General features: G+C 61.4%; 48 protein-coding genes and 1 pseudogene (1 of these 49 running past the window's edge). 26 read left to right on the forward strand and 23 right to left on the reverse strand.

Annotated features, from left to right (window positions below; translation table 11 throughout):
- The 13 genes and pseudogenes from FHT79_RS17485 to FHT79_RS17545 form a co-directional block, all read left to right on the forward strand.
- Positions 1-117, forward strand: a pseudogene (locus FHT79_RS17485) (S-(hydroxymethyl)glutathione dehydrogenase); the annotation flags it as partial.
- 3 nt (positions 118-120) lie between these two features.
- Positions 121-957 (forward strand): S-formylglutathione hydrolase, encoded by an 837-nt coding sequence (gene fghA, locus FHT79_RS17490; RefSeq protein ID WP_183903793.1) that lies wholly within the window; start codon positions 121-123, stop codon positions 955-957.
- 54 nt (positions 958-1,011) lie between these two features.
- On the forward strand, positions 1,012-1,584 hold the full coding sequence (gene gfa / locus FHT79_RS17495; protein ID WP_047619564.1) for an S-(hydroxymethyl)glutathione synthase: 573 nt from the start codon (positions 1,012-1,014) through the stop codon (positions 1,582-1,584).
- Positions 1,585-1,971: 387 nt separating this feature from the next.
- Positions 1,972-2,688: a GntR family transcriptional regulator gene (locus FHT79_RS17500; RefSeq protein ID WP_047619566.1), complete on the forward strand. Its 717-nt coding sequence runs from the start codon at positions 1,972-1,974 to the stop codon at positions 2,686-2,688.
- Positions 2,685-3,596, forward strand: coding sequence for a dihydrodipicolinate synthase family protein (locus tag FHT79_RS17505; RefSeq protein ID WP_183903794.1), 912 nt, complete (start codon positions 2,685-2,687; stop codon positions 3,594-3,596). The genes FHT79_RS17500 and FHT79_RS17505 overlap by 4 nt, the downstream gene beginning before the upstream one ends.
- On the forward strand, positions 3,589-5,106 hold the full coding sequence (locus FHT79_RS17510) for an aldehyde dehydrogenase (protein ID WP_183903795.1): 1,518 nt from the start codon (positions 3,589-3,591) through the stop codon (positions 5,104-5,106). The genes FHT79_RS17505 and FHT79_RS17510 overlap by 8 nt, the downstream gene beginning before the upstream one ends.
- On the forward strand, positions 5,103-6,449 hold the full coding sequence (locus tag FHT79_RS17515; protein WP_183903796.1) for an FAD-binding oxidoreductase: 1,347 nt from the start codon (positions 5,103-5,105) through the stop codon (positions 6,447-6,449). The genes FHT79_RS17510 and FHT79_RS17515 overlap by 4 nt, the downstream gene beginning before the upstream one ends.
- A 78-nt stretch (positions 6,450-6,527) precedes the next feature.
- On the forward strand, positions 6,528-7,379 hold the full coding sequence (locus tag FHT79_RS17520; protein ID WP_047619572.1) for a glycine betaine ABC transporter substrate-binding protein: 852 nt from the start codon (positions 6,528-6,530) through the stop codon (positions 7,377-7,379).
- Positions 7,380-7,504: 125 nt separating this feature from the next.
- Entirely contained in the window at positions 7,505-8,611 is a 1,107-nt protein-coding gene (locus tag FHT79_RS17525) for a glycine betaine/L-proline ABC transporter ATP-binding protein (protein WP_063473467.1), read from the forward strand.
- Between the two features lie 5 nt (positions 8,612-8,616).
- Positions 8,617-9,465: an ABC transporter permease subunit gene (locus FHT79_RS17530; protein WP_048338730.1), complete on the forward strand. Its 849-nt coding sequence runs from the start codon at positions 8,617-8,619 to the stop codon at positions 9,463-9,465.
- Complete coding sequence (locus FHT79_RS17535; RefSeq protein WP_183903797.1) at positions 9,462-10,313, forward strand: ABC transporter permease subunit; 852 nt, start codon at positions 9,462-9,464, stop codon at positions 10,311-10,313. The genes FHT79_RS17530 and FHT79_RS17535 overlap by 4 nt, the downstream gene beginning before the upstream one ends.
- A 16-nt stretch (positions 10,314-10,329) precedes the next feature.
- Positions 10,330-11,328 carry a 4-hydroxyproline epimerase gene (locus FHT79_RS17540; RefSeq protein ID WP_183903798.1) on the forward strand — a complete coding sequence of 333 codons (999 nt, stop codon included), beginning with the start codon at positions 10,330-10,332 and terminating at the stop codon, positions 11,326-11,328.
- A 25-nt stretch (positions 11,329-11,353) separates the two neighbouring features.
- The gene (locus tag FHT79_RS17545) at positions 11,354-12,367 is read left to right on the forward strand and encodes a GlxA family transcriptional regulator (protein WP_183903799.1); all 1,014 of its coding nucleotides are present in this window, start codon (positions 11,354-11,356) and stop codon (positions 12,365-12,367) included.
- A gap of 6 nt (positions 12,368-12,373) precedes the next feature.
- Here the strand turns inward: FHT79_RS17545 and FHT79_RS17550 are convergent, their stop codons facing one another.
- From FHT79_RS17550 to FHT79_RS17560, 3 genes are read right to left on the reverse strand one after another with little or no spacing between them, the layout of a single operon-like run.
- Positions 12,374-13,654 carry a Xaa-Pro peptidase family protein gene (locus FHT79_RS17550; RefSeq protein WP_183903800.1) on the reverse strand — a complete coding sequence of 427 codons (1,281 nt, stop codon included), beginning with the start codon at positions 13,652-13,654 and terminating at the stop codon, positions 12,374-12,376.
- 47 nt (positions 13,655-13,701) lie between these two features.
- On the reverse strand, positions 13,702-14,793 hold the full coding sequence (locus tag FHT79_RS17555) for an FAD-binding oxidoreductase (protein WP_183903801.1): 1,092 nt from the start codon (positions 14,791-14,793) through the stop codon (positions 13,702-13,704).
- Positions 14,783-16,036, reverse strand: coding sequence for an aromatic ring-hydroxylating dioxygenase subunit alpha (locus tag FHT79_RS17560; RefSeq protein ID WP_183903802.1), 1,254 nt, complete (start codon positions 16,034-16,036; stop codon positions 14,783-14,785). The genes FHT79_RS17555 and FHT79_RS17560 overlap by 11 nt, the downstream gene beginning before the upstream one ends.
- 110 nt (positions 16,037-16,146) lie before the next feature.
- On the opposite strand from FHT79_RS17560, the gene FHT79_RS17565 reads away from it, so the two are divergent.
- A complete protein-coding gene (locus tag FHT79_RS17565; protein WP_183903803.1) occupies positions 16,147-17,034 on the forward strand; it encodes a LysR substrate-binding domain-containing protein in 888 nt (295 codons plus the stop codon).
- A 13-nt stretch (positions 17,035-17,047) separates the two neighbouring features.
- On the opposite strand, the gene FHT79_RS17570 is transcribed toward FHT79_RS17565, so the two are convergent.
- Positions 17,048-18,700, reverse strand: coding sequence for an acyltransferase (locus FHT79_RS17570; protein ID WP_183903804.1), 1,653 nt, complete (start codon positions 18,698-18,700; stop codon positions 17,048-17,050).
- 158 nt (positions 18,701-18,858) lie between these two features.
- The gene (locus tag FHT79_RS17575) at positions 18,859-20,856 is read right to left on the reverse strand and encodes a GGDEF domain-containing phosphodiesterase (RefSeq protein WP_183903805.1); all 1,998 of its coding nucleotides are present in this window, start codon (positions 20,854-20,856) and stop codon (positions 18,859-18,861) included.
- Between the two features lie 180 nt (positions 20,857-21,036).
- On the opposite strand from FHT79_RS17575, the gene FHT79_RS17580 reads away from it, so the two are divergent.
- A complete protein-coding gene (locus FHT79_RS17580; RefSeq protein WP_047619669.1) occupies positions 21,037-22,074 on the forward strand; it encodes a class I SAM-dependent methyltransferase in 1,038 nt (345 codons plus the stop codon).
- A gap of 143 nt (positions 22,075-22,217) precedes the next feature.
- On the opposite strand, the gene FHT79_RS17585 is transcribed toward FHT79_RS17580, so the two are convergent.
- Positions 22,218-22,610 (reverse strand): DoxX family protein, encoded by a 393-nt coding sequence (locus tag FHT79_RS17585; RefSeq protein WP_047619591.1) that lies wholly within the window; start codon positions 22,608-22,610, stop codon positions 22,218-22,220.
- 154 nt (positions 22,611-22,764) lie between these two features.
- On the opposite strand from FHT79_RS17585, the gene FHT79_RS17590 reads away from it, so the two are divergent.
- Positions 22,765-23,142 (forward strand): helix-turn-helix domain-containing protein, encoded by a 378-nt coding sequence (locus tag FHT79_RS17590; protein WP_028756998.1) that lies wholly within the window; start codon positions 22,765-22,767, stop codon positions 23,140-23,142.
- A gap of 55 nt (positions 23,143-23,197) precedes the next feature.
- Here the strand turns inward: FHT79_RS17590 and FHT79_RS17595 are convergent, their stop codons facing one another.
- Entirely contained in the window at positions 23,198-23,692 is a 495-nt protein-coding gene (locus tag FHT79_RS17595) for an Lrp/AsnC ligand binding domain-containing protein (RefSeq protein WP_183903806.1), read from the reverse strand.
- A gap of 173 nt (positions 23,693-23,865) precedes the next feature.
- Here FHT79_RS17595 and FHT79_RS17600 point away from each other — a divergent pair, with 173 nt between their 5' ends.
- Positions 23,866-24,072: a hypothetical protein gene (locus tag FHT79_RS17600; RefSeq protein WP_028757000.1), complete on the forward strand. Its 207-nt coding sequence runs from the start codon at positions 23,866-23,868 to the stop codon at positions 24,070-24,072.
- A gap of 28 nt (positions 24,073-24,100) precedes the next feature.
- Positions 24,101-27,808: a trifunctional transcriptional regulator/proline dehydrogenase/L-glutamate gamma-semialdehyde dehydrogenase gene (putA, locus tag FHT79_RS17605; protein ID WP_183903807.1), complete on the forward strand. Its 3,708-nt coding sequence runs from the start codon at positions 24,101-24,103 to the stop codon at positions 27,806-27,808.
- A gap of 446 nt (positions 27,809-28,254) precedes the next feature.
- Here the strand turns inward: putA and FHT79_RS17610 are convergent, their stop codons facing one another.
- Genes FHT79_RS17610 through FHT79_RS17625 form a run of 4 tightly spaced genes read right to left on the reverse strand, consistent with a single transcriptional unit; the run spans position 28,255 to position 32,825 of the window.
- Entirely contained in the window at positions 28,255-29,454 is a 1,200-nt protein-coding gene (locus FHT79_RS17610; RefSeq protein ID WP_183903808.1) for a mandelate racemase/muconate lactonizing enzyme family protein, read from the reverse strand.
- Between the two features lie 17 nt (positions 29,455-29,471).
- The gene (locus FHT79_RS17615; RefSeq protein WP_183903809.1) at positions 29,472-30,833 is read right to left on the reverse strand and encodes a mandelate racemase/muconate lactonizing enzyme family protein; all 1,362 of its coding nucleotides are present in this window, start codon (positions 30,831-30,833) and stop codon (positions 29,472-29,474) included.
- A 59-nt stretch (positions 30,834-30,892) separates the two neighbouring features.
- Positions 30,893-32,059: a mandelate racemase/muconate lactonizing enzyme family protein gene (locus tag FHT79_RS17620; protein WP_047619603.1), complete on the reverse strand. Its 1,167-nt coding sequence runs from the start codon at positions 32,057-32,059 to the stop codon at positions 30,893-30,895.
- A gap of 55 nt (positions 32,060-32,114) precedes the next feature.
- Entirely contained in the window at positions 32,115-32,825 is a 711-nt protein-coding gene (locus FHT79_RS17625; protein ID WP_028757005.1) for a GntR family transcriptional regulator, read from the reverse strand.
- A 209-nt stretch (positions 32,826-33,034) separates the two neighbouring features.
- On the opposite strand from FHT79_RS17625, the gene FHT79_RS17630 reads away from it, so the two are divergent.
- The 7 genes from FHT79_RS17630 to FHT79_RS17660 all read left to right on the forward strand — a co-directional run bounded on the left by FHT79_RS17630 (position 33,035) and on the right by FHT79_RS17660 (position 42,316).
- Positions 33,035-34,513, forward strand: coding sequence for a sugar ABC transporter substrate-binding protein (locus FHT79_RS17630; RefSeq protein WP_028757006.1), 1,479 nt, complete (start codon positions 33,035-33,037; stop codon positions 34,511-34,513).
- Between the two features lie 75 nt (positions 34,514-34,588).
- Positions 34,589-35,548 (forward strand): sugar ABC transporter permease, encoded by a 960-nt coding sequence (locus FHT79_RS17635; protein WP_080759980.1) that lies wholly within the window; start codon positions 34,589-34,591, stop codon positions 35,546-35,548.
- The gene (locus FHT79_RS17640) at positions 35,545-36,435 is read left to right on the forward strand and encodes a carbohydrate ABC transporter permease (RefSeq protein WP_047619606.1); all 891 of its coding nucleotides are present in this window, start codon (positions 35,545-35,547) and stop codon (positions 36,433-36,435) included. The genes FHT79_RS17635 and FHT79_RS17640 overlap by 4 nt, the downstream gene beginning before the upstream one ends.
- Positions 36,436-36,445: 10 nt before the next feature.
- The gene (locus tag FHT79_RS17645) at positions 36,446-37,543 is read left to right on the forward strand and encodes an ABC transporter ATP-binding protein (RefSeq protein WP_047619671.1); all 1,098 of its coding nucleotides are present in this window, start codon (positions 36,446-36,448) and stop codon (positions 37,541-37,543) included.
- A 33-nt stretch (positions 37,544-37,576) separates the two neighbouring features.
- Positions 37,577-38,740: a mandelate racemase/muconate lactonizing enzyme family protein gene (locus FHT79_RS17650; RefSeq protein ID WP_183903810.1), complete on the forward strand. Its 1,164-nt coding sequence runs from the start codon at positions 37,577-37,579 to the stop codon at positions 38,738-38,740.
- A 21-nt stretch (positions 38,741-38,761) separates the two neighbouring features.
- A complete protein-coding gene (locus FHT79_RS17655) occupies positions 38,762-39,511 on the forward strand; it encodes a ribonuclease activity regulator RraA (protein ID WP_047619610.1) in 750 nt (249 codons plus the stop codon).
- Positions 39,512-39,775: 264 nt separating this feature from the next.
- The gene (locus tag FHT79_RS17660; protein WP_183903811.1) at positions 39,776-42,316 is read left to right on the forward strand and encodes a methyl-accepting chemotaxis protein; all 2,541 of its coding nucleotides are present in this window, start codon (positions 39,776-39,778) and stop codon (positions 42,314-42,316) included.
- 155 nt (positions 42,317-42,471) lie between these two features.
- Here the strand turns inward: FHT79_RS17660 and FHT79_RS17665 are convergent, their stop codons facing one another.
- Complete coding sequence (locus FHT79_RS17665; RefSeq protein ID WP_183903812.1) at positions 42,472-43,797, reverse strand: FAD-binding oxidoreductase; 1,326 nt, start codon at positions 43,795-43,797, stop codon at positions 42,472-42,474.
- Between the two features lie 332 nt (positions 43,798-44,129).
- Here FHT79_RS17665 and FHT79_RS17670 point away from each other — a divergent pair, with 332 nt between their 5' ends.
- Positions 44,130-44,606 carry an Lrp/AsnC family transcriptional regulator gene (locus tag FHT79_RS17670; RefSeq protein ID WP_047619615.1) on the forward strand — a complete coding sequence of 159 codons (477 nt, stop codon included), beginning with the start codon at positions 44,130-44,132 and terminating at the stop codon, positions 44,604-44,606.
- A 369-nt stretch (positions 44,607-44,975) separates the two neighbouring features.
- On the opposite strand, the gene FHT79_RS17675 is transcribed toward FHT79_RS17670, so the two are convergent.
- The 11 genes from FHT79_RS17675 to FHT79_RS17725 all read right to left on the reverse strand — a co-directional run.
- Complete coding sequence (locus FHT79_RS17675; protein ID WP_183903813.1) at positions 44,976-46,631, reverse strand: ABC transporter ATP-binding protein; 1,656 nt, start codon at positions 46,629-46,631, stop codon at positions 44,976-44,978.
- The gene (locus FHT79_RS17680) at positions 46,628-47,494 is read right to left on the reverse strand and encodes an ABC transporter permease (RefSeq protein WP_168333724.1); all 867 of its coding nucleotides are present in this window, start codon (positions 47,492-47,494) and stop codon (positions 46,628-46,630) included. Before FHT79_RS17680 ends, FHT79_RS17675 begins: the two co-directional genes overlap by 4 nt.
- Complete coding sequence (locus FHT79_RS17685) at positions 47,491-48,441, reverse strand: ABC transporter permease (RefSeq protein ID WP_047619621.1); 951 nt, start codon at positions 48,439-48,441, stop codon at positions 47,491-47,493. The genes FHT79_RS17680 and FHT79_RS17685 overlap by 4 nt, the downstream gene beginning before the upstream one ends.
- Before the next feature lie 78 nt (positions 48,442-48,519).
- On the reverse strand, positions 48,520-50,130 hold the full coding sequence (locus FHT79_RS17690) for an ABC transporter substrate-binding protein (RefSeq protein ID WP_183903814.1): 1,611 nt from the start codon (positions 50,128-50,130) through the stop codon (positions 48,520-48,522).
- A gap of 63 nt (positions 50,131-50,193) precedes the next feature.
- Positions 50,194-50,907, reverse strand: coding sequence for an HAD-IA family hydrolase (locus tag FHT79_RS17695; RefSeq protein ID WP_047619624.1), 714 nt, complete (start codon positions 50,905-50,907; stop codon positions 50,194-50,196).
- A gap of 222 nt (positions 50,908-51,129) precedes the next feature.
- The gene (locus FHT79_RS17700) at positions 51,130-52,506 is read right to left on the reverse strand and encodes an aspartate aminotransferase family protein (protein ID WP_183903815.1); all 1,377 of its coding nucleotides are present in this window, start codon (positions 52,504-52,506) and stop codon (positions 51,130-51,132) included.
- Between the two features lie 13 nt (positions 52,507-52,519).
- Complete coding sequence (locus FHT79_RS17705) at positions 52,520-53,356, reverse strand: GNAT family N-acetyltransferase (RefSeq protein WP_183903816.1); 837 nt, start codon at positions 53,354-53,356, stop codon at positions 52,520-52,522.
- Between the two features lie 155 nt (positions 53,357-53,511).
- A complete protein-coding gene (gene otnK / locus FHT79_RS17710) occupies positions 53,512-54,792 on the reverse strand; it encodes a 3-oxo-tetronate kinase (protein WP_183903817.1) in 1,281 nt (426 codons plus the stop codon).
- A 3-nt stretch (positions 54,793-54,795) separates the two neighbouring features.
- Positions 54,796-55,572, reverse strand: a complete 777-nt coding sequence (gene otnI / locus FHT79_RS17715) for a 2-oxo-tetronate isomerase (RefSeq protein ID WP_063473486.1) — start codon at positions 55,570-55,572, stop codon at positions 54,796-54,798.
- A 14-nt stretch (positions 55,573-55,586) separates the two neighbouring features.
- Positions 55,587-56,531: an L-threonate dehydrogenase gene (ltnD, locus tag FHT79_RS17720; protein ID WP_183903818.1), complete on the reverse strand. Its 945-nt coding sequence runs from the start codon at positions 56,529-56,531 to the stop codon at positions 55,587-55,589.
- A gap of 168 nt (positions 56,532-56,699) precedes the next feature.
- On the reverse strand, positions 56,700-57,671 hold the 3' portion of the coding sequence (locus FHT79_RS17725; protein ID WP_183903819.1) for an MFS transporter. It continues 345 nt past the right edge of the window; only the last 972 of its 1,317 coding nucleotides appear in the window; its start codon lies beyond the right edge, outside the window — the gene reads right to left on this strand; its stop codon occupies positions 56,700-56,702.

Genomic DNA, 57,671 nt, shown 5'->3' on the forward strand with positions numbered 1-57,671 from the left:
CAGGGCAAGATCCAGATCGATCCGATGATCACCCACACCATGCCGCTCGAAGACATCAACAAGGGCTTCGAGCTGATGCATGCGGGCAAGTCCATTCGCGGCGTGGTAGTCTACTGAGCCATGAAAACCATCTCGACCGAAAATTCTCATGGCGGCACCCAGGGCGTTTACATCAATCGCTCGGATGTCTGCGACTGCGACATGACCTTTGCGGTATTCCTACCGCCGCAGGCCAAAGGACGGAAGTTGCCGGTTCTATGGTACCTATCCGGTCTGACCTGCACTCATGCGAACGTCGTGGAAAAGGGCGAGTATCGGCGTCTTGCCGCAGAACTCGGTATTATCATCGTCTGCCCCGACACCAGTCCGCGGGGCGATACCGTCCCGGACGAGCCGGATAATTGGCAGTTCGGCAAGGGTGCCGGCTTCTACGTCGACGCCACCGAGCCGCCGTTCGCACAGAATTATCGGATGTACAGCTACATCGTCGATGAATTGCCGAAGCTTATCGCGGCCGAGTTTCCGGTCGACATGACGCGGCAGGGAATCTTCGGCCACTCGATGGGGGGGCATGGCGCGATCACGATCGCGCTCAAGCACCCCGAACGCTTCGGCAGCTGCTCGGCCTTTGCGCCGATCAGCCATCCCTCGGTCTCCGGCTGGTCAAAGCCGGCATTCCAGAAATACCTCGGATCGGATGAAAGGAACTGGCGGGCCTATGATGCCTGCTCGCTGATTGAAGACGGGCACCGGTTCCCGGAATTCCTCGTCGACCAAGGCACGGCGGATAGCTTCCTGCAGGACGGATTGCGCCCCGAAGAGCTCAGGCAGGCCTGCGAGACGGCCGGCATCAGCCTGCGGCTTCGCATGCAGGACGGGTACGGCCACTCCTACTTCTTCATTTCGACATTCATGGAAGACCATCTGCGCTGGCACGCGCGGAGATTGGGAGACTGATTGCAGAGCTTGGCCGGGCATATCGCAAACGGCCCAGAAGGGGAGGAGAAACCCATGACCAGCATAGCCATACATCCGGCAGTGGATTCAGGCTTTCGGGCGACTGACGCTGCTTTCGCAGGCGGGACGCTCGTCTGCAAATGCGCAAGCAATCCGGTCAAGGTGAAGATCAAGGGCGATATCGCCCATAATCATGCCTGTGGCTGCACCAAGTGCTGGAAGCCCGAGGGCGCCGTCTTCTCGGTCGTGGCGGTCGCTCCGACCGAAAGCGTCGAAGTGCTGGAGAACGGCGATAAGCTCGCCGTCGTCGATTCCGCCGCCTTGATCCAGCGCCATGCCTGCAAGGAATGCGGCGTGCATATGTATGGGCCGGTCGTGCGCGAACATCCGTTCCAGGGATTGTCCTTCGTCCATCCGGAACGCTTCCAGGAAAGCGGCTGGGCGAAGCCGGGCTTTGCGGCCTTCGTGTCGTCGATCATCGAGAGCGGCTTCGACCCCGCGAAGATGGACGCCGTCAGGGCGCAGTTGAGGGCGTCCGGCCTCGAGCCTTACGATTGCCTAAACCCTGGCCTTATGGACTACATGGCCACCTGGACCGCCAAGAAGAGCGGCGTTCTGGCGTCTTAATCGACCCCGGGGAGCGCCGGGCCGGCGCTCCCCGACAAAACCGCCGCCACCGGAAACGAGATATTCCGCAATGGCCGCGCGCCGGGTCGCCGGCGTCCAGGCTTCGAGGCCTGATGACCGACGTCGTATCGACGTCAACTCCAGAGACATTCTCACCGACCTGCCACGGTAATCCGCTGACAAGAACGCCGCGGCGGTCGCCGCCGCGGAATGTCGATCATTGTCAGCACGTTGAAGCGGCGCCTTACAGGCATCGCGACCATAGCGCTCGGCATCATTGTGTATTCTATAAATACTAATTGTGTACGCAAAGTACACAATTATTGACTCCTTCCGACAAGCGTGCCATTTTCACGGCGTAGAGCAACGACTGGCCGGAGAGCGACGATGGCGAAGACACCCAAGAGCAATCTCTACGAAGACCTGAAACGGCAGATCCTGACGATGGAACTGGACCCGGACGCCGATCTGGACGAAGCCAGTTTGAGTGAAAGATACGGGCTCTCGCGGACGCCGGTTCGCGACATATTTCGGCGCCTTGCCGGCGAGGGTTATATCGACATCCGCGAGAACAGGGGTGCGCGGGTCATCCCGATGAACCATTCCACCCTGCGGAATTTCTTTCTCGTCGCACCGATGATCTACGCGGCGATCGGCCGTCTCGCCGTGCAGAATTTCAAACCCGCCCAGCTTTCAGACCTGAAGCAGACCCAGGAGCGGTTCCGCGCCGCCAGCGAGAACATGGATCCGCTGGCGATGGTCCTCGAGAACAATCGTTTTCACGAAATTTTCGGCGAGATGTCGGGCAACGTCTATCTGCAGCCGAGCCTCGGCCGGCTGCTGATCGACCACGCGCGCATCGGCCACACCTTCTTCCGGCCGAGGAACGAGGACATGAAGCGGCGGCTTCAGGTGGCCGTCGACCATCATGACAGCTTCATTGATGCGCTCGGCGCCCACGATGAGAATGCCGTCGTCGACCTCGTCTTCGAACACTGGGAATTGTCCCGCGAGAACATGGAGATGTTCATCGCCCCGCAAGGCCTCAAGGCGGACGCCTTCCTCGGCGGCCCCGCCACGCAAATATTGGAGAAGTCATCGTGAAGTTTGAGGGGATCTATACGCCGGCGGTGACGCCGCTCGATCAAAATGGCCAGATCGACAAAGCCGGATTTGCCGCCGTGCTCGAGTCGCTGATCGAGGCCGGCGTCCACGGCATCATCGTCGGCGGCTCGACGGGCGAGTATTACGCCCAGAGCAGCCAGGAGCGCTTCGACCTCGCAGCCTATGCGAGGGACGTCATCGGCACGCGGCTGCCGCTTATTATCGGGACCGGCGCCACGCGCACCGAAGATTCGGTCGAATACGCAAAGGCGGCGAAGGACATCGGCGCGGATGCAATCCTGGTGTCGTCACCGCCCTACGCGCTGCCGACCGAACGCGAGAATGCGGTCCACGCTCTGACCGTCGACCGCGCGGCCAACCTGCCGATCATGCTCTACAACTATCCCGCGCGCATGGGTGTCGTGATGGGCGAAGAATATTTCTCCCGCGTCGGCAAGTCGAAGAACGTGGTCGCCATCAAGGAAAGCTCCGGCGACATGGGCAACCTTCACCTGCTTGCCCGGAAATTTCCGCATATTTCACTGTCTTGCGGCTGGGACGACCAGGCGCTCGAATTCTTCGCCTGGGGCGCGAAGAGCTGGGTCTGCGCCGGCTCCAATTTCCTGCCGCGCGAACATGTCGCCCTCTATGAAGCCTGCGTCGTCGAAAAGAATTTCGACAAGGGCCGGGCGATCATGACCGCGATGCTGCCGCTGATGGATTTCCTCGAATGCGGCAAGTTCGTCCAGTCGATCAAGCACGGATGCGAATTGATCGGGCTGAACGTCGGCTCGGTGCGCGCGCCGCTGCGCCCGCTCAACTCGGAAGAAAAACGAACACTTCAGACCGTCGTCGCCACCTTGAAGCGCACGGTCAGCCAAATCACGTCGGGAGCAAACCATGCATGAACCCTTGACCGCAGCCGAATACAAGGCGATCGCCGCCGGTCTTCAACTTCCGACGAATGCCTTCGTCGACGGCGCGTTCCGTCCGGCGAACTCCGGTAAGACGTTCACCTCCACGAACCCTGCGACGGGTGAGGTTCTCGCCGAGATCGCTGCATGCGATGCCTCCGACGTCGACGCCGCCGTCGCCAAGGCGAAGCAAGCCTTCGACGATGGCCGCTGGCGGCTGCGTTCGCCGGCCGAACGCAAGGCGGTGCTCCTCAAGCTCGCCAAACTCTTGGAGGAGCATCGTCATGAACTCGCCGTCATGGAGAGCCTCGACAGCGGCAAGCCGGTCGGCGAATGCCAGGCGGTCGATGTTGCCGATACCATTCATACGCTCCGCTGGCACGCCGAGCTGATCGACAAGCTCTATGACAACACCGCTCCGGTCGGCGCCAACGCGCTGACGATGATCGTGCGCGAGCCGATCGGTGTTGTCGGATGCGTGCTGCCGTGGAATTTCCCACTGCTGATGCTGGCCTGGAAGATCGGCCCGGCGCTTGCCGCCGGCTGCTCGGTGATCGTCAAGCCGGCGCAGGAAACGACGCTTACCACGCTGCGCGTCGCCGAGCTCGCTCATGAAGCAGGTATCCCGGCGGGCGTCTTCAACGTCGTGACCGGCGGCGGCAAGGAGGTCGGCGAGCCGATCGGCCTGCATATGGATGTCGATATGGTGGCCTTCACCGGATCGACGCCCACCGGCCGCCGCTTCCTGCGCTACGCCGCCGACTCGAACCTCAAGAAGGTGGTGCTCGAATGCGGCGGCAAGAACCCCGCGGTGGTTCTCGACGATGCCGAAGACCTGGACCTCGTTGCCGAGCAGGTCGTTAACGGCGCCTTCTGGAACATGGGCGAGAACTGCTCGGCCACCTCGCGTCTGATCGTTCATGCCAAGATCAAGGACGAACTGCTGAAACGCATCGGCGCCTATATGCGCGAATGGAAGACCGGCGATCCGCTCGACCCGGCAAACCGCATCGGCGCGCTCGTCAGCAAGGCGCATTTCGAAAAGGTGAAGTCTTTCCTCGACGACGCCAAGACGGAGAAGCTCTCGATCGCCCATGGCGGTGAAACCTATAACGGCATCTTCATCGAACCGACGGTGGTCGAGGGCGTGACGCCGGCCAGCCGCCTCTTCCAGGAAGAAATTTTCGGCCCGGTGCTTTCGGTGACGACCTTCAATTCGCTGGCCGAGGCGATCGCCCTTGCCAACGACACGAACTACGGCCTGACGGCGTCCGTCTATACCGGTAGCCTGCGGAACGCCATCAGGCTCTCGCGGGAGATCCGCGCCGGCGTCGTCACCGTCAACTGCTTCGGAGAAGGCGACGCCAGCACGCCGTTCGGCGGCTACAAGGAGTCCGGCTTCGGCGGCCGCGACAAGTCGGTCTTCGCTCACGACAATTACTGCGAACTCAAGACCATCTGGATCGACGTATCCGAACGGTCGGTCGACGAGACGATCCGATGAGCCGCCATGTGATCAAGCGCCTGCCGATCGATACCGGCGTTTCGGGATGGGAGGCGATCAGCGAACGCGCCTTTCCCGCAATGGCGCTTGAACACGACATTACCGCGGACTGGCTGATTGTCGGCGCCGGATTTGCCGGTCTGTCGGCGGCCCGCCGCCTCTCGCAGTTGCGCCCTCAGGACAAGATCGTCGTCCTGGAGGCGCGTGAAGTCGCCAAGGGTCCGGCCGGGAGAAATTCCGGCTTCATGATCGACGTGCCGCACAATCTCTCTTCCGGCGAGTATTCGGTGGCCGACGAAGAGGCGACCAAGGACGAGATTCGACAGAACCGTCTGGCGATTTCCTTCGCAGCCGATGTCGCGGCGGAATACGGCCTGTCCAGGGAAACCTTCGATCCAGCGGGCAAGGTGAATGCCGCGGCCTCCGACCGGGGGCTCGGGCTCAACGACAACTACAGGAAGTCGCTCGAAAAGATCGGTGAGCAGCATCGCGTTCTCGATGCCGATCAGATGCGGGAGATGACGGGCTCGCGCTATTATCGCGGTGGGCTCTATACGCCGGGCGCGGTGATGATCCAGCCCGCCGACTATATCCGCGGCCTGGCGCGCGGACTTAGCGCAAAGATCGCCATCCGCGAGCACTCGCCGGTGCTGGAGCTTTCCCGCGAGGGAAAGTCCTGGAAGGCGAAGACGGCTCGCGGATCGGTCTCCGCGCCGAAGGTCATTCTGGGCGTGAACGGCCATATTCAAAGCTTCGGCCATTTCCGCGGGCGGCTGATGCACATATTCACCTACGCGTCGATGACATCGGCCTTTTCCCAGAACGAATTCGGCGGCGATATCACCGGCGCAGACCGTTGGGCGCTGCTGCCGGCCGACCCGATGGGCGCGACGGTGCGCAAGATCACCACAGATGGCCGTTCGAGGATCGTCATCAGGACGCGGTTCACTTACGACCCGAGCCTCCAGGTGTCGGAGAAGCGGGTCGCCGGCGTGGCGGCCGAGCAGCGCCGCTCGTTCGACGCTCGCTTCCCCGGAATGGAAAGCCTGCCGATGGAGTTTAGCTGGGCGGGTGCGCTCTGCCTGAGCCGAAACCACGTGCCGGCATTCGGCGAAGTCGAGGAAGGGCTTTTTTCCGCCTGCTGCGAGAATGGTCTCGGCACCGTCAAGAGCACGCTTGCGGGAATGATGGCGGCCGATCTGGCGACAGGCGCCGCAAGCTCCGAACTCGACAAATACAAGAACCAGCCGGAACCGGTGAGATTGCCGCCCGAGCCCATCGCGTGGCTCGGCGTCAACTCGGTCATCCGCCTGCAGGAATTGCGTGCTGGCCGCGAGGGATGATCCCTCGGCCCGCGCAATGTGAAGCTGCCCGCTCGCAGACTTCAATGAGAATGGGAACGTAAAACAGGAGTAAGAACAATGAAAAATTTGTGGAAGGCGCTCTGCGCCGCTGCAATGATCGGGGTCAGCATCCTTCCTGCTCGCGCGGAAGAAAAGACGATCACCATGGGAACGATGTCGTGGGAAGATCTGACGCCCATCACCGGTATCACCAAGAAGGTTCTCGAAGACGCGGGCTACACCGTCAAGGTGACCGAGTTCTCCGAATGGGGCATCGCCTATGCCGCTCTTGCCAAGGGTGACATCCAGGTTCTCACCTCGCAGACGGACTATGTCGCGCAGGACTACTGGGACAAGAACAAGAACCGCCTCGAAAAGATCTCGCCGGTTTCGCACGGCCTCTATCAGGGTGTTGCGGTTCCCAAATATGTCCCGATCGACTCGCTGGAACAGCTCAATGAAAACGCCGACAAGTTCGGCGGCAAGATCATCGGTATCGAACCGGGCGCTGGCCTGATGCGCGATACCTCGAATGCGGTCAAGGACTACGGCCTCAAGCTCCAGCTCGTCGAGGGCAGCACCGCCGCGATGACGGCGGCGCTGAAGTCCGCCTATGATCGCAAGGAGTGGATCGCGGTGACGATCTGGGAGCCGTCCTGGATGGTCCAGAAGTACGAGGTCAAGTACCTCAAGGATCCGAAGGGCATCTTCCCGCCGCCGCAGAGCTACTACTGGATCGGCCATAAGGGCTTCTCCGCAGAGAACCCGCATGCGCGCGAAGTGATGGCCAGCGTCTATGTGCCGCTCGCCGACATCACTGCCATCAACGGCGCGGTCAATGAAGGCAAGACCATGGACCAGGCCGTGCAGGATTGGATCGGTGCCCATGCCGACCTGATCAAGCGCTGGGAAAACATCAAGAAGAACTAACCACGTCGTGGCCGTCCGATCCGTCGGGCGGCCATCCTACAGCGCCGCGCGTTCTTTTGGACGCGCAAAGGACGCTGGGAGATTCAACGAGAGAAGCCAGCGCCGATTGGCTCAAGGGGATCGCTATGAAAACCGTAACTGCCGATATCAATGATGTCCTGATCGACTGCCAGTCCCTCTGGAAAGTCTTCGGTGACAAGTCCGCTGCGGCAATGAAGTCGATCAAGGAGCGCGGCCTCGGCAAAAAAGAGGTCTTGAAGGAATACAACTGCGTCGTCGGCGTGTCCGAGGCGAGCCTCCAGGTGCGGCGCGGCGAAATCTTCTGCATCATGGGCTTGTCGGGAAGCGGAAAATCCACGCTCATCCGCTTGCTCAACAAATTGATCACGCCGAGCGCCGGCAAGGTCCTCGTCAAGGGGCGCGACCTCGCCGCCCTGTCTCCGGTCGATCTCCGGCAGATGCGCGCCAGGAACATCGGCATGGTGTTTCAGAGCGTCGCTCTGTTGCCGCACCGCACAGTCCTGGAAAATGCGGCCTTCGGCCTCGAGGTGCAGGGAATAACCAAGCCGGAGCGAAACAAGACCGCCGTTGCCGCGCTCGAGAAGGTCGGCCTCGCAGACTGGGTGAACCGGTATCCGGGCGAGCTCTCGGGCGGCATGCAGCAACGCGTCGGTCTCGCCCGTGCGCTCGCTTCCGACCCAGAGATCATTCTGATGGACGAGCCGTTCAGCGCGCTCGATCCGCTCATCCGGCGCCAGCTTCAGGACGAATTCCGGCAGCTGACGAAAGCCTTGGGCAAGTCCGCGGTCTTCATCACCCATGATCTCGACGAGGCGATCCGGATCGGCGACCGCATTGCGATCATGAAGGACGGCGTCATCATCCAGACCGGCACGGCCGAGGAGATCATCCTCAACCCGGCGGATGCCTATGTCGCCGAATTCGTCGCCGGCATATCCCGTCTCCATCTGATCAAGGCGCATTCCGTCATGCGCAGTGTCGCCGAATTCCAGCAAAGCGCGCCGAATTCCGACATCGCGTCGCTGGCGCGCACGACGCCGGACGCCGACATCGACGAACTCATCACATTGACGATGCAGTCGGAGCGCGACGCCATCGCCGTCGTGGACAATGGTCAGATTGTCGGCGTGGTCACGCCGCGCAGCCTGCTGATGGGCGTCAAGGGACCATCCGCCCACGATCTGCCGGCGGCGTCCACCAACTGGAGCTGATTGACATGGATAGTTCAGGCTTCATCGATCTTTTTGACGAATGGACCGATTCCGCGCTCGAATGGGTGAGCGACAATGGCGAGTTCCTTTTCGATTCCATTAGACAGGTTCTCGAAGGGCTCTATGCCGGGATCTTATGGCTCCTGGAACTTCCGCCATTCTATCTGATCGCGCTGATCGTGGCGCTCGTCGGCTGGCGGCTGGTCAATGTCTGGTTCGCCCTGCTGAGCGGCGTCGCGCTGGCGCTTTGTTTTTCCATGGGACTCTGGCCGGAGACGATGAGCACGCTGGCGCTGGTCTTGACCGCAACCACGCTCGCCCTGGTGATCGGCATCCCGATCGGCATTATGGCCGGCTTCTTTCCCGCCCTCGATCGTTTCATGGAGCCCGGCCTGGACCTGATCCAGACGCTTCCGCCATACATCTACCTGCTGCCGGCGATTGCTCTGCTCGGCTATGGACCGGCGACGGCATTGATCGCGACTGTGATCGTCGCCGTGCCGCCGGCAATCCGCCTGACGTCTCTCGGTATCCGGATGACGCCCAAGGAGTTCATCGAACTCGGAGAGGCGCTTGGGATGACGCCAGCGAAGATGTTCTTCAAGATCCGCCTTCCCTTCGCGCTGCCGAGCATCATGGCGGGCATCAACCAGAGCCTGATGATGGCCTTCGGCATGGTCGTCATCGCAGGCATCGTCGGTTCCGGCGGGCTTGGCGAGACGATCTACGGCGCGATCAGAACGCTCGACATCGCGACCTCGATCAATGGAGCGATCGCCATCGTGGTTCTGACCATGGTGCTTGATCGCATAACCCAGAGTGCGGCTCGTCTGGGAACGGGGAGGAAGTCATGAATCCGTCCATCCTGCAGTTTTCGCCCGGCGCTTTCCTGGCGCCATCCGTCGATTGGCTCAACACCAACCTTCATCCGCTGTTTGCGGCGATCAGCTACCTGGTCGAGGCGGTGCTTTCCGGATTCGAAGCGGCACTGCTCTTCGTGCCGCCCTATGGGCTCATCGCGATCGTCGTCGTTCTGGCATTCGTCGCCGTCGGTCTGCGCGCCGCGATCCTGGCCGGTCTTTGCCTGGGCTTCTGTCTCCTCATGGGGCTGTGGACGGCATCGATGCAGACCCTGTCTCTGGTCACCGTCGCGGTCCTGATCTCGGTGCTCATCGCCTTCCCGATCGGTGTCCTGTGCTCGCGCTACAAGACATTGGAGGCGATGGTTCGCCCGGTTCTCGATGTGATGCAGACCGTGCCGCCGTGGGTCTATCTCATTCCTGCGGTGATGATCTTCAGCCTTGGACGCGTGCCGGCAATCATCGCCACCATCGTCTATGGCATTCCGCCGATGCTCCGACTGACCACGCTGGCGTTCAACCAGGTGCCGAAGGAATTCATCGAACTCGGCAGCGCCATCGGCGCGCCGCCTCGCTCGGTGCTTTGGAAGATCGAGATCCCCTTGGCCAAGCAGACGCTCCTGGTCGGGCTCAACCAGTGCATCCTTCTGTCGCTGGCCATGGTCGTGCTGGCCGGCCTCGTCGGTGCCGGCGGTCTCGGTGCTGAGGTGACGCGCGGCTTGACGCGCATGGAGATGGGGCTTGGTCTCAGGGCGGGCCTGGCGATCGTCGCCGTCGCCCTTCTGCTCGACCGGCTGTCCCGCGGCTTGCTCGACCGCGACAGGCTGCCGAAGGCGAAATGAGCAAGGACATAGAGAGATGAGAAACAGCTTCTTCTGCATCGATGCGCATACTTGCGGCAATCCCGTCCGCTTGGTCGCCGGAGGTGGTCCGCTGCTGGCCCATGCACCGATCGGCGAGCGCCGGGAGATCTTCGTCCGCGATCATGACTGGGTGCGCAAGGCACTGATGTTCGAGCCCAGAGGGCACGACATCATGTCGGGGGCGATCATCTATCCGGCCTATCGGCAGGATTGCGATTTCGCCGTGCTGTTCATCGAAGTGAGCGGCTGCCTGCCGATGTGCGGCGCCGGCACCATCGGCACCGTGACCGCCGCGATCGAGGAGGGGCTGGTCAAGCCGCGCGAACCCGGCCGGGTCGCCATCGAGACGCCTGCGGGGAGGGTTGACGTGACCTATGAGGAGAAGGACGGATATGTCGATTCCGTTCGTCTCCACAATGTGGCGAGCTATCTCCATGAGGCTGATGTCGAGGTGGATGTGCCGGGAATGGGTCGTCTGCGCGTCGATATATCCTATGGCGGCAACTATTATGCGGTCATCGAACCACAGGATAACTGGAGCGGCCTCGACGGCATGACCGCATCCGACATTGTCGGCTGCAGCCAGAGACTGAGGTCAGCGCTTGCCGGTATCTGCGATCCCGTCCATCCCGACGACCCGAGGATTCGCGGCGTGCATCACGCCATCTGGTGCGACCGACCGGTGAATGACGTCTCGGATGGACGCTGCGCCGTCTTCTATGGCGAAAAGGCCATCGATCGCTCGCCGGGCGGCACCGGCACCTCCGCCCGCATGGCCCAGCTCTATGGGAAGGGACGGCTTACCATCGGGTCGAGATACCGGCATGAAAGCCTGATCGGAACCATCTTCGAGGGCCGGGTCGAAGCCGAGGCGAGCGTTGGGTCTTACAACGGCATTCTTCCCAGCATCGGCGGCTGGGCGCGCGTCATCGGACATAACACCATTTTCGTTGACGATCGTGATCCGCTGGCGCATGGCTTTCAGATCCGATGAGCGCGTTTTCGGCAGGGAGATGACTATGCGACCCGATCAGCAACGCCAAGCAGACGACGCCGCAAGATCGGCTGGCCGGCTGAAGGTCGGGTTCGTTCTGGCGCGCTCGTTCACGCTGTCGGCCTTCGCACTCTTCGTGGATACGTTGCGCCTGGCCAGCGACGAGCAGGATCGTTCCGGAAGGCTTCTTGCCGACTGGCAGGTGATCGGCAGCACGAGGCACCTGATCACCGCGAGCTGCGGCGTTCAGGTTGCGCCGACCTCCGATTTCGTCGACCCGGCGAAGTTCGACTACATCGTGGTCGTCGGCGGCCTTCTGACGGTGGAGAACCCCGTCGACCAGCAGACCGTCGCCTTTCTCAAACAGGCGGATACCAAAAAGGTGCCGTTGATCGGCGTGTGCACGGGTTCGTTCATCCTTGCTGAGGCCGGCCTGATGAAGCGGCACGAAACCTGTGTGAGCTGGCTGCATTACAAGGAATTTCGCGAGCGCTTTCCCGAGCTCAGCGTTCGTTCCGACCGGCTCTTCAATCTCGATCGCCAGCGCGGCTCTTGCGCAGGCGGCAGCAGTTCCGCCGACATGGCGGCATTGCTGGTCAGGAAACGCATCAGCCGGGACGCCGAGCGAAACGCGCTTGAAGTGCTTCAGATCGAAAAGGCCCGGACGTCGGCGGATATACAGCCGCGGCGGCCGCTCTACGACGAGTATGAAGACGCCCGCGTCAAGGCGGCGATGATTACGATGGAACAGTTCGTCGACGGCAGCATGTCGATTCAGAAGCTTGCCGCCATGGTTGGCCTGTCAAGGCGGCAACTGGAGAGGATCTTCATCGACAAGACCGGAATGTCTCCCGCCAAGGCCTATAATCGTGTTCGCATGGAGCGGGCGAAATCGATCCTTGCCCAGTCGAAGGCGCCGCTGATCGAGATCGCGCTCGATGTCGGCTTTGAAAACGCCTCGCAGTTCACGAGAACCTTCAAGCGCACATTCGGGCAGACGCCGTCGCAGCATCGCGCAGCCGCTTTGAGAGCGCACTGAGTTTACTCAGATCTCTTCCCACGGAAACGTGTCCAGCCGCTCGGCGCCCCTGGCCGTGATCAGAGCCTGGGTTTCCAGTTTGATGCTCTCGGATCCGGCTTCGGCGATCAGGCTTTCGACGTTGAGCACCATGCCCTCCTCGATGGCGCCGCTGAAATCCGGGTCGAAATCCGGATGCAGAAGGATCCCCGGCCACTCGTCCGCCATTCCGGTTCCGTGCAGAGCAAGCGTGTATCGATAAGGCTGGTATTTCTCCGGAATCCGCCACGACTGCGTGTTGAATTCTCCGAACGTCATGCCGGGCTTCAGCATTGCGAGATTGTGCTCGATCTGATCCCTGGCCGCCGCGTAAAGTTCCTTCTGCTTGGCGTTCATGGCGACATGCCCTGCGGTCCACGACCGCGAGAGGTCGGCGCAATAGCCGTAGGGTCCGATCATATCGGTGTCGAAGGATATCATTTCCCCGCGCTTGATGACGTAGTCCGAACACTCCTGATACCAGGGGTTCGTTCTCGGGCCAGCGGTCAAGAGCTTGGTCTCCAGCCACTCGCCGCCGCTGCGGGCGTTTTCGAAGTGAAGCTCGGCCCAGATTTCTCTTTCGGTGCGGCCGGGCTCTGACATCTCGTACATCCGCGCCATGCCGGCTTCGCAGACACGGATCGTCCATCGCATCAGCTCGATTTCGTCAGCGCTCTTGATCGATCGCGCCCGCTCCGCCAGTTCCTGGCCGTCGACAAGCGTGAAGCCGCGTTCGCGCAGTTCGAAGGCGCCGGCGGGTTCGAGCCTGTCCACCGCAACGCGCCTGTTGCTGCCATGGCTGCTCACGAGGTCCGCGACCTCGTCCGCCCAGGCTTTCAGGCGGGATTCCATCAGGTTGCCCGCCGTGAAGAATATCCATGATTTCGCCGGCCGGATCTCGTCGATGCCGGCAAGCCCGTCATTGACGTGCTCGGCGCCTTCGAATTCGAACAGTATCGCCGGCCCATCGGCGAGGATCAGAGCGTAGCGCGAGGCGTTGTGCATCGTCCAAATGCTCATATTCGATGAATCGAAGGCATATCGGATGTTGACGGGGTCGTAGAGCAGCAGGGCGCCGCAGTCCCATTCGCGCATCGTCGCGCGCAGGCGCTCTAGACGATAGCGGCGAGCCCGATCGAGCGTCGTGGCCGGCACAGGACTGATAAGAGGCCGATCCGCTCCCTCAGGATTGAGATATGCCTGCTTCCGCTCATCCTTGAAGACCGTCGAGCCGGTCGGCTCAGCGGAATCGCTTTGGTCGCGCAGCATCGAAGTCAGTCCTTGTCGTCGGTGAATGATGCGACGTTACCGGGCGCTCAGCGCTCGATGACGAGATCGCTGAGCGGCTTCGAACAGCAGGGCAGGAAGAAGCCGGCGTCGATTTCCCTTTGGCGAATTCCGCCATTGTGGTTCATGTCGACCGTCCCGGAGGCGAGCTTCGACTTGCAGGTGCCGCAGACGCCGTTCGCACAGGATGACGGTATCCTGACGCCCGCCTTCTTCGCGCATGAGAGCACACTCTGCTCGCCTGTTACCGCGATGCTGCGGGCCTGTTTCGAGAAGGTGACCTGGAAAACCTTGGCAGTCGCCTCCTGAACCGCGGGAATTTCGGGTTCGTCGATGACAGCGGCGTCGAAGCTTTCCTCCAGGTAGTTCGAGCCGGCGACGCCGAGTTCGGCGGCAATGCCGCGCGCAGCCGCCATGAACGGGGCGGGACCGCAGCACATCACGGTTCGCTCAGTGATATCGGGAACGGCAAGCCCGATATATTCTTTCGAAATGCGACCGGTCAGGCCGGGCCAGGACGGCTCGCCGGCAACGGTCTCCGGGAGAAAGTGGAGGCGAAGACCTTTCAGCCTGCGGGCGATGCAGGCGAGCTCGTCGCGAAAGATCAGATCCTGGGGCGTCCGGCCGGCATGTATGAAGACGACGTCGGCCGGTTCGCAACTGTCGGCGATCTCACGCAGAATGGACATGACGGGTGTAATGCCGGAGCCGCCGGACAAAAGCAGAAGCTTACGTCCCGCCGTCTGGGGCCTGACGAAGTGACCGAGCGGACCGTTCGCCTTGACGGCTGCCCCTGGTACCAGCGTGTCATGAAGCCAGTTGGAGATCTTGCCGCCGGGAACGCGCTTCACCGTCACGGAGAAGGCATTCGTCCGATGCGGCGAAGACGAGATGCTGTAGCACCTGTTTTCCGCCTCTCCATTGTGCTCGAGATCGAACAGAAAATACTGTCCCGCCTTGAAGGCGAACCGCTTGCCCTCGCGCGATGCGAAGGTGAATGTCTTGACGTCGTGGGTCTCCTGCTGAACGTCGAGACAAACGAGCGTGTCGTCTTCTTCCGGGTTCCAGACGTCGTCAAGAGCGGCCCTGGCTGCGGGCGCCTGCGGGCTCCTAGTATCCATGGGCGCGCATCCGGTCGATGTACCAGGTGGCGAACTTGTCGAGGTTCGTCTCGGAGAAGCGGGAGTAGGGGCCTGGCTGATAGGCCGGGTCGAGAGCGCCTGCATGGGAGCGCGCCACCAGATCGGCGTCCTGGTCGGTCGTTGCGACCCAGACATCCGTCAGCTTGTCGAGATCGTAATCCACGCCTTCGACGGCGTCCTTGTGGACCAGCCACTTGGTTCTGACCAGCGTCTTGCCCGCCGACAGCGGGATGACGGTTGCCACCACCGCATGGTCGCCCATGAAGTGGTTCCAGCTGTTGTGGCCCCAAAGATGCATGTCGCCGAGATCCTTGCGGGTCATGTGCCCGAGCAGCTTGGAGGATGCGGCGGTGGCATCGTGGGTCTGGGATTCACCGGCGCCGGCGATGATCAGCCGCTGGGTGCGGAAATTGGTGGCACAGTCGGCGAGTTGCTCGACGGCAGCCGAGGGAAAGCCGTCAGCCTCCCACGCCTTCGTCCGCTCTTCATACAGCCTGAAATGCTCCTCGGCCTGTTCGCGATCCTCCGGGCTCAGCGTCTCGGGGTCGAAGCCGAAATCGAGATCGACGAAGGAGACGCAAAGCTCGGGATGGTTCGCGGAGCAATGGTAGCATTCGCGATTGTTCTCCATCGTGAGCTTCCAGTTGCCGTCCTCGATGACGTCGGTCTGGTGAGCGATCTTGGCATTGCGGATGTCGTAGGGAGCGAGGCGCTCGACCATGGCCTTCTCGAGGAGAGCGATATCCTCGGGCGGATTGTCGGAGAGGCAGACGTAGATCAGTCCGCCGATCGACTTGAAGGTGACGGGCTTGAGGCTCCGACACTCCTTGTCGAAGTCCTTGCCCATGTGGGGGGCGTAGCTGAGCTCGCCCGTCAGTTCATATGTCCAGGTGTGGTAGGGACAGACGAGTTTTGAGACGATCGTCTTGCCCGGATCGAGAAGGCGGGAGCCGCGATGGCGGCAGACATTGTGCAGGACGCGAATTTCTCCGTCGTCGTCACGCAGGAGGATCAGGCTCGTCTTGCCGATGTCGATCACCGTGGCGTCGCCGGGTTCGGGAACGTCACAGTCGAGGCCGACACAGATCCAGTGATTGTGGAAGAAGACGTCGATGTCTGCTTCGAACACATCTTCTCTGACATACAGCCCGGCCGGCAGCGAGTGACCGTTGGCACGAGCGTCGAGAAGGGCTGAAATGGAAGAAGGAAGTCTGTTTAGCATGAGAACCTCTTATGCGAGAGTTTCCCTAGATTGCCCTTGCATACTCGGCATTTCAACGGCATAAAAAATCACGTTCGCATAAGTTTTTATCATGCGATGAGAGGTTTGCGATGCATTTCCGAAGACGGCTCCCGTCGCTGACGGCATTGGTGACCCTGGAGGCGGTGCTGAGACGGAAAAGCTTCACCACGGCTGCGACCGAACTCGGTGTCACCCAGGCAGCGGTCAGCCGGCAGATTGCCTTGCTGGAGGAGGAGCTCGGCCAGCCCCTATTCGTGCGCAAGCATCGAGCGATCGAGCCGACAACGGCATGCATCAACCTTGGCGCCACGCTGGCCAAGAGCCTTGCCGATATCGCCGAGAGCGTGGAAGCGATCCAGTCGCGCAGCCAGGACGTCGTGACGATAGGCGCGACCGTCGCCTTCTCTTCTTTCTGGCTGCTGCCGCGGCTGGCCGAATTCCGCCGGGCAAACCCTGGCATTCTGGTGCGGGTGATTTCCCAGGACAGCCCGATTACCCTCGACGATGGAGAAGTCGACGTGGCAATTCGATACGGTGTGCCTCCCTTCAGCGATGGAACCGTCATCGCCTCGCGCGGCGACGTCATTTGCCCCGTCTGCTCTCCCGATTACCTCAGGCGCCGGGCAGATGGTCCGCTGGGCTCCGGTGACGAATTCATCGAAACCGATGTTCTCGATCGTTCCTGGTATAGCTGGGCGCAATGGTTTTCGCTGACCGGCGCCAACCTCGAGATAAAGCCGTCGCTGCGGTTCAATCATTATACCGAGACCATCGCAGCCGCGCGCGCGGGCCAGGGGATGGCATTGGGATGGCGGATGCTGGTCGGCACCTTTCTGGAGGATGGAACCTTGGTGCAGGCCGATGGCGGCGAGCTTGCCGCCGAGGATCGTTACAACGTCATCGTGCCGGTCAAAGCCAAGCGCAGCAATGCGCGCGACCTTGCCGCCGCCTGGCTGACAGCATCACTGCACGGTTGATCGAAAACTATCGTCACAAACCCAGTCCCACAGTTGCCGTTCGGTGGACGCCTTTCGGGACGAAGGCGAAGCGATCCGCCAGGCCGAGGAAATCGGCGGCCAGGTGAATGACCGAAAGCCACATCTCCGTCCCCTGCAAGCCCGGTTCGCCGCCATCGGCAAACGGGAATCCCTCACCATCCCGCCATCGATCCAGAGCCTTCGATATGAGATTGCGGGCGATCGCTTCGCCATCGGCCCGCCTGTAGTCGGTCTGCAGGGCAATCAGGAGCAGGGGATGAATCGTATCGAGCAGGTTGCAGGCATTGTATTTCGCGCCGACGAAGCCCTTGTGGTTGCGATAGTTGAGGTGGACCGTTTCGAGCGAGGCGTGCGGGTGCGGAAGCGCTGCGCCAAACTGGGCGTAGGTGCCGCGTGTCAGCCGATAAAAACCGTTTACCGGTTGGAGCCATCCTTCCAGCGCAGTCGGCTCGCCCCATAGGCCGGAGACGCTGTTGGCATTGCGGCTCAGCCACTCGAAAAGTTCCTGCCGTGAATGCCGGATGCCGAAATACTTCGCATTGAAGTACATGGCGGTTCCGATCGCATCGACCACGCTGCCGGCATGCCATGCCCGGGTGGACCAGGGCAGGGCACTTAGCCATTCATCGAGCTCTTCAGCGCCGAGCTCTACCGCATGGACAGCTTGCCGCGGGCTGGAGCCAAGCAGTTCAAGCGCATAGCCAACCGCAAGGACGTTATAGAGCGCTTTTGGATCATCCCTGAGCGCCTTGCCGTGCATGCGCGAATGCTTTTCCGGGAAAAGCCCGGTCTCCCGTTCCTGCAGGCCTTGCAGAAGCTGGACGGTCTCGGATGGATCGAGGTCGGGTGGCAGGTGACCGAAGCCGGCGGCGATCTCGATGGCATCGCATAAATGCCGGATCGCCGGTCTGCGGACGCCGTCCGCTTCCAGCGATTCATAGGTTCCCTGCGTTTTCCAGCGTGCAAGGATATCGGGCCATTGGTCTTGCGCTTTCTGGCCGAGCCTGACCAACTGATCTTCGGTGTCTCCCGTGCCGGATTTCCTGGGCGCCGAGCCTCGGCTCCGCAGCACCCGGGCCGGCACGCCGCCGGCAACCGACATGGCGGGAATGTCGCCCGTGACAACCGCGCCGGCGGCGATCACCGCGCCATTTCCAATCGTGGCGCCATCGAGGATCACGCAATTGGCGCCGATCCAGACGTCGTCACCGATCACTATGCCGATGCTGACGACACCCTGGCGGTGGATGGGAATGGCCGGATCGTCGAAGCCATGATTGAAGCCGACGATCGAGGCATGCGAGGCAATCCGCACGCCATTGCCGCAGGTCACCGTGCCGGACACACAGGCATAGGGATTGATGGTGCAATCGTCGCCAAGGATCACATGGCCGCGGACGAGTGCGTGCCCGGCGATCCAGGAGCGCTCGCCCATCATCAGGCTTTCGGTGAAGATCGCGGCATGCTCGGCGATATAGGACGTCTCAGCCAGCTCCGCATCGCATGATCGCCGGAGTTCCGCCTTGCGGGCCAGGTGGGCCGGATGACGGAGGTCCGACGCAATGTGTTCCCAGGTCAGGTATTGAAGCCTGCGCGCTTCCCGCTCTTCGCTCGCCGATATGTGATGGCTGTTGGCGTGATCCATCCTGCTCCTCATTCTCAGGTTCAGCCGCTGAATATTCGTCTGCCTTCAGCGATCCATTGCCTCGCTGCATCAGACTGCCTGATCCGTTTAAAAGCAAGACATCCGACACGCGCCGATCATCGGCAACGTGCGGAGCAACCGGAAACCGTGAGATCGAGTTATGCCGCGCTCAGAAGTTCAGCGCTAACCGGCATTCCCATATGAAAGCCCTGGACACGGTCGATGCGAAGATCCTTGAGAAGGGAAAATTGTGCTGCAGTTTCGACGCCTTCCACCAGGATCGTATTCCCACGATTGCGGATGAGAGCAATCATGTCCTGAAGCATCATCAAACCGCGTGGGTTCGAGCAGTCGTGCAGGAAGGTTCTATCGACCTTGACCGTCTGAAACTCGATTGCCCTCAGCCAGGAGAGGCCCGCGAAGCCGCAGCCGAAGTCATCAAGCCAGATTTCGACGCCGAGTGCCCGCAGATCGGCAATGCATTTCAGCACCTCCGACTGCATATCCATGTCCAGGCCCTCAGTGACTTCCAAGGCCAGTCGCGACCCACAGACCCCGCATCGAGCAAGGATATCAGCGACACTGGCAGCAAAGCCGGGGGAACGCAGTTGTATTGGCGACACGTTGACGCTGACGGTAGCCATCCGATCGGTCATCAGTATATCACGGCATGCCGTCTCGATCGCCCACCTGCCCAGTTCGAGGATAGCGCCACTTCGTTCTGCAACGGGAATGAACGTCTTCGGCGAAACCGCGGTGCCGTCCGGCATCCTGAGGCGCATCAAAGCCTCGACAGCTCTTGGTTTCTCGTTCGTCACGTCGAAGATCGGTTGGTACACCAGCGAGACCAGTTTGCGATCAATGGCGGCCGCCAGCAGCGGGACGAGTTTACCAGCATAGTCGTCGGGGCGAGGCAACAACGGATCAAAACTACGAATGCAGTTTCGGCCACTTGCTTTGGCATTGTAGAGAGCGAGGTCGGCTTCACGGACTATTCGTTCAACTTTCTCTCCAAGTTTCTCGCGGGTGAAGGCGACGCCGATGCTGACGGTTACGATCGACATATCATCTGGTCGCTCGTCGTGAGCAATCGCCAGAGACTCGACTTCCATTCTGATCTTCTCGGCGAGAACCATCGCGACCTTGGGGAGGGCAGCCGGCACGACCACGATAAATTCCTCGCCACCATACCTGCCGATCATGCCATCGGACGACTCTACAAGTGCCTTCAGCGCATTGGCGATGACAGTCAGGCATCGGTCTCCTTCCTGATGTCCGTAGCGATCATTGAAGCGTTTGAAAAAGTCGACGTCGATGAGGAACACGGAGAAATCGCGGCGTTCGTCTTTCCAAGCGGCCCAGCATTCGTCGAGTCGCCGATCCAGCGCGCGTCTGTTGCTTATGCCTGTCAGGTAGTCAGTATGTGAAAGCTCGAGCAGGGACCTTCCGCGCTCGGACGCTTCCCAGTGCTGGTGGCGCGCCTCCGCCGCGTTCAGCAACACGTTTCGACGCTCCACGTTCAAGCGCCAATTGACGAAAGACGTGAAGACAAAGCACGAAATGTAGAACAACCCGAAGGCAAGCTTGTAGGTTTGGCTTGAAGGAAAAAATTCCTCGATCGTAACGAAAAATGCGCATAGAACGAGGCTCGAGGTGATCACCGAAAGCCGAAACGGGAAACTGAAAAAAAGGTTGGCGCCCATCATGAAGATGGCGCCGAATATCATGTAGTATGACATGGCGGTGACGTCGCGGGTGGCAATCGCCGGGTACAGCCAGCCGACATAGCCCACAAGCAGCGCAGCGGCACATGTGATGTCAAGCCAGACGGTTTTCGCATTTGCCAGTCGCAAGATTTCGAAAGCCAGCAGAGCGACCGTTGCAACGACGAATCGCGCGGCGATCGTCACAGGGGCAACATCGGGGATCAGCCATCGGTCGGGAAGTGCGAAGGCCACATAAACGGCGACCGCCATCCAAAGACCATGCCGTGAGCTCTGCCTTCGGACAGCATCATTTTCAGATTTCAGAGACTTGAGGGCCTCGGCAAATGAAAAGCTGGCGGCTGGTTCGTCGCGCTGGACGTTAGCGCAAGCCGCGATCATGCAACAACACCGGTCTGACAACGATCTAAAGTAAGTTGAAAAGTAAGCCATACTTCGGCGCCCTCCAAAATCACGTTCGGCAACCTGCAACCGGTTTGTCTTATTGCTTAGCTTTGTTAGAGGGGTGGCATCTGACCCGCAATAGTAGAAATACCCTTATCCCGTGTAGATTCTAGTCGCATCCTATTTCGAGGTTGATTATGCTTAATGCTATGTCAAAGAGGTCTCGAAATGGTACAAAGCCTGGTCTTGGACGGTGAAAGTCTTGTCGCGCCAGGTGAAATTCGTCGGGCGGCAAGGAGGCTTGCTGCCCCAGATCCCGGCCACCTTGTCGTTGCGAGCGCTGAGCTTGCCCTCAGCCTTGACGTGTCGATCCGTCAGTTCAAATCCGGCGTCGAGCCTCATGCGATCATCGAGCGTCTGACCGCCGCCTTGCATCAGATACGTCGGCGCTTTCATCCGGAGGTATGGGACGTCATCGTTCCGATCGCGCAATCTCATCCAGTTGCTCACTATCTTCATCAAGATCCATTGACCCGCTGGTCGTTCGAAAAGCCGCGCGGCTATTCTGGCGATGCACGCCTTCTCGACTTCATCTACGGCAGACCTGAGATTGAGGACGCTGTCTTATCGGCCAGCAACTTGGGACGTTCGATCTACGCCTACACTCGAAATGCTTCGTCATCCCTAGCGGTAAGGGAGCGTCGAGACATTCTGGCTCGCCGCGTTGACGAAATCGCTTCGGCGCGGCCTGGTTCCACCGAAGTCCTCGCCATCGCGGCGGGGCATCTTCGTGAGGGGCCTTTGTCGCACGCTCTCGGTGCCGGCGCGATCAAACGCTGGGTGGCTTTGGATCAAGACCCGATGAGCGTTGGAACCGTAGCCCGCGATTTCGCCGGCACGTCCGTCGAGGCGGTGAGCGGTTCGGTCAAATCCCTGATCGGTGGAAGACATGCGCTGGGAATGTTCGATTTCGTCTATGCCGCGGGTCTCTACGACTATTTGCCGGACCCGGTCGCCGTAAAGCTGACCAAGAAGTGCATCAGCATGCTCAAGCCTGGCGGCACATTCCTATTCGCCAATTTCTCTCCGGAGACGGAGGTCGATGGCTATATGGAGACATTTATGAACTGGGCGCTGCTGTTGCGGTCAGAACGAGAGATGGGCTTGATCGCCGGTGAAAGCGTGACGGGGACGGATATGAAGGTGTCTGTTTGGTCCGGCTCAAACCGCAGCATTGTCTACTGTGAAATTCAAAGACCGCATTAGGCCCCACGTTGGCTCGACGGCTTGCCGAACTTCAGCGCCTGCTCGGCCGCCAAGGTCGCGCTTCGCTGGACAACGGGGCGCAAGGAACAGCGTCACCGGGGCAAAGTCGTCTTCCGGCGAGCCGAAACGCGCGAGCGCGCTCATCAGCGCGCTGTGGCATGGACGGAAGGGGAAGGGACATCGCGGGCGTCGTTCTGCGTCATGAACGAGGTGACCAGCAGTGCCAGGCCGATCGCCGCTGGCAGAGCGCCGGCGGGTTTTCGAACGCCGACATGGGCGAGGCCCGACAGCAGCAGGTGAAAGAAGATGCCGGCATAGGCGAGATCGCTGAGCGGCACGCTGACGCGGGAAAGGATCGCGGCCGGGCCGAGAACCTTGATGATGATCATGAACGGAATGAGATAGGAAGCTTGGAATCCGAGTTCCGCCAGAACCTGGCGAACCCAGTCTCGCTTGGTGACATAGATGGCGGCTGAGGCGAGGTAGAGCACGGATAGAAGCGCCGTGCTGATCCAGTACACGTAAAATTCAGGCATGAGTTCATCCCTGTCGCTGCCCACGCAGCAACATTCCTCTCGTCGAGTCTGTCGGTTTGTTTTTGGGAGGCGCCTTTCTGCGCTCCCTTGTGCATGCAGAGAAATGTCGTCTAAGATTCATATTTGCAAGTAGGATGAATTACTTGCTGTTAGTATGGAAAAGCAGACCATGGTTGAAGAAGAAGGCAATATGCATGAGGAGATGCGCCGCGCATTCGCGTTGCTTTCGGGAAAATGGAAGCTGGAAATCATGTGGCTGCTCAATCAACGGGTCTATCGGTTTGGCGAATTGAGGAAGGCTATTCCCGGCATCACCCAGCACATGCTGACGGCGCAACTTCGTGAGCTCGAAGCAGACGGCCTCGTGTCCCGCACCATCTTTGCGGAGGTTCCTCCGCGCGTCGAATATGAGATCACACAAAAGGCGCGGGGCCTCGGCCCCACCATGGAAGCTTTGACGGCATGGTGGAACGAGTACGGCAAGAGCGTTCCGGTAAAGCCGAGCGCACGCGGCCGGAAAGCCAGGGCATGATGCTAAAAAGTGCGCGCGGTCTTGAACTGCTCCGGGCCGGTCGCCGGCAATAGGTTCACGAAAGACTCGAACCGAACTTGTCCCAGCCTTCCTTGATCGTCTCCATCGCGACATTGGTCGATGTGTTGGCAACGTGGGGCAGCGTCGAGATGCGCTCGCCGAGGACGCGGCGGTAGCGGCCGATATCGCGTGTGCGGATCTTCAGGAGATAGTCGAACCTGCCGGCGATCATGTGGCACTCTTCGACTTCCCTGATCTTCTTAATGGCGTCGTTGAAGCTTTTCAGCGCAGCTTCGCGGGTATCGGAAAGCTTCACCTCGACGAAAGCGATATGGTCGAGCTGCATTTTCGATGGATTGAGGACGGCCTTGAAGCCCTCGATATAGCCGTCGCTGATGAGCCGCTTGAAGCGGATCTGGCACGGCGTCTTCGAGAGGCCGACACGCGCCGCGAGATCGGTGATCGACAGTCTGCCGTCCTCGGCAAGAGCCGCGAGGATTTTTCTGTCGAACTGGTCCAATTCACTAAAGATATCGGGTTCAGTAGCCATTTTAACTTTCAAGAGTACTTTAATAAGTTCATACAGGCTTAAAGCTGCGAGAATCAAGTGAGATCGCGATCGGCGATCTGTGATACCTTATGCATCGGCAATGGGATGGAAGGCGCAGGCGCTCGACGCATCGTCGGGATCGCATCGGCGCCGCAGGAAAAATGGGGTCACGCATGCGTAGGGAAGAACCGGATGACGATCAGAAGCCGGACCTGCTCGCTCACTACCGGCCGGTGGCGATAAGAGCGGTTGCAGCAGCACTCACCCTCAAGCGCAACAGGCCGGATGCGCGTCCGCTTCGCGAGACGGAATATTCCGGCCCTGTTGTCTCGGACGACGCTGACTGGGACGATGAACCCGGCGTCTCATTCATCCGTTAAAACCAGATATCGACCGATAGGGACCTTCATGTTGAACGCAGCGATCGACACTCCTCCATCCAAAGACCCCGCCGACGGAGCGCCGTTCTCGGCCTTTGCGCCACCGATCCGACCGCAATCCGACCTTCGCCAGGCGATCACGGCAGCCTATCGCCGGCCGGAAACCGAATGCCTGCCGCCGCTGGTCGCCGCCGCGCGCGTCTCCGAGGCGAAACGCTATGACATCCGCAGCACGGGCCGCAGCCTGATCGAGGCGTTGCGCGCCAAGCACAAGGGCACCGGTGTCGAAGGGCTGGTGCAGGAATATTCGCTCTCCAGTCAGGAGGGCGTGGCGCTCATGTGCCTTGCCGAAGCGCTGTTGCGCATTCCCGACACCGACACCCGGGACGCCCTGATCCGCGACAAGATCGCTGAAGGCAATTGGACCTCCCATATCGGCGGCGGAAAATCCCTGTTCGTCAACGCCGCCACCTGGGGTCTCGTCGTCACCGGCAAACTGACATCGACGGTCAACGACCGGAGCCTGTCGGCAGCCCTGACGCGGCTGATCGCGCGCGCCGGCGAGCCGGTCATCCGTCGCGGCGTCGATATGGCGATGCGCATGATGGGTGAGCAGTTCGTCACCGGCGAAACGATCGCAGAGGCGCTGAAACGCGCTCGGCCGCTTGAAGCACGCGGCTTCCGCTATTCCTACGACATGCTGGGCGAAGCCGCGACGACTGCCGCCGACGCCGAGCGTTATTTCAAGGATTACGAAAAGGCGATCCACGCCATCGGCAAGGCGTCGGACGGGCGTGGCATCTATGACGGCCCAGGCATCTCGATCAAGCTTTCGGCCCTGCATCCGCGCTATGTGAGGTCGCAGGCCGACCGGGTGATGGGAGAGCTGCTGCCGAAGGTCAAGGCGCTGGCCGTTCTCGCCAAGACTTATGATATCGGCCTCAATATCGATGCGGAGGAGGCCGATCGGCTGGAGCTTTCGCTCGATCTGCTCGAGGAGCTTTGCTTCGCCCCGGAACTGGCCGGATGGAACGGGCTGGGCTTCGTCGTGCAGGCCTATGGCAAGCGCTGCCCCTTCGTCCTCGACTACATCATCGATCTGGCACGCCGGTCCGGGCGCCGGATCATGGTCCGTCTCGTCAAGGGCGCCTATTGGGATGCGGAGATCAAGCGCGCCCAGCTGGACGGTCTCGACGACTATCCGGTCTATACCCGCAAGATTTACACCGACGTCGCCTATGTCGCCTGCGCGCGCAAGCTGCTGAACGCGCCCGATGCTGTGTTCCCGCAATTCGCCACGCATAATGCGCAGACGCTTGCCACGATCTATCACCTGGCCGGTCCCGACTTCGCGGTCGGCAAATACGAGTTCCAATGCCTGCATGGCATGGGCGAACCGCTCTATGACGAGGTCGTCGGCAAGGAAAAACTCGACCGGCCCTGCCGCATCTATGCGCCTGTCGGAACGCATGAGACGCTGCTCGCCTATCTGGTGCGGCGCCTTCTCGAAAACGGCGCCAATTCCTCCTTCGTGCACCGCATCTCCGATCCGAATGTCTCGGTCGAGGCCCTGGTCGCCGATCCTGCCGAGATCGTCGCAGCCATGCCCGTCGTTGGCCTTCCGCACATCCAGATCGCCTCGCCAAAGGCTCTTTACGGCAGTGCCCGCGCCAATTCCGACGGCCTGGATCTCTCGAACGAGGCCACCCTTTTGGACCTGTCGCAGGCGCTCGCCTCCACGGCGGTTTCCCCGTGGCATGCGCTTCCCCTCCTTGCCGACGGCTCGACGGATGGGGTGACGCGCGAGGTTCTCAATCCTGCCGATCACCGGGACGTCGTCGGCACGGTCACGGAAGTGAAGGTCGAGGAGGCAACCCGTATCGTGGCGATGGCTGCCGAGCATGCGCCGCAATGGGCGGCCGTGGCGCCGGTCGAGCGCGCGGCCTGCCTGGATCGGGCGGCCGACATCATGCAGGCCCGCATCAAGGTGCTGATGGGCATTGTCATGCGCGAGGCCGGCAAATCCGCGGCCAATGCGGTCGGCGAGGTGCGCGAGGCGATCGACTTCCTGCGCTACTACGCCGATCAGGCGCGCAAGACCCTCGGGCCGTCGCATGCGCCGCTCGGCCCGATCGTCTGCATCAGCCCGTGGAATTTTCCGCTGGCGATTTTCACCGGCCAGGTCGCCGCAGCCTTGGTGGCCGGCAATCCCGTGCTCGCCAAACCTGCCGGGGTCACGCCGATCATCGCCTCGGAGAGTGTGAAGATCCTCCACGAGGCGGGTGTGCCGGTGGGTGCCCTGCAGTTCGTGCCCGGCAGCGGCCGCCTCGGCGCCGGCATGGTCGGGGCTCCGGAAACGGCAGGCGTCATGTTTACTGGGTCGACCGAAGTGGCTCGTATGATCCAGGCGCAGCTGGCAGAACGGCTGTCGGCGACCGGCAAGCCGATTCCGCTGATCGCCGAGACGGGCGGTCAGAACGGTATGATCGTCGACTCCTCGGCGTTGGCCGAGCAAGTGGTGGCCGACGTCATTGCCTCGGCTTTCGACAGCGCCGGCCAGCGCTGCTCTGCGCTTCGCGTTCTCTGCCTTCAGGACGATGTGGCCGACAGGACCCTCAATATGCTGAAGGGCGCCTTCCGGGAACTGACCATCGGCCGTACTGATCGGCTGAGCATCGATGTCGGCCCTGTCATCAATGACGGCGCAAAGGCGGAGATCGACCAGCATATCGAGAAGATGCGCGGCGCCGGCCGCAAGGTGGATCAGCTGCCGCTGCCCGAAAGTGCCGCGGCGGGGACGTTCGTTCCGCCGACGATCATCGAAATCAAGTCCTTGTCGGACCTGACGAGAGAGATCTTCGGACCGGTTCTGCATGTCGTCCGCTTCAAGCGAAACGGGCTCGACCGCTTGATCGACGACATCAACGCATCGGGTTACGGCCTCACATTCGGACTTCACACTCGGCTTGATGAAACGATCGCGCATGTGACCAGTCGCATCAAGGCCGGAAACCTCTACGTCAACCGCAACATCATCGGCGCGGTCGTCGGCGTGCAGCCTTTCGGTGGTCGCGGCTTGTCAGGCACAGGGCCGAAGGCCGGTGGTCCGCTCTATATCGGTCGGCTGGTGCAGCGTGCGCCCGTGCCGCCGCAGCAGGACTCCGTTCACACGGATCTCGCCCTTCGCGACTATATTGTCTGGCTCGACAAGAAGGGCTTGCCGGGTGAGGGGGAAGCGGCGCGTGGATATGCGAGCCGTTCGGCACTCGGGCTCGAACGCGAGCTCACCGGTCCGGTCGGCGAGCGCAATCTCTACGCGCTCCATCCCCGCGGCCGTATTCTTATCGTGCCGCAGACGGAAGGCGGGCTTCATCGACAGATCGCCGCAGCCCTTTCAACCGGCAACCACATCGTCGTGGATGCGGGTTCCCTATCCAAATCGGTCCTGGCGGACCTTCCGGCGGCTGTCGCCGGCCGGATTTCCTGGACATCGGATTGGGAAAAGGACGGGCCGTTCTCGGGTGCGCTCGTGGAAGGCGATCGCGAAAGGGTTCTGGCCGTCAATCAGAAGATCGCTCACCTGCCCGGTCCGCTTCTGCTGGTCCAGGCGGCGACAACCGAGGAACTGGCAAGCGACCCCGAGGCCTATTGCCTGAATTGGCTGCTGGAGGAGGTGTCGACGTCGATCAACACGGCGGCTGCCGGCGGCAACGCAAGTCTGATGGCCATTGGCTGAGCAGCAAAACGAGGGCGCGGAAAATGCGCCCTCGTCCGCATATCGCAGGTCTCGATTAGACTCGAGACGGAAAAGAGGTCCTCTTCCCGGGATTCAATCTCGATGCCTCGGCCGATAAGGGCAACGGGCGGCGATCCTGTGCCGACACGGATTGGTGGCGTGAGGAAAGAGATTGGAAAGGTAGTTTTAGGAAGCCTCGCCGCCTTCATCTGTGACCACGGGATTCGCACTGGTGACCCAATGATGCGGTTTACTGCTAAGAGATTGGTGTTCACTGCCTCGTCTGGAGCGACCGTCGCCGGGCTCGAGGTCGTACTTACAGGCCGTTATCGGTGACCGCTGCTCAAGCGCAGCGAGGAGTTGCTTGCAGGTCCGTGGGGAGCACGATCTCCTTTCCCATACCGGCGGGCCTTACTGCGATTCACGTCATGCCGGTGGAGGGAGATTCAGTCGAAGAAGCCCGCATCCTCTTCCCTGAGATATCTCCTGGCCGCTTCGGCGTCGATATCCAGCCCCAGCCCCGGCGCTTCCAGTAGGTCCACCATGCTGTCCTTCACGATCTGCGGCGGCAAGCCGACGACCAGATCCTCCCACCAGGGGTCGGAGGCGGTCGGATATTCGAACGCGATGTAGTTTGCTGGCAAGGTGGCGCAGACATTGATCAACGCGCCGAGCCCCAACAGGCCGTTGGCGGTGCCGTGCGGTGCCATCAGGATCGAGTGCATGTAGGCGTGTTCGGCGACCCATTTGAGTTCGGCAATACCGCCAATATCGGCTGGATCGGGGCCGATGACGCGCACCGCCTGCGTCTCGATCAGCTCCTTGAAATTGTGTCGCAGGTAGATCTGCTCGCCAGTGTGGATTGGCGTCGAGGTGGAGGTGGTCAGTTCCCGATAGGCCTGCGGATTGACCCACGGTACATAGTCGCCGGTCAGCATGTCCTCGAGCCACATCAAATTGTACTTCTCGACCGCGCGAGCGAATTTGATCGCATCGGGCAGCATCCAGCCCGGACCGCAGTCGAGCGCCAGGCTGACTTTGTCGCCCAGCACTTCCTTCATCGCGATCACGCAGTCGAGCATGTGATTGAAACCGCGCTCGCTGATCACGCCCTGATCCATGGCGCCGTGATAGCCGGCCTTCTGCTGCGTCACGCCGTAGTGGAAGCCCTCAATGGTGTCCTTCATGTTGGAGTGAAACGAGATTCCTTGCTTGATCATAAAGAAGTTCTGCGGCTGCTCCATCATCCATTTGACGTCAGCGGCGTAATCTTCCGGCCGGTCGCCCGTGCGTTTCCGGCGGATCGAGCCGTTGTAGACGCGTACCTTGTCGCGCACCTTCCCGCCGAGCAGTTTATAGGCGGGCACGCCCGCGGCCTTGCCGGCAATGTCCCACAGCGCATGCTCGATAGCGCTCACCGCCGCGCCGTACGGCTTGAACGAGCCGCGTTGGCGGATCTTCAGCATCACTCTCTCGACGTCGGTCGGGTCCTCGCCGATCAGCGCCTCACGGAAGTGCAGCACCCAGGGCTTGAGGTAGGACTTGGTGAACTCGACTTCGCCCAAGCCATAGAGACCCTCGTCCGTGACGATGCGAACGATCGGGTGTTTGCCGATAACGGCGCATCGCAGATCGGTGATCTTCATCTTTGTTCCTTCTCGCCTCAGCTCCAGGTGCGATCCCATGAATATTCATCGTCCCAGTGATCCGTGGGCTGCCAGATGCCGGTGACACCCGGCTGCAGATGCTGCGAGATCACCTCGTCGACGACGTCGTCAATTCCCAGGCCCGGCTTGTCCGGAACAGTGATGAAGCCGTCCTTCACGAGCGGCTTGGGAAGGCCTGTGACGATATCGTCCCACCAGTCGACATCGACAGAGTGGTATTCGAGCGCCATGAAATTTTCGGTCGCCGTCGCCACATGTGCGGCAGCCATTGCCGCGATCGGACTTTCCGCCATGTGGATCGCCATGGCGACACCATGGTCCTGCGCCATATCGCCGATCTTCTTGGTCTCGAGGATTCCCCCGCTGGTGAGCAGGTCTGGGTGGATAACGGAGAGGCCGCTGCGCTTGAGCAGAGGCTCGAAGCCCTCCTTGAGGTATATGTCCTCGCCGGTGCAGATCGGCACCGTGGTTGAGTCCTGCAGCTGTCGGTACTGCTCGGTGTACTGCCACGGGATCACATCCTCGAGCCAGGCTGGCACGTATTTTTCGATACGCCTGGCGAGGCGAATGCCGTTCTGCACTGAGATGTGGCCGATGTGGTCGATGGCGAGCGGAATATCCATGCCGATGACCTCACGAACCTCGGCAATGTATTGCTCAAGGAAGTCGAGGCCCTTGTCGGAAAAGTGGAGGCCGGTAAACGGGTGCGGGACGTTATGCACATCGTACGCCGCGTTGCGGATGCGCCGCTCTTCAATGGTCTTCAGCGGGCCGCGGCCGGGGTGGTCGCGGTATCCTTCAAGCGAGCCGGCAGGAGACACGACCGCACCCGGCACATCCGCAATCTGCATCAGCCCCAGATCCATCTTGAGGAAGGTGAACCCCAGCTCCATGCGTTGCTTGAGGCGCCTGCCGGTCTCTGTGCCGCTCGGCACGGTGGCGTCGGTGTCGCAATAGACGCGCACTTTCTCTCGAAACCGGCCGCCGAGCATCTGGTAGATGGGGACGCCATAGGCCTTGCCGGCAAGATCCCACAAGGCGATTTCAACCGCCGATACACCGCCGCCTTGCCGCCCGTGCCCGCCGAACTGCTTGATCCGGCGAAACAGGCGGTCGATGTTGCAAGGATTCTCGCCAAGCAACCGGCTCTTCAGCATCAGCGCGTAGGTGGCGCTGGCACCGTCGCGCACCTCGCCAAGCCCGACGATACCCTGGTTGGTGTAGATCTTGAGCAGCACTGAGGTGAACGGCGCGCCGACAATTTCGGCTACCCGCATATCGGTAATGCGAAGGTCGGACGGCTTGGAATGCGTATTCACCCGATTGAGCGCTTCGTCGGCTTCATCTGCCTCTGGCATGATTTATCCTCGTTCTGTCGGCGGGTTCGCCGCGCACGGCTGCGCGGCATAGAGCGTTGCTAATCCAGCTCTATTTCATGGCTTTGAAGGTAATCGCGGTTCATTTCGACGCCGAGACCAGGTCTCGGCGTAAGCTTGAGGCTGCCGTTCGAAACATCGAGTGGCCTGTCGATGAGGTGATCGTATTTGCCCAGGTTCCACTCTGACGTTTCGAGTTTGTAGAAGTTGGGAACGGTCATCATCACCTGTGCTCCTGCAACCACGTTGATCGGTCCTGCGGCGTCGTGCGGCGAGACCGGGATGTAGTAGGCTTCGCACAGGGCAGAAATCTTCTTGAGTTCGGTAATGCCGCCGGTCCAGGTGACGTCAGGCATGATGTAGTCGGCGAGCTTGTTTTCGAGCACCGGCACGAAATCCCACTTCGTGTGGCCGCGCTCGCCCCACGAGATCGCGGCGCTGACCTTCTCCCGGACCTGCTTGAGGGCGTTGAGGCTCTCGGGCGGGCAGGGCTCCTCGAACCAGTCGATCTGACCGGCTTCCTCGAGGCTCCGACAGAGGCGAATGGCGGTGGGAACGTCGAAGCGGCCATGCGCATCGATGAGAATGTCGACATCAGAGCCCGCCGTTTCGCGGATGAGTGCCGTGAGTTCGGCGGCTTCGCGCTCGTCCTTGCGGGTCATGCTGCCATCAAGGTAGCCGTCCCGCTGTTCGCGGGACTGGCCATCGGCGGTGCGGCCCTGGTGGGGAAAAGGATCGAACTTGAGCGCCGTGTGGCCGGACTCGACGATGTCTCTAATTTCGCGGACCACAGCCTCCTTGCTGGTAAATTTGGCCTGGTTGGGATGGGTGTAGAGCGCGATTTCATCGCGTACCGGTCCGCCCAACAGCTCGTAAATCGGCTTACCAAGAACTTTGCCTCGGATGTCCCAAAGGGCGATGTCGATGGCGCTTACGCATTCGACTGCGGCGCCGCGACTGCCCATATAGGTGAAGCTGCGGAATATCTTGTGCCAAAGATATTCGATACGCGCCGGGTCCTCGCCTGTTACTGCGGCACCGATCTGCCGCAGCATCGTGCAGAGGGCGCGGTTGGCGAGCCTTGTCGTGGTGGTGATCTCTCCCCAGCCGCTCACCCCCTCGTCGGTTGTCACTTCGACGAACAGAAACTCTCCCCAATAAGAAGCATCGGATCTGATTAACCACGGCCGAACGCTGGTGATTTTCATCTCAATTGCCTTTGTCTGAATTGGCCGGGAGAACGATATTCCCGGGCCTTGCAGTCTATCCTGCCCGAGCCGCGTTCCGCGCCCGCATGTGTTCGAGGATGTGCCGGCCGGAGCCTTCGACATGGCGTGCAATGAGTTCGCCTGCCTCGTTGGCGTTTCCCGCTTTTACATGCGCAATGAGTTCGCGATGCTCGCTCAGGATCGCGGCACGCCGGGCGAGCGTGAAGTTGAAACGCCGGCTCACGGCTCGAAGCACTTCGCGATGCTTCCACCAAAGCTCGGCGGCGTGGCGGTTGTAGTGCCTTTGGTACATTATGGTGTGAAAGGCGGTGTCCAGCTCGCTGTGCCTCAACGTGTCGGCGAAGTCGTTCTCTTCAATCAGGCCTTGGATGCGTTCGAGTTCGGCAATGTCCTCGACGGTGGCCATATTCACGAACCATCGCGTCAGGGCCGGCTCGATCAAGACTCCGATCTCGTAGATGTCCCGAACAAAATCCTGATCGATGGGCCGGACGCGCGCTCCGCGGTTGGGAACGAAGGTGACGAAGCCCTCTCCGCGCAACAGTTGCAGAGCCTCGCGCACGGGGTTGGTCGAAGTGCCGTGGCGCCGAGCGAGATCGGTGACCACAAGCCGTTCGTTGGCAGCGAGCCGCCCCTCGATGATGTCTTCCCTGATCAGTTGATAAAGCGAGGCACCCTCGCTGGAGGCACCGATAGCGTCAATCCCTTCGGGCGGCTGCGCTTTAAAATCGCTTGTTTCGGCCAAGGCTGTCCCCAATAAATACACATATTGCTCGGATATCACGCGATCTTTCCATAAACAATGTACGATTTCGCTAGTTGACAGGCAATCTATGATCTGAAAACGTATGATAAGCTCGAAAGGATACATTTGGCCGTAAATGTCCCACGGCCGCGAGCAAAGACCGCTCGCCTCGACGCAGAGCGGCATGGGAGAGAACCTGGAGGATACCTATGACGAGGATTTCACTCGGCGGTGCCGTCCTGCGCGGCACTGTCTCTACTGCTTTGATGGTGTCGTTGATGTCCGCGTCTGCGCTGGGTGCGCCGGTCGACTTGAGCAAGTGGTCGCCGGAATATGTGCGCTCCATTGCCGGCACGCAGGATTTTGACACGGCGGGCGATTGCGCCAAGGTCACCCCGCTCGACTACAAGGGGCGACTGACTTTCTGGTATCAGGGCGTGTTCGAGGGCGACCCCGACCTCCTGCGCCAGTATTACAAGGAGTTCTTCGAGACCTTCCGCAAAACCTATCCAAACATCCAGCTTGAGGAACAAGCCCTCACCTATAACGACCTTCTGGACAAGTTCCGGACCGCGCTCCTTGGCAATGCAGCGCCCATGGCGGTCCGCCTGCAAATCCTGGGTGGCACCGAGTTCGCCTCAAAAGGCTATCTGCAGCCGCTCAAACCCGAGGATGTCGGGTATTCGACCGAGGACTTCTGGCCGGGCGCAATGAAGGCCGTGACCTGGGAGGACGTGACCTACGGCATTCCCACCAACAACGAGACGATGGCGTTCATCTGGAACGCCGATATCTTCAAGCGGGCAGGCCTCGATCCGGACAAGGCTCCGGCAACGTGGGACGATGTCGTCAAGTATTCCAAACAGATCCACGACAAGCTCGGCATTGCCGGTTACGGCCTCGTGGCTCGCAAGAATGCCGGCAATACGCCGTATCGCTTCATGCCGCAGCTGTGGGCCTATGGCGGCGGCGTCTTCGACGAAGCCACCGCGAGCCCGACCTATAAGCAGGTCGAGCTCAATAGCCCGCAGAGCAAGGCGGCGCTGCAAGCCTCCTACGATATGTATGTTCGCGACAAGTCGGTTCCGGTTTCGGCACTCACCAACCAGCAGGCAGATAACCAGCCCCTCTTCCTCGCTGGCCAGCTCGGCATGATGATCTCGCACCCGTCCGACTACAACGTCATGCTCGACCTGCAGAAAAAAGCGACGGCTACCGACAAGGACAAGGCGCAGACCGTCATCGACAACATGCGCTACGGCCTGATCCCGACCGGCCCCGATGGCAAGCGTGCCGTCGTGTTTGGCGGCTCGAACATTCACATCCTGAAGCCCGAATATGTCGAGGGCGGCAAGGTGGACGAGCCGGCTGCAAAGGCGATCATCTGCATGTGGACGAGCCCCGAATGGTCGCTGAAGATGGCCTATGCCGGCTCGAACCCGGGAAACCTCAACGGCTTCAAGACCAAATGGATGAAGGAACGTCTTGATAACATCAAGTTCCTCGATGTCACGACCTCGATGCTGCCATACGGCATCCCGTTCCCGGCGCTGCCGCAGTCCCCCGAGATCATGAATATCATTGTCCCGGACATGCTGCAGAATGCCCTGACCGGAGCCATGACCGTCGACCAGGCAGCGGACGACGCGGCCAAGAAGGTAAAAGAGCTGATGGACGGCGGACTCTAGTCCAGGCCTGACCACGACCTGACCGGCTGCGCCGAGAGTGCAGCCGGTTGCTCCCAAGAATAAGGGCACGCCACAGTGACGATCTTGATCGGCAAGGCAGAGGCTCGCCGAAGACTTCAACCCGATAGGTCCGGCATCCTGCGAAAGATATGGGAGCATCGCGCTGACTACGCGTACGTGCTTCCTGCAATCGCCGTGATGCTCATCGTCATAGCCTATCCGATCTACTACACGATCGAGCTGTCGTTCTTCAATACACCGCCCGGCCTGCAGCTCCGCGACAAGATTTTTATCGGCTTCGACAATTACACTGCCATCCTCACAAGTCCGGTGTTCTGGAAGGTCACCTCCAACACTCTAATCTGGACACTGGGATCCACCTTCATCGCATTTGTCCTGGGGTTTGCCTGCGCCCTGGCGCTCCATCGGGATTTTGTCGGCCGCGGCATCCTGCGCGCCATCCTGATCATTCCCTGGGTCATCAGCGCGGTCGCCGCGTCCTATATCTGGAAGTGGATCTACCATTCGGACTTCGGGATCATCGGCGCGGTGCTGGTCGGCCTCGGATGGGCCGACCGGCCGCCGAATTTCATCGACAGCGTCAGCACGGTGCTGCCCTCGCTGATCGTCGTCAATATCTGGCGGGAGTTTCCGTTTGCCATGATCATGATGATGGCTGGTCTGCAGACGGTTCCCGACCAGTTGCTGCGCGCCGCAAAGGTCGACGGAGCCAATGCATGGCAGCGATTCTGGCACGTCACCTTTCCGCACTTGAGAAACGTCTCGACGGTGACGATCCTTCTGCTGGCCGTGGCCAACTTCAATTCTTTCATCATCCCCTGGATCATGACCGGCGGCGGGCCGTCGAACGCATCGCATATCTGGATCACCCACATCTATGAGCTCGCCTTCGGACGTCAGCGCTGGGGGGTGGCATCAGCCTATTCGGTGCTGCTGTTCCTGATCCTGATGTCGCTCGGCTACTTCTATGTCCGGGCGCTGAGCGGCAATGAGCAGAAGGACGCGAGCCAATGAGCACAATTGCGCAGACTGCTCGTCAAGGCCAGGCGCGTCGCCATAGGCGCTTCGATGGGTGGCGGTGGGGCGGACGCATCTTCCTGGTGTTCATGCTGCTTTACACCGCATTGCCAATGATCTGGATGCTGATCACCTCGATCAAGTCCGGCTTCGCGGCCATGCAATTCCCGCCACAGTGGTGGCCGGACCAGCCCACGCTGGCAAGCTACCAGAAGCTGCTCGATCCGCAAAACAGCGTCGGCCAGGACTTCCTGCGTTTCTTCTGGAACAGCCTTTTCGTCTCCATGGCTACGACCATCCTTTCGGTGATCGTGGCGGTTCCTGCGGCCTATGCGTTTTCGCGCTTCACCTTCCCGGGCCGGAACTTTCTGTTCTTCGCCGTCCTGCTTCGCAACATGTTCCCCGCGGTGATCTTTCTCGTACCGCTCTTCATCCTGATGCGGGCGATCGGGCTGGTGAACACGCATGGGTCGCTCGTTCTCACCTACCTCACATTCGGCCTGCCGCTGGCAATCTGGCTCCTCAAGGGCTTCTACGACAACATCCCGGTGCAGCTCGAGCAGGCGGCGCGCATCGATGGAGCGACGCGGTTCCAGGCCTTTCTCCTGATCGTGATGCCGCTCTCGGCGCCAGGAATCATCGCCACGGCGATCTACTCCTTCATCGGTGCTTGGAACGAGTACATCTACGCCTACACGTTCCTCTCCAAGAACGAGCAGTTGACCTTGCCGGTCGGCATCCAGCGCTTCTTCTCCGAAAATACGACGGACTTTCCGGGCCTGATGGCCGCCAGCTTCATGATGAGCGTGCCCGTCGTGGTCCTGTTCCTCGTCCTGCAACGATACTTCGTACGCGCCCTCACGGAAGGCGCAGTCAAGCACTAGGGAGTTGCCGGTGGCCCACGTGGTCCTCAAAGATCTTGTCAAGACCTATGGCAGCTTCAAAGCTGTCAACGACGTTTCGCTGACGGTCAACGACGGTGAATTCGTTGCGCTCGTCGGCCCTTCAGGCTGCGGCAAAACAACCACGCTCAATCTTGTAGCGGGGCTGATCCCCATCACATCGGGCGACATCGTCATCGGCGACCGGGTGGTCAATGACCTGGACCCCAAGGACCGGGACATCGCAATGGTGTTCCAGAACTACGCGCTCTATCCGCAAAAATCGGTCTATAAAAATCTGGCGTTCCCGCTGCAGATGCGCAAACTGCCAAGGGACGAGATCGACAGGAAGGTCAAGGAAGCAGCGCGAGTGCTCGACATGACGCAGCTGCTCGAGCGAAAGCCGCGCGAACTTTCGGGCGGACAACAGCAGCGCGTGGCCCTGGGCCGCGCTCTCGTTCGCGATCCGGCGGTATTCCTGATGGATGAACCACTTTCCAACCTCGATGCAAAGCTGCGCGTGCAGATGCGGTCGGAGATCAAGCGCTTCCATCAGGACCTCAAGGCAACGATCATTTATGTGACGCACGACCAACTCGAAGCCGTGACCATGGCGGACAGGATGGCGGTGATGAACGGCGGCTACCTGCAGCAATACGATTCACCGGCGCAGGTCTTTGCCCATCCGGTGAACATGTTCGTCGCCAGCTTCGTCGGCAGCCCGGCGATGAGCCTTGTTCCGCTGGAGGCATCCACGGTGGGCGGCAATACTGTGTTGACCAGCGCGGAGGGCTGGAGCCTCGAGCTCTCGCCACACAATGCCCAGAAGGTCGCGAGGGCGACCACCAAGAAAGTCGTGCTCGGCGCACGTCACTCGACGATCAAGCTGCACAAGAGTGCAGTGCCTGGAAGCATACCCGCCAAGGCCTACACGGTGGAGCCAACGGGAGACGTCACCTTCGTACAGGCGTTTCTGTCCGGCGCAATCGTCAACGTCAGCGTGCCGCCGACCATTGCCGTCGCGCCGGACGAAATGATTTGGCTCGAGTTCGACCAGGAGCGAATGCATCTGTTCGACGGCGAAACAGAAATGGCCCTCAAGGCCCACTGAGACAGAGTCGATACGTTCGGAATGAGGGTGTGGATGACCACGAAGCTTAAAATCACCGCTATCAAGCCCTATCCAGTATGGGTGGGAACACGCAACCAGATGCTCGTCAAGGTCGAGACCGACGAGGGCGTCTTCGGATGGGGCGAGAGCGGCTTGAGCGGTCGCGAGAAGGCCGTGGTTGGCGCGATCGAGCACTATCGGGAGTTTCTCATCGGCCGCGACCCGATGCAGATTGGTCGGATCTGGCAAGAAGCCTATCGCAGCCAATATTTCGAAGGCGGGCGCGTTCTGCAGGCGGCGATTTCCGCCATCGACATTGCCCTTCACGACATCAAGGGCAAGGCGCTGGGGGTGCCGGCCTACGAACTGCTGGGCGGCAAGCAGCGCGACCGAATTCCTACCTTCGCCTCGACCGGGGACGAGGCTGAGGGCGACGTTGCGATCGAACGAGCCCGCGAACTACGCGCACAGGGGTGGCAGGCGATCCGCTTCTTTCCCATCGGGCAAAACAGCAAGGACATCTTCGAGCCGCGCGAATCGATCGGCGTTACCGCAACGATGCTGAACAAGGCGCGCGAGGCGCTGGGCGACGACGTCGTCCTCGGCATCGACTATCACCATCGGTTGTCGGTGGCAGAGGCGGCCAGCTTCTGCAACAAACTCGGCCGTGGCGTGCTTGATTTCCTCGAGGAGCCGATACGGGACGAGACACCGGAGGCCTACGAATCCCTGCGCACGATGACCGACATCCCGTTCGCCATCGGCGAGGAATTTGCCAGCAAGTGGCAGTTCCTGCCCTACATCGAGCGCGGCATCCATCAGTTCAACCGGCTCGATGTTTGCAATGTTGGCGGGCTCACCGAAGCGATGAAGGTGGCTGGCTGGAGCGAGGCGCACTATGTGGACCTGATGCCGCACAATCCTCTTGGCCCAGTCTGCACGGCCGCGACCATCCATCTCGCCGCCGCGGTGCCGAATTTCGCTTGGCTTGAGACCAGGGTGCCCGAAACAAAACTGGGCTTCGACAATTCCGACTTCTTCCCCGTGCAGCCACGGCTCGCCGGACCTGACTATCCGGTCAGCGATCTGCCGGGGCTCGGCGTCGAGGTCAACGAAGAGGCGGTCAAGGCGGAGAGCTTTCGTTTCTGGGAAGCGCCTCACCTGAAGCGCCGCGACGGTTCGGTTACGAACTGGTAGTTTCATCCAGCGGAGATTGAAATGACGCATACTCCCGACATTACCCGTCCGCCCAAAGAGCTGATCGACGCACTGAAGGAAATCGGCGCCGCGACGGTTGCCGGCACGCTTGGCCACATGGGTTTCCGCAATCCGCACATGGTGGGTCCCGTGGCGCAGAACCACGGGAAGTCGATCGTCGGGCCGGCGCTGACGCTCCAGTTCATGCCGCAGCGGCCGGACCTCTTCACCGAGGGAGAATATGCCGATCCGGAGACGCAGTTGCACCGGCACGTGCTCTATCACGCGCAGGAGGGCGATGTGGTCGTGGTCGACGCGCGCGGCGACATGAGTTCGGGGGTCTTTGGCGATATGATGTCGACGTATTTCAAAGGCAGGGGCGGCGCTGGCATCGTAATCGACGGGTGCATGCGCGATCGGCCCAATGTCGAGAAGCTGGACCTCCCCCTATGGCTGCGTGGCTGGACTCCCAACTACCATGTGCAGACCAGCATCTATCCCAATGCCGTCAACGTTCCGATTGCCTGCGGCGGTGTCACGGTAATCCCCGGCGACATCATCGTCGCCGACGATGACGGGGTGGTGGTGCTTCCCGTCGCAATGGCCTCGAAGGTCATCGAAGAGTCGCAAAAGCATCACGATTGGGAGGAGTTCTCACGCGTGAAGCTTATGGAGGGAGGGTCGTTGCAGCGCTACTATCCTCTGCATGACGATGCCCGCGGAGAATACGAAGAGTGGCGCAAAACAAATCGCTTGGAGAACCGGAGTTAGCCTAACCTCTTTAAGGGTGGCGTGAGCGACGGCGGCTTCCGGCGGCAATGCAAGCCCGATGGCCATCGGCTGAGCGGCAAGACGGGAGCGCGGAAAATGCGCCCTCGTCGGCATATCGCAGGCTTCGATTAAACTCGACACCATTGACCATTTTTTTAACAGTTGTGACTACTGTGATGGCCTGGCGCGATCAACGACTGCTGCAGGCCAAGGGGAGGGGTCGCGCCGGAGAATGAGCCAATTTCCTGGGGCGGGGGCTAGTTTATGGCGCTGATTGATCGACTGTTGCAGCGTATGCGGATCGTGACCAAAGTCCTCTTCTTCGTGGTGCCTCTGGTCATCCTCATCGCCGGCATCGGTCTTTTCGGTTATTTCACCGCCGGTACGCTCAATGGCCAGATGACCCTGACCCGGCAGACGATCGAAACCCTTTCCAGTTTTCAACAGCTGCGATCCTCTCTGACGGCCTTTACCGATCTCCCGATATCGGCCACGCGCGAACGATTGATCGCCAGCATCTCCGATCAGCAGAAGGGAGCGGCGACGCTTGATGCCATGTTGATCGATCCGGCGCAGAAGCAGCAGATTGCTGCCGTGCGCGAACTCGGGGCTAAGATGCAGGGCGGCGCCGATGCGCTTTGGGCCGTGTCACAGGAGCGTGGAAATACCGAACAGGCGATCGACGACGCGGTGGCCGGGCTGTTCAAGGAAAGCCAGACGGCGCGCAAACAGCTCGACGTTCTCCAGGATCAGGCGAATGGCAAGGAGACCTTCGTCCGGGCGCTTCTTCTCGATGCTTCAGTCTACAAGAATCTCGCGCAACGCATTGCAAAGTTGCGCAAGGCGACCGCGCAGGCCACCGCCCCCGCGGATATCACCGGCGCTCTCGGCAGCCTCCTGCCGCCGCTCGTCAAGGAGGCCGGCGGCAGCGCCGCGCTCGCCTCCGACAAGGCCAAAAGCCAGCTTGTCGCGCTGAAGCCGGTATTGGACAAGCTCGCCGCGATAGCCAAGGACAGCGCCAGCCTTACGCTCGACAGCTACGCGCCTGTCGACCAGGAACTGCAGGGCTTCGAGGAGAAGTTTGGAAAGCTTGCCTCTGGGAATGCGGATACTGCGATCGAGCGCTTTGTCGGCATGGATGCGAGCATCGCCACCCTTCGCTCGATGGTGGCGATCGTCAATACCGCATTCAAATCGATTGACGACCTGCGCCTGCACTTAAGCGAACTGAACAGGCGAGTCGATGCCGAGGCGCGGGATGCCGTTCTCGCCGATCTCAAGGCGCTGCGTGAAAGCGCTGCACAGCTCGTACCCTTGAGCGGGAAAAACGCCGCCTTGCAGGATCTTGCCAAGAAGATCGAGCCGTCCCTTGCCTCGATCGAAAAGGATAGTTCGCTTCTGATATCGATCGCCGACCGGTGGCGCGCGGACAAGGAGGCGGCGACCGCACTGGTGGCCGATGCAAGTCACACGCTCGAGCAGTTCGTCAGCACGGCACAGGAGAGCGGCAAGGAAATCAGCCAGCGTTCGGCGACAATGTCACTTGCGGCAATGATTGCGGGCACGGTGCTTGCGATCATCGGCGGCCTCATGCTGATCGAAACGCTGCGCGGGCCGCTGAAGCGGATCACCCAGACGATGATGAGACTTGCCGACGGCGATCTGAACATCTCCATCGGTGACGGCAAGCGCGGCGACGAGATCGGCGACATGATCCGGTCCGTGACTGTCTTCCGCGACCAGGCGCTGGAGAAGACCAGGCTGGAAGAGCTTGCCGAAGCAAACAGGGCGCGGGACGAATTGGAGCAGGCCCGCCGCGCCGCCGAACAGGCGCGCATCGAGGCGGAACAGAGCGAGGCTTTGAACGCTCTGTCCGATATGCTCGGCAAGCTCGCCAATGGCAATCTCGCCGCAGAGATGAGCGAGGATCTGGCCGCCGATTATGTCGCCATGGCCCGCACCTACAATCACGCCATCGACGCGTTGCGCCTGACGGTCGCCGAGGTTCGCAACTCGACCTACGAGATCGCCGAGGGCAGCACCAATCTTTCCGGCGCCGCCGACGATCTGGCCCGCCGCACGGAACAGCAGGCGGCCTCCCTCGAGGAGAGTTCGCGGGTGCTCGGCGAACTCACAGCCAGCGTGCGGACGACAGCCGAAAACGCGCGCCAGACGTCGCTTTCGGTCGCCGAGGCGCACCGCCAGGCGGAGCATTCCGCGGCCGTCGTCGCCAAGGCCGTCGATGCCATGGGGGTTATCAACCGGTCCTCCGAAAAAGTCAGCAGCATCATCGGCGTGATCGACGAGATCGCCTTCCAGACCAATCTCCTCGCCCTCAATGCCGGCGTCGAGGCGGCACGCGCAGGAGACGCCGGCAGAGGCTTTGCCGTGGTTGCTCAGGAAGTGCGCGAGCTTGCTCAGCGTTGCGCCAAGGCTGCCCGCGAGATCAAGGATCTCATCTCCACCAGCGCATCGCAGGTCGGCGCGGGCGTCACGCTCGTCGAGGAGACCGGCCAGGCGCTGTCGGCCATCATGGAACACTTCACCTCGATCAACGGGCTGGTGCAGGTCATCTCGGCTTCCACGACCACGCAATACAAGGGCATCGACGAGGTCAACAACGCCGTTCGTGATGTCGAGCACATCACCCAGCACAATGCTGCGATGGTGGAGGAAAACACCGCTGAGATTCACCGGCTTCGGCAACAGGTCGAAGTCTTGAACGAAAGAATTTCCCACTTTCAGACTGCCGATGACCGCAGGACATCGCCCGCAGTCCGCCGGCCGATGTCGCTAGTCTCGTAAGGGATGACTTCGGGAATCTCGCCGGAGGTGATTGCCCAAGCGTAACGCGTGCCTGCCATTGCCACTTTCAGGCCAATGGTTGTGGTTCCTTGCTGCGATCCGGACAGGGATCACTTCGGCCGCCGCCGAGGTCCGAGCCGGGGTGGCCGAGCCGTTTAGAAATCGGCCACTTTGCCCCAGGCGGATCCCCCGAAGCGCTCGGGATGGTAGGGCCTGGGATCGACGATCGGCTCGTCGCCTGTGACGATATCGGCAATCAGATGGCCGGCGCCCGGCCCGATGCCGAAGCCGTGGCCGCTGAAGCCCGCAGCAAGGATGAAGCCGGGCAAGCTGGCGATCTCGCCGATCCCCGGCACGCCGTCCGGCGTGCTGTCGATATAGCCCGCCCAGGCCGCTGCGATCTTGGTCTCCTTCAAAGCAGGCAGAAGCTCAAGCGCCCGTGCATGCGTCAGCGCAACGGTCGCCTCGTCGACCACTGGATCGAGGATGCGCATGCGCTCCATCGGCGTCGGTCTGTCGAGCCGCCAGCGTGCCAGAGATTCGTGACCCGAGCGAAAGCCCTCCAACCCGCCTGGTTTGAGACTGCGCCAGCGCCGGGCGAACATCGGCACGAACTGCCGCGCGAAGCGGAACTGCTGCGGCGTCGGATCGACGCGGGCGCGGCCGCTGATCGCCAGCGTATGGCCGCCATCGCGGCGTCGCGTCACCGACACCGCTGATGTATGCAGGGCATCCGGCAGCCCGCTAGCGCCCGGGGATACGGAGAGGATCGAGGAGCGTATCGAGGCTTGCGGAAATCGAATGCCGAGTTGGCGGCAGAAGGAGGAGGCCCAGGCGCCGCCGGCCAGGATCGCGATTTTCGTCCGGATCGTGCCATGCTCAGTGACGACGCCGGAAAGCCTGCCGCCTTCGACGTCGAGGCCGCGGGCCGCACAGGACTGATGCACCGTGCCGCCAAGTTTCAGGATCGCACGCGCGACGGCCGGCGCAGCGCTCGCCGGATCGGCCGTGCCGTCGGTCGGCGAAAACACTCCGCCTTTCCATGAGACGCCGGTGGCACGCCCGCGTTCGCTCGCCTCGGCGCTGCTCAGCATGTGCGTTGTGACGCCGAGCGAGCGGGCGAAATCGCGCCAGCGTGCCCAGCCGGACAGTTCCTCGTCGTTATTGCTCAGATAGAAGAGGCCGCAGCGACGGAAGCCCGTCTCCTCCCCGGTCTCAGTGGCGAAGCGCTCCCACAGGTCGAGGCTCTTGGTCGACATCGGCAATTCTCGGGCGTCGCGGTTCTGCTGGCGGCACCAGCCCCAGTTGCGGCTCGATTGTTCGGCGCCGATAAGGCCCTTCTCGACGAGGGCGACCTTCAATCCCCGCCGGGCGAGATAATAGGCCGCGAAAACGCCGACGATGCCGCCGCCGATTACCACCGCATCGGCAGCAGCGGGCAGTTCCGGCGTGGTGTCGACGCGATTGAGCGGTGCGGGCATGGGATGGTCTCCACTTCAGGCATTAAAGCGCCGCGCTTCTTTTCAGACGCGCAAAGGACGCTCTATCACCTGGATCTGCGCATAATCTCTTCCGAAATTCGGAATCGATTTTCGGGGTTATGCGCTAGTCTAGCGGATCCGACGCCACGCCTTTGCCGGAGATCAGCCGGCGACAGCAGAAGATTCCGTCTTGTGGGGAGACCCGCAGCCGTTTGTGCTTCGGCCTGTCCCGCAACATGGTCGACAGCTCTTCCCTATGTGTTAAGGTCGGTGTTGAAAGTCGCGGCATAATCTGCTGCGTCGTTGGCGATCTCAAGCAGCGAAGGCGTGCGATGAAACTCGACCGGATCGACGTAAAAATTCTCTACGAGCTGCAGAAAAATGGCCGCGTCACCAATGTGGAACTCGCCGAACTGGTCAATTTGTCGCCGAGCCCCTGCCTGATGCGGGTGAAGAAGCTGCAGTCGGAAGGCTATATCGAAGGCTATTCGGCCCAGATCAACGTCAGCAAACTGGGGCAGACGCTGACTGTTTTCACCGAGATCACCCTGAAGAACCACCGGCAGATCGACTTTGCCCGCTTCCTGGCGGCGATCGAGAAGGTCGATCAGGTGATCGAATGCCATCTGGTTTCAGGCGGCTACGACTATCTCTTGAAATTCGTCACCGCCGGGATCGACGAATACCAGACGATCATGGAGCGCCTCACCGACATGGACGTCGGCATCGACAAATATTTCAGCTTCGTCGTGCTGAAGTCACCGATCATCAAGGCCCACATGCCGCTCACCACCTTGTTTCCGCTTTAGCCGGCGAGAAGGACCGCGGCGGAGCTACGCTCCTGAATGACGACTGCATGTTCTGTGGTTCGCAAACTCCCCTTGGCCAGGTGTCCAACGCAATCTTTCAGGGTTCCGGACCGACCTCACCCAACTGCATCTATCCGATCCATCGGGTCCTGCGCAGCTGCCGAGTCTCTCTGTCGCAGGTTGTTCTCCCCATAATGGTAAGCTTCATACTGGTTGGAAGGACTTGCGACAGAATTTCGGGCTTGTTTTCCAAAGCCATATTCGCTGCCACTTGCAGATCTCGTGCCTTGGAGCCCAGGCGTTTCAACACGACCTGACCGGGTGGGCGCTGGATGTGGCCGGCACGTCCTCTCGAAGCAGAATCGGCGCTCAGTGCCGGCAATAGGCACGCACCAGTTCCGGATCCTGCTGAAGCCCGTCGAGCCAGGCCGGATCGAGTGTCGGCACCGATGAGAAGAGCAGTTGCGAATAGGGATGTTGCGGCGCGTTCACTGTTGAGGACGTGATTTGCTCGACCTTCCGGCCTCCATACATCACGACGATCTCGTCGCAGATCGCCTCCACCACCGAGAGATCGTGGCTGATGAAGATGTAGGAAAGGCCGAGTTCGCGCTGCAACTCCTTGAGCAGGTCGATGACCGCGGCGGCGACCACCGTGTCGAGCGCCGAGGTGATCTCGTCGCAGAGGATTAGCTTCGGATCGGCGGCGAGCGCCCGGGCGAAGTTGACGCGCTGCTTCTGCCCGCCCGAAAGTTCTCCCGGCCGGCGATGGCGCAGATTGCGGGGCAGGCGCACCATGTCGAGCAATTGGTCGATCCGGGCATGTCGCGCTTGTCGATCCATGCGGTGGTAAAAGACCAGCGGCCGGGCAAGGATGTCCTCCACCGATTTTGCCGGGTTGAGGGCGGTGTCGGCATATTGGAAGACGATCTGCATCTCGCGCAACTGATCGCGCGAGCGTTCGCGGGCGTTGCGGCGCAACTCCGTGCCGTCGAAGACGATCTTGCCGACCGCGGCCGGCAGGATGCCGGCGATGGTGCGGGCGAGTGTCGACTTGCCGCAACCGGATTCCCCGATGATGCCGAGATTGCGGCCTTTCTCCACCTTCAAGCTCACATGCTCGACCGCACGAACGAGCGGGAGGCCATCGGCCTGGCGCTGCCCGTAGCCCGCGACGAGATCTTCGATCTTCAGAAGCGGCGCCGTCTCGCGCTCGATGGGGGCTGCTGCGGCGCGCAGTTTCGGTTCGAAGGCTGCGAGCAGCTCTCTGGTATAGGGGTGCTTCGCATTGTTGAGGATCTCTTCGGTGGTGCCGGTTTCCTGGGTCTCCCCGCCCTTCAAGACCACGATGCGGTCGGCGATCTGGGCGACGACGGCAAGGTCGTGCGAGACATAGACGCCCGATATGCCGCCCTTTTTCATCACCGATTTGAACGCGCGCAGCACTTCGATCTGGGTCGTCACGTCGAGCGCCGTCGTCGGCTCGTCGAAAATGACGAGGGTCGGATCGCCGATCAGCGCCATGGCGGCGGCCAGACGCTGCAGCTGGCCGCCGGAAACCTGGTGCGGGTAACGGCTGCCGATCGTCTCGGGTTCCGGCAGCGACAGCGCCCGGAAGAGCTCGACGGCCCGGGCACGCGCCTCGTCCGGCGACATCAGCTGATGAATACGCGTGACTTCGATCACCTGATCCATGATCGTCGTGGCCGGGTTGAAGGCGGCGGCGGCCGATTGCGGAACATAGGCGACTTCGGTGCCACGCACCTTGGCGCGCTGCTTTTCGCTGAGCCTGACCATATCCTTGCCGCCGACCGAAACGCTGCCGCCGGAGATGCGACAGCCCGCGCGGGTATGGCCCATCAGGGTGAGCGCGATGGTTGTCTTGCCCGAGCCGCTCTCGCCGATCAGCGCGACGATCTCACCCTCGGCAACGTCGAGGCTGACACCCTTGATGATCTCGACGCGCCGGCCGGAATCGGTGGTGGCCTCGACTTTCAGGTCACGGATTTCGATGAAATTGCTCATGACACACTCCGGTCGCGGATCTTCTGCGGCAGGTTGTCGATCAGCAGGTTGATGCTGATCGTCAGGCTGGCGATGGCAAGCGAGGGAAACATCACCGCCGGCGCACCGAAGGGCAGGCCGCCGATGTTTTCGCGCACGAGAGCGCCCCAATCGGCATAGGGCGGCTGGACGCCGAGGCCGAGGAAGGAAAGCCCGGAGAGCAGCAGAACGATGAAGACGAAGCGGATGCCGAGATCGGCAAGCACCGGCCCGACGATGTTGGGCAGGATTTCGGAGCGAATGAGATAGAGGGTGCTTTCGCCGCGGATGCGCGCGACGGTGATGAAATCCATCGCATTGATGTTGACGGCGAGCGCCCGCGCGAAGCGGTAGGCGCCGGGGATGTAGATCACCGACAGCGTCAGGATCAGAACCGGGACCGAAGAGCCGACGGCAGCAACGACCACCAGGCCGAACAGCTTGCTCGGAATGGAATTGAGGGCGTCGAGGAAGCGGCTGAGGATCGTGTCGAGCCAGCCGCCGGCGACCGCTGCGATCATGCCGAGCACCACGCCGCTGAAACAGGCGATCGTGACCGCCGCCAGCGAGATGCCGACCGTATAACGCGCGCCCATCAGGATCCGCGAAAGCATGTCGCGGCCGAGATAATCGGAGCCGAGCCAGAGTTCCCGGCTCATCGGGCCGAAATAGTCGAGATCGACGATCTCGCCGACGGGGTAGGGGATGATCCAAGGCGCGAAGATCGCGACGAGCGCCCAGGAAAGGATCACGGTCAGGCCGATCGCGCCGACGATGTTGAAGCGATAGCCAAGCCGGGTTCCGGACAGCCGGTCGGACGTGGTCTCGGAGCTGGTCATTGTCATCGGAGCCTCGGGTTGGAAAGGATGGCGATGATATCGGCGATGGTGATCAAGAGTAGATAGCCAAGGCAGAAGATCATCGCGCAGCTTTGGATCAGCGGCAGGTCGCGGGTGGCTACGCCATCCAGCATCAGCTTGGCGATGCCGGGATAATTGAAAATGGTCTCGACGATGATGACGCCTCCAAGCAGATAGGACAGCGAAAGTGCGACGGCATTGACGATCGGGCCGAGCGCATTCGGCAGGGCATGACGAAAGACGATGCGCGGCCGCGAAGCGCCCTTGAGCAGTGCCATCTCGACATAGGGCGTGGCGAGCGTCTCGATCACAGCGGCGCGGGTCATGCGGATCATCTGGGCTGAGACGACGAAGGTCAGTGTGATCACCGGCATGGCATAGACGCGCAAGATGTCGCTCAGGCTATGGACCTCATTGGCCAGGGAGAGCGCCGGCAGCCATTTCAGATAGACGGCGAAGATCAGCGCGGCGGAGGTCGCGACCATGAACTCCGGCACGGAGATGACGCCGATCGTGATCACCGTGACGACCCGGTCGTAAACCGTACCGCGCAGCATGGCGGAGGTAATCCCGAGCGTGAGCGCGATCGGCACGGAGAAGAGCGCCGTGACGCCGGCAAGTTTCAGCGTGTTGACGAAGCGGCCGGCAATGAGCGCAGTAACCGGCATTTCGTTGGCGTAGGACGTGCCGAGATCGCCTTGCAGCAACCCGACGACCCAGCGCAGGAAGCGGAAGAGGGCCGGCTCGTCGAGATGCATGGCCTTGCGCAGGCCTTCGACGGCTTCCGGCGTGGCGGCCTGACCGAGCAGGATGGTCGCAGTATCTCCGGGCAACAGCGTTGTCGCGAAGAAGACGGCGAAGGAGACGATCACCAGGGTGATCAGGGCGATGAGCAATCGGCTCAGCACCAGGGACAAGACCTGGTTGTTCACGGACGCCTCCTTGTTGCGTTTCGAGTTCAGTTCCGGAAGAACCGGGGCTTGGGCTGCAGCCCCGGTCCCTTCATTTTATCAGGCTTCGAGCCAGACGTATTCCGCGAAGGCGTATCCCATCTGGCCGCCGAGCGGGTTGGGCTCCAGACCCTTGAGCTTGGCGGCGGTGGCATCGACGTTCGAGAGATAGGCCGGGATGATAGTGCCGGCTTCGTTGGCAATCATCACCTGCATCTCGTCGTAGATCGCCCGGCGCTTCTCCTGGTCGAGCGAGCCTCGCGCTTCGATCAGCATCTTGTCGAACTTCTCCGACTTGTACTGGCTCTCGTTCCAGGGGGCCTGAGAGGAGTAGAGCAGCGAGAACAGGATGTCCGGCGTCGGACGGGGATTGATATTGCCGAAGTGGATCGGCGCCTTGAGCCAGTAATTGTCCCAGTAGCCGTCGGAGGGAACGCGCTGGACATCGAGCTTCAGTCCGATCTCGGCGCCTGAAGCCTGAATGATCATCGCCATGTCGATCGAGGAGTTGGCCGCCTCGGAAGCGATCACCGGAATGGACTGACCAAGGACGCCGGCCTTGTCGAAATGGAACTTCGCCTTGTCGGGATCGAAGGCCCGCGGCTTCAGGTCGGCATTGCGGTAGAAGTTGGCGGGGGAAACCGGCTGGTCGTTGCCGACTTCACCGAGGCCGCGCAGCACCGACTTGACGATCTGCTCGCGGTTGACGAGGTACTTCATGCCCTCGACGAAATCGCGCTTGCTGCCGGGATCCATGTCCAGCCGCATATTGAGGTTGGTATAGTTGCCCGAGGTGGTCCTCGACAGGAAGAAGCCCTCTCCCTGGGCCTCGACGAGCCGCATAGAGCGCGGATTGATCGACGCTGCAAGGTGGATGTCGCCCGACAGCAGCGCGTTGACGCGGGCATTGTCGTCGCTGATCGCGAAATATTCGAAGGAATCGACGTTCGGGCCGGATTTCCAGTAGTTCTTGTTCTTGATCCCGACCGAGCGAACGCCCGGCTCGAACACTTCCTTGACAAAAGCGCCGGTGCCGTTGGCCTTGGTGAAATCGGTCGTGCCGTCGGAAACGATCATGAAGTGATGCATCGACAGGATGGTCGGCAGGTCGGCATTCGGATCTGCAAGGGTGATTTCGACGGTCTGTTTGTCCACGACCTTGAAGCCGGTCATCTGGGCGGCGATCTTGGCGACCTTCGAGCCGACGGATGGGTCGAGATGACGCTTCAGCGAGAAGACCACGTCGTCGGCGGTCAGCGGCTTGCCGTCGTGGAAGGTTACGCCCTTCTTCAGCTTGACCGTCCAGGTCTTCGCATCCTTGGATTCGATCGCTTCGGCAAGCTCCATCTGCGGCGTGCCTGATTTGTCGAGGAAAGTCAGGCGGTTATAGAAGGAGCAGCACCGGACATAATCGGTGGAGAGCGACGCCTTGGCGGGGTCGAGCGTATCGGCCGTGGAGGACGACCAGCCGGCCGCCTTGAGCGAGCCGCCGGAAACGGGCGTGGCGGCGAGCGCCTTGCCGGCGCGGCCAAGCACGAGCCCGCCGGCTGACATGGCCACGCCGCCCGCGAGCATCATATGCAGCAGCTCGCGGCGGGTCGCGCCACGACGGATGGCGGTCTCGATCATGGCGTCGTCGGATCTGGTCCAATTGGTGATCTTGTCGTTCATCTCATTCCCCTTTTCTTGTGTGGCGGGCTGCCCGTTGCGGGCAGGCCCGATCTGCTTTCAAAGTTAGGCGCGCGCGGCGGCCACGGCATCGGCAAGGCCTGCCATGGACGTGAAATGGTAATCGGGTTTGGTGAACTCGGCCGGCTCGATCGTGCCGCCATAACCCTTCTCGGCATGGCGCCGCTCGATCCAGCAATTGGTCAGCCCGAGTTTCCGGGAAATCCCGATATCGTGGTATTGGCTCTGGGCGACATGCAGGATGTCGTCCTTCGAATGTCCTTCCGAGGCGACGTAGGCGAATACCTTCTCGAAGAATTCGGGATCGGGTTTCTCGGTCCCCGTATCATCCGCGGTGAAGGCGGCATAAAAAGGATTGCCGAGTTCCTTCTCGAAGAAATCGAATGCCCAGCGCCGGGCGTTGGTCATCGCCACGAGGCGATAATCATTCGAAAGTTTTGCCAGCGCAGCGGCGCTGTCTGCGAAACCTTTCCAGCCCTTGGCCGAGTCCCGCAGCCGTTCGCCGTATTTCTTGTCGGCGGGCAGGCCGAGCTTCGGCGCGATCGCGAGGTAGACGCGCACGAGGTCGTCGGGAAAGAGGTCGGCATTCTCGGAGTAGCGGGCCGCGCGGTAGAGGCTGAGCGCCTGCTCGCCGTCGACTGCGCCTCCCACCTCAGCCGCAATCTCGGCGAAGCAGGTCTTGAGACCGCCTTCGAAGTCGATGAGCGTGCCGACGACGTCGAAGGTCATATATTTGAATTCCGGAAGGCTCTTGCTCACGTGAATTCCCCAGTGTTCGGCTCCGGTGGGAGCGCGGCTTGTCGAAGAAGAATATTCTGTTCCCGTCGGCGGGATCGTTGTCCCGCTCTTGTGTCGAAGGCCCGTATTGCCGGGATCCGGGCCTTTCGTTGATTTCAGTGTGTCACCTGCACCGCGCCGGATTCTCCGAAAAGGCGTCATGAGGCGGCAGAAAATACCGAATCTGACCGTTTCGCGATATTCTCAGGCCTGCAGCACCCGGCGCACATCCGGGTCCTCCAGCGTCTCGTCCAGCGTGACGCGAGTGCGCTCGATGATCGCGTCTATCTCCGTTTCGGTGCAGCAGAGCGGCGGCGCATAGCCCAGCACGCCATTGCCGAAGGCGCGGATGACGAGGCCGTTCTCCCAGGCGCGGTCGAAGATGCGGCGGGCCGGTTCGGCGGATGCCGGCAACGGCGTCTTGTTCACCTTGTCGACCACCAGTTCGACGGCGGCCAGCATGCCGCGGCCGCGGACGTCGCCGACGAGCGGATGATCCCTCAGCGACTCCAGGCCCTGCATCAGCCGTGCGCCGGCCCTGACGCCGTTTTCGAGAAGGCCGTTTTCGTAAAGCTTCAGGACTTCGAGCCCGACCGCGGCGCTGACGGGATGGGCCGAATAAGTGTAGCCGTGGCCGACGGCGGCAGCGCCCGCGCCCTCGGCAATCGTCTCATAGACGTGATCGGACATGAAGACGGCGCCCATGGGGACGTAGCCGGAGGTGAGGCCCTTGGCGGTCGTCATGAAATCGGGGACTATCCCATCCTCGCTGCAGGCAAAAAGCGGGCCGGTGCGGCCAAAGCCGGTGATCACCTCGTCCGCCACGAACAGGATGTCGTGCTGGCGGCAGAATTCGTGCATGGCCTTCATCCAGCCTTTCGGTGGCACCAGCACGCCGCCCGAGCCCTGGATCGGCTCGACATAGAAGGCGGCGACGCGGTCCGGCCCGATCGCCTCGACCTTGCTTCTCAGCGCGGCAAGCGAGGCGTCGATGATTGCCTGCGGACTGTCGCCCGCCGGGTTGCGATAGGCGTAGTGAGACGGAATTTTATGCTGCCAGTCGAAGGGAAGGCCGAAGCCGGCATGGAAGGCGGGCAGCGCGGTCAAACCCGCGCCGACCGTCGAGGAGCCGTGATAGCCCTGTTCGACCGAGATGAACTGATCGCGCTGAGGCTGTCCTCGGGCATTCCAATAGTAGCGGATGAAGCGGACCGTGCTGTCCACCGCATCGGAGCCGCCGAGCGTGAAATAGACATGGTTGAGATCGCCCGGCGCGCGGTCGGCGAGTTCACCGGCAAGCCGGATCGCGGGCTCGGAGCCGAGGCCGAAATAGGCCGTCGCATAGGGAAGCTCGCGCATCTGCCGGGCCGCCGCCTCGACGATGCTTTCGTGGCCGTAACCGGCATTGACGCACCAGAGGCCGGCGAAGCCGTCGATCAGCTGCTTGCCCGATGCGTCGGTGACCGTGGCGCCCTTGGCCGAAGCCAGCACGCGCACGCCAAGCTTTTCATGGCCGCGATAGGAAGCGACCGGATGAATGAGGTGGGCGCGATCGAGTTCGATGAGGGAATTGCTGTACATGAAGATCTCCGGATCAGCCGAGTGCCTGGCTGGCGAGGGCAAAGGTGGTGGCGGTTGGATCGGCGGCGTCTTTGGCCAACGGCTGTCTCATCGTGATGCCGCCGCCGACATGGACCAGCCCCTGTTCGGCGAGCCATGGGGAGAGCCCGGTCTCGTCAGTGGTGTCGACCCTGAGGAACCGTCCGGGCCGCCTGGCGATGAAATGTTCGATGAGTGTCTTGGCTTTGCTAAGGTCGGCGGCCACCACGGGTCCAATCACTTCGCCGCGGCCGAAAGGACGCAGGCAGGCGAAGCCGGAAATGCGGCCGCCGCTGCGAATGACGGCGAATTCGCCGATCCCAGCAAGATAAGAGAGCAGTCCTTCTCGATCGGCGCCGAAGGCCAGGCGATCGAGTGTCGCGATGGCAGGGAGATCGGCGGCGGTGGCTGCTTCCGTTTCCGCCGGGGCAGCGATTTCTCCGGCAAGGCCTTGGTGCTGCAGCACGGTTCCCGTCTCGCGGAAGCCAAGCTTCTGGTAAAGCGGCAGGCCTGCCGTCGTCGCCACCAGCCTCAGCGGTCGGCCACCGGCGGTCAGCAGCGCGGCGTCCATCAGTCTGCGGCCGAGGCCTCGACCGCGCATCGTCTCGTCGACGATGACCATGTTAATAGTTGCACAATCGCCCTTGTATGGCGTGACGAGCACGGTGCCGACGACCTTGCCGTTCTCGATCGCCACCATCCCCTCGCTCAGGGCGAGCGCCAGCTGCCAGTCTTCCGTCCGGTGCGGCCAGCCCGCCTGTCGGGAAAGCGCGACGGCGGCTTCCAGATGGTCGGGGCCGAATGGGACGATTTCGATCTGACTTGCTTGCATGGGGGCGTCCTTCATGTCGTGCCCGCCAGTCTGCCGGAGCGCCGGCGGGCAGATCGTCTGAAGGCCATGGTTCAAGCAGTATCTTATGGCTTTGCTGCCATGGACCACCGCATCTTATGCTAGAGCCGATCGATATTCATCGACCCCAGATCCTGTCAGTGCATCATCGCCAGCGCTGCCGTAAAGAAATCTTCGCCTCCGAAGTTTCCTGATTTCAACGCCAGAAGCATATCGCCCTGGGCATTGCCGACCGTGCGCAACACCGGCACGCCGGGCGCAATCTCCGGGCCGATCAGAAATGCCGGAATGGCGAGCCTATCGACCGCGGCCCCTGAGGTTTCACCGCCTGCGATCACAAGGCGCCGCACGCCTCTCTGCACCAGTTCGGCTGTGATGATCGAGGTCGCGGTCTCGATCGCGTGGCCGGAGGCTTCTCGTCCATAGAGCGATTGCAGCCGGGACACGGTCTCCGGCGCAGCACTTGCGGCGATCACCACAGGGCCGGCGGAGATTCTGTCTCCGGCCCAGGAAATCGCCGTGGCGATCTCATCCGGGCCGGCAAGCAGCCGCTCCGGATCGAGCCGCAGCACGGGCATCGACCGTTCGGCAACGTCGAGCTGGCGCAGCGTCGCCTTGGAACAACTGCCGGCAACGATCGCGGACAGCCCGCCGACGGGGCGAATTGCGTCCGCCGTCGTTGCACCGCCGGAGGATATCCGGCCGGAGCGGACGAGGGCGCGGGCAAGGCCGAGGCCGAGGCCGGACGCACCTGTCGATACCGGTGTTTCCAATGCGATCTCACCGAGCGTTTCAAGATCCCGTTCGAAAATCGCATCGGCGATGGCGATGGTGACGCCTGCCGTGCGCAGGGCATCGAGCTTCGCCTTGACGGCATCAGGCCCGGCCGCGATGGCGGTGAGATCGACCAGTCCGACGGCGTTGCGCGATTGCCGGGCGAGCACCCGCACGAGATTGGCGTCATGCATCGGATTGAGGGGATGGTCCTTGAGCGGGCTTTCGTTCAGCGGTTGGCTGCCGACGAAGAGATGGCCAAGATAGACGGTGCGTCCCGTTTCCGGAAAGGCAGGTGTCACCAGCACGGAGCCGCCGCCGGCCGCCTCGCTCAACGCCTCGGTGACCGGACCGATATTGCCGGCGTCGGTGGAATCGAAGGTCGAACAGATCTTGTAAAGCACATGGCCGGCGCCCCGCTGGCGCAGCCATCGCTCGGCGCTGGTCGCGGCCGTCACGGCATCCGGGGCCGGGACGGAGCGGATTTTCAGGGAAACGACCACGGCGTCGACATCCGGCAACGCGAGTGTCGGATCGGGGATGCCGACCGTTTGCACCGTGCGCAGGCCGTTCTTCGTCAGCGTGTTGGCGAGGTCGGAGGCGCCGGTATAGTCGTCGGCGATTGATCCGAGCAAAATAGCCATCGTCTAGCTCCGTGCAAAAGGTTTGAACCAGCCAAGACCGTCCAGCGTGTGGCCGCGTGGGATGTATTCGCAACCGATGAAACCGCCATATCCCAGGCGGTCGATTTCGCCGAACAGATAGGGATAATTCAGTTCCTCCCCGTCCGGTTCGTTGCGGGACGGCACGCTGGCGATCTGGATATGACCGGTGATCGACAGCAGGCGTCGCAACGCCATGACGACGTCGCCATGGATGATCTGCCGGTGATAGATGTCGAACTGGAGATTCAGGTTTGGCAGGCCGGATTCGGCAATCAGCCGCTCGGCCGCGCCGAAGTCGTTGAGGAAGTATCCCGGCATGTTTCGCCCGTTGATCGGCTCGAGCAGCAGATCGATGCCCTTTTCCGCAAGCCGCTCGGCAGCATAGGTGACGGAGCGCCGGTAAGAGGAAGAGGCGTCTTGGTCATGAGGGTCGGCGATGCCGGCCATCAAGTGCAATCGCTTGACACCCGTCGCCGCCGCATAGTCCAGTGCCCGCTCGACATCGGCTTTCAGCGCATCGAAGCGTCCGGGAAGAGCCGCGATGCCACGCTCGCCGGCTGCCCAGTCGCCCGGCGGCAGGTTGAACAGGGCCTGCTGCAGATTGTTGCGGGCAAGCCGCTCGGCGATTGCCTCCGGCGGGGCTTCGTAGGGGAAGAGATATTCGACGGCGGTAAAGCCGGCATCGGCTGCGGCGTCGAAACGGTCGAGGAATGCCCATTCGTTGAACATCATCGTCAGGTTGGCGGCGAAAACCGGCATGTCTCGTGTTCCCTCTACAGGCTCTGCGGCTCTTTGGCGGAGCCGGGCAATTCTGCGCCGGAAAGCTGGGCATAGAGCCGCGCCAGCGAGGAATCGTCGTCGCGGCCCATGCCCGCTCCAGCGGCGGCCAGATACATCTGCAAGGCCGCTGCCGCGAGCGGTACCGGGTAGCGCTCGGAGCGGGCCATGTCCTGGACGATACCGAGATCCTTGACGAAAATCTCGATGCTGCTCAGCGGAGTATAGTCTCCGGCCAGCACATGCGGCACGCGGTTTTCGAACATCCATGAATTGCCGGCCGAAGCCGTGATCACCTCATAGACTTTGTCGAGGTCGAGGCCCTGCTTGGCGGCGAAGGTAATGGCCTCGCAGGCGGCGGCGATGTGCACGCCGGCGAGAAGCTGGTTGATCATCTTGAAGGCAGCACCTTTTCCGGCCGCATCGCCTAGCTCGTAGACCTTGCCGGCCATGGCCTCGAGTCCGGGGCGCGCCGTGTCGAAGGCCTGTCTGGAGCCGGAAGCCATGATCGTCAGTGCGCCCTGCGCCGCCTTGGCGGCGCCGCCCGAAATCGGCGCGTCGAGATAATGCAGGCCGAGAGCCTCCACCCTTTGCGCCAGGTTGCGTGCAATGGCGGGATCCATGGTGGCCGACGAGATGAAGACCGCACCGGCCTTCATCGCATGCGCGACACCTTCTGGCCCGAACAGTACGGCCTCGGTCTGCGCGCCGTTGACGACCACGGAGACGACAATGTCGGCGCCCTTTGCCGAATCGGCAGGGGTCGCCGCGCCGCGCCCGCCCTCGGCGATGAAGCGGTCCACCGCCGCCGGCGTGATGTCATATCCAATGACGTCGAGACCTGCGCGCTTCATCGACCGGGCCATTCCGAGCCCCATGGAACCAAGACCGATGACGGCTGCGACAACGGCGGAGCCCGGGTTTTCAGCAAGCGGTGACATGAGGAGGTTCTCCATCTCCTGAGGAAGGTCTGTGCCCTCCGGGTAGCGTCCCGGAGGGGCTCTAGAGCGCCGTGCGTCTACAAGACGCGCTAAGGACGCTCTAACATTTTGAATTTGCGCATAATCCTTTCCGAAAATCGATTCCGATTTTCGGGGTTATGCGCGAGTTCAGCGATTGACGGTTTTCGCCGGAACCGTCAACACGGCCAGCGAGCCAATGACCAGCGCGGCCGCCAACAGATACATGCCGGCGCTGTTGGTGCCGGTGAAGTCTTTGAGATAGCCGACCAGAAACGGCCCGAGAAACCCGGCGAGGTTGCCGACCGAATTGATCCAGGCGATGCCGGCCGCAGCGCCGGTGCCGGCAAGAAAAGCTGTCGGAAGCGACCAGAAGAGCGGCGCGCAGCTGATCGCGCCCGCTGCCGCCAGCGAGAGGCAGACAATCGACACCGTCGTGCTCGTCGCCATGGTCGCCGCGACAAAACCACCGGCGGCAATCAGAGCCGGGACGACGAGGTGCCAGCGGCGTTCACGCAGCCTGTCGGCGGAACGTCCGAGTGCCAGCATCGCGACGAATGTGCAGATATAGGGGATCGCCGAAATCAGGCCAATATTCAGGTTTCCGCTGACGCCCGCGGCCTTGACGATGGTCGGCATCCAGAAATTCAGCCCATATTGCCCGAGCACGAAGCAGAAATAGATCAGGCACATCAGCCAGACGCGACGGTCGGTCAGCGTTGCACCGATGCTGTGCGGGCTTGCCGTCTTGCCCCGGTTCTCCGCCTCGATATTGGCCGTCAGCACGCGCTTTTCCTCATCGTTCAGCCATTTCGCGCCCTGGATCGTATCATCAAGATAGAAGAACGTCGCGACACCGAAAAGAATGGCCGGAATGGCTTCGATCAGGAACATCCACTGCCAGCCGGAAAGACCATGCGTGCCGTGAAAGCTGTCCATCAGGAGACCCGAAAGCGGATTGCCGAAAATGGCGGATATCGGGATCGCCGACATGAAGGTGGTGATAATCCTGGCGCGGCGGTGGGCCGGATACCACGCGGTCAGATAAAGAATGATGCCGGGGAAAAATCCGGCTTCGGCCACGCCCAGCAGGAAACGAAGGACATAGAAGACGGTTTCCGA

The sequence above is a fragment of the Rhizobium sp. BK212 genome (genome assembly GCF_014197475.1).
Lineage (GTDB): Bacteria > Pseudomonadota > Alphaproteobacteria > Rhizobiales > Rhizobiaceae > Rhizobium > Rhizobium anhuiense.

Coding starts and splice junctions, on each gene's coding strand:
- FHT79_RS17525 (WP_063473467.1), top strand. CDS start 7,505: ATGAAAACCGTAACTGCCGATATCAATGATGTCCTGATCGACTGCCAG.
- FHT79_RS17535 (WP_183903797.1), top strand. CDS start 9,462: ATGAATCCGTCCATCCTGCAGTTTTCGCCCGGCGCTTTCCTGGCGCCA.
- putA (WP_183903807.1), top strand. CDS start 24,101: ATGTTGAACGCAGCGATCGACACTCCTCCATCCAAAGACCCCGCCGAC.
- FHT79_RS17680 (WP_168333724.1), bottom strand. CDS start 47,494: ATGACAATGACCAGCTCCGAGACCACGTCCGACCGGCTGTCCGGAACC.
- FHT79_RS17555 (WP_183903801.1), bottom strand. CDS start 14,793: ATGGATACTAGGAGCCCGCAGGCGCCCGCAGCCAGGGCCGCTCTTGAC.
- fghA (WP_183903793.1), top strand. CDS start 121: ATGAAAACCATCTCGACCGAAAATTCTCATGGCGGCACCCAGGGCGTT.
- FHT79_RS17575 (WP_183903805.1), bottom strand. CDS start 20,856: ATGGCTTACTTTTCAACTTACTTTAGATCGTTGTCAGACCGGTGTTGT.
- FHT79_RS17690 (WP_183903814.1), bottom strand. CDS start 50,130: ATGAACGACAAGATCACCAATTGGACCAGATCCGACGACGCCATGATC.
- FHT79_RS17660 (WP_183903811.1), top strand. CDS start 39,776: ATGGCGCTGATTGATCGACTGTTGCAGCGTATGCGGATCGTGACCAAA.
- FHT79_RS17545 (WP_183903799.1), top strand. CDS start 11,354: ATGCGACCCGATCAGCAACGCCAAGCAGACGACGCCGCAAGATCGGCT.
- FHT79_RS17665 (WP_183903812.1), bottom strand. CDS start 43,797: ATGCCCGCACCGCTCAATCGCGTCGACACCACGCCGGAACTGCCCGCT.
- FHT79_RS17595 (WP_183903806.1), bottom strand. CDS start 23,692: ATGGCTACTGAACCCGATATCTTTAGTGAATTGGACCAGTTCGACAGA.
- FHT79_RS17510 (WP_183903795.1), top strand. CDS start 3,589: ATGCATGAACCCTTGACCGCAGCCGAATACAAGGCGATCGCCGCCGGT.
- FHT79_RS17550 (WP_183903800.1), bottom strand. CDS start 13,654: ATGCTGCGCGACCAAAGCGATTCCGCTGAGCCGACCGGCTCGACGGTC.
- FHT79_RS17650 (WP_183903810.1), top strand. CDS start 37,577: ATGACCACGAAGCTTAAAATCACCGCTATCAAGCCCTATCCAGTATGG.
- FHT79_RS17600 (WP_028757000.1), top strand. CDS start 23,866: ATGCGTAGGGAAGAACCGGATGACGATCAGAAGCCGGACCTGCTCGCT.
- FHT79_RS17515 (WP_183903796.1), top strand. CDS start 5,103: ATGAGCCGCCATGTGATCAAGCGCCTGCCGATCGATACCGGCGTTTCG.
- FHT79_RS17580 (WP_047619669.1), top strand. CDS start 21,037: ATGGTACAAAGCCTGGTCTTGGACGGTGAAAGTCTTGTCGCGCCAGGT.
- FHT79_RS17640 (WP_047619606.1), top strand. CDS start 35,545: ATGAGCACAATTGCGCAGACTGCTCGTCAAGGCCAGGCGCGTCGCCAT.
- FHT79_RS17590 (WP_028756998.1), top strand. CDS start 22,765: ATGGAAAAGCAGACCATGGTTGAAGAAGAAGGCAATATGCATGAGGAG.
- FHT79_RS17615 (WP_183903809.1), bottom strand. CDS start 30,833: ATGCCAGAGGCAGATGAAGCCGACGAAGCGCTCAATCGGGTGAATACG.
- FHT79_RS17610 (WP_183903808.1), bottom strand. CDS start 29,454: ATGAAGATCACCGATCTGCGATGCGCCGTTATCGGCAAACACCCGATC.
- FHT79_RS17670 (WP_047619615.1), top strand. CDS start 44,130: ATGAAACTCGACCGGATCGACGTAAAAATTCTCTACGAGCTGCAGAAA.
- ltnD (WP_183903818.1), bottom strand. CDS start 56,531: ATGTCACCGCTTGCTGAAAACCCGGGCTCCGCCGTTGTCGCAGCCGTC.
- otnI (WP_063473486.1), bottom strand. CDS start 55,572: ATGCCGGTTTTCGCCGCCAACCTGACGATGATGTTCAACGAATGGGCA.
- FHT79_RS17540 (WP_183903798.1), top strand. CDS start 10,330: ATGAGAAACAGCTTCTTCTGCATCGATGCGCATACTTGCGGCAATCCC.
- FHT79_RS17520 (WP_047619572.1), top strand. CDS start 6,528: ATGAAAAATTTGTGGAAGGCGCTCTGCGCCGCTGCAATGATCGGGGTC.
- FHT79_RS17655 (WP_047619610.1), top strand. CDS start 38,762: ATGACGCATACTCCCGACATTACCCGTCCGCCCAAAGAGCTGATCGAC.
- FHT79_RS17705 (WP_183903816.1), bottom strand. CDS start 53,356: ATGCAAGCAAGTCAGATCGAAATCGTCCCATTCGGCCCCGACCATCTG.
- FHT79_RS17500 (WP_047619566.1), top strand. CDS start 1,972: ATGGCGAAGACACCCAAGAGCAATCTCTACGAAGACCTGAAACGGCAG.
- FHT79_RS17585 (WP_047619591.1), bottom strand. CDS start 22,610: ATGCCTGAATTTTACGTGTACTGGATCAGCACGGCGCTTCTATCCGTG.
- FHT79_RS17700 (WP_183903815.1), bottom strand. CDS start 52,506: ATGTACAGCAATTCCCTCATCGAACTCGATCGCGCCCACCTCATTCAT.
- gfa (WP_047619564.1), top strand. CDS start 1,012: ATGACCAGCATAGCCATACATCCGGCAGTGGATTCAGGCTTTCGGGCG.
- FHT79_RS17630 (WP_028757006.1), top strand. CDS start 33,035: ATGACGAGGATTTCACTCGGCGGTGCCGTCCTGCGCGGCACTGTCTCT.
- FHT79_RS17530 (WP_048338730.1), top strand. CDS start 8,617: ATGGATAGTTCAGGCTTCATCGATCTTTTTGACGAATGGACCGATTCC.
- FHT79_RS17560 (WP_183903802.1), bottom strand. CDS start 16,036: ATGCTAAACAGACTTCCTTCTTCCATTTCAGCCCTTCTCGACGCTCGT.
- FHT79_RS17675 (WP_183903813.1), bottom strand. CDS start 46,631: ATGAGCAATTTCATCGAAATCCGTGACCTGAAAGTCGAGGCCACCACC.
- otnK (WP_183903817.1), bottom strand. CDS start 54,792: ATGGCTATTTTGCTCGGATCAATCGCCGACGACTATACCGGCGCCTCC.
- FHT79_RS17565 (WP_183903803.1), top strand. CDS start 16,147: ATGCATTTCCGAAGACGGCTCCCGTCGCTGACGGCATTGGTGACCCTG.
- FHT79_RS17620 (WP_047619603.1), bottom strand. CDS start 32,059: ATGAAAATCACCAGCGTTCGGCCGTGGTTAATCAGATCCGATGCTTCT.
- FHT79_RS17570 (WP_183903804.1), bottom strand. CDS start 18,700: ATGGATCACGCCAACAGCCATCACATATCGGCGAGCGAAGAGCGGGAA.